Source organism: Streptomyces sp. LBL (assembly GCF_029893585.1).
Taxonomy (GTDB): domain Bacteria; phylum Actinomycetota; class Actinomycetes; order Streptomycetales; family Streptomycetaceae; genus Streptomyces.
The window spans coordinates 55,146-112,410 of record NZ_JARXYX010000031.1; the positions used below are offsets into that span (position 1 = coordinate 55,146).

Sequence of the window (57,265 nt, forward strand, 5' to 3'; positions counted from 1 at the left end):
CAGGGACGCGCCCGCGAACTGGAGTACGGCCGTGTGGTACAGCGGCGAGCAGACGAGGTGCACGTTGTCGTCGAACGGGCGGATGCCGAAAATGCCGAGGAAGCCGCCGAGGTAGGCCTCCTCGGGCTGCTTGCCGAGCAGCGGGCGCCGGATGCCGCGCGGGCGGCCGGTGGTGCCCGAGGTGTAGTTCATGACCCAGCCGAGGGTGCGGTCGGCGGGCGCCGACTCCGGTTGTCCGTCGAGGAGTTCGGCGTACGGCCGGAAGCCCTCGACCGTGCCGACGGCGTACCGGTGGGTGGCGGGAAGGCCGGCCTCGTCGGCGGCGTGCCGGGCGGCACCCGCGAAGCGTTCGTGGGCGAGGAGCACCTTCGCGCCGGAGTCGGCGACGATCCAGGCGATCTCGGGGCCGACCAGGTGGTGGTTGACCGGGACGAGGTAGAAGCCGGCCTGGGCGGCGGCGAGATACGCGGCGAAGAACTCCGGCCCGTTGGGCAGGACGACCGCGAAGGCGTCGCCGCGTTCCAGTCCGGCCGCGCGCAGCCCGTGCACGAGGCGGTTGGTGGCGGCGTGCAGGCGTCCGGCGGTCCACGGTTCACCGTCCGGCGCGATGAGGACGGTTCGGTCCGGGTCGGCGGTGGCCTGGGCCCAGAAGCCCACGGGAGGTGTACCGGTCACTGGCCGCTCCTTCCGGCGATGCGGTTGATGCGGTCCACGGCCCGCTCGAAGCCCCGGGTGAGGTCGTCGAAGACGGCCTGGACGCTGCGTTCGCTGGTCATCCGGCCGACGATCTGGCCGACGGGTGTGCCCAGCAGTGGTTCGACCTCGTACTTCTGGATGCGTGAGACGGCCTCGGCGACCAGCAGCCCCTGTAGGGGCATCGGAAGGGTGCCGGGCCCGTCGGGGTCGTCCCAGGCGTCGGTCCACTCGGTGCGCAGCTGACGTGCCGGTTTCCCGGTGAGGGCGCGGGAGCGGACGGTGTCGCCGGAACCGGCGGCGAGCAGTTTGCGGGTCAGTGCGGGCGAGTGCATGTCGGCTTCGGTGGTGGTCAGCCACAGGGAGCCCAGCCACACACCCTGGGCGCCGAGTGCCAGTGCCGCCGCCACCTGCGGGCCGCTTCCGATCCCTCCGGCCGACAGTACGGGCAGCGGGTCGACGGCCTCGACGACCTCGGGCGTGAGCACCATGGAGGCGATCTCGCCGGTGTGGCCGCCGGCCTCGTAGCCCTGGGCCACCACGATGTCGATGCCCGCCTCCTGATGCTTGCGGGCATGCCGGGCGCTGCCCGCGAGCGCGGCGACGAGTACGTCCTGGTCGTGGGCGCGGGCCACCACGTCGGCGGGCGGGGAGCCGAGGGCGTTGGCGAGCAGCCGTATCGGATAGTCGAAGGCGACGTCGAGCTGGGAGCGGGCGACCTGCTCCATCCAGCCGGTGATGCGCCACCCGGAGGCCTCGCCCGCGGCGAGTTCGGCCACGCCGTGCTTGGCGAGGGTGTCCTGGACGAACTGCCGATGCGCCTCGGGGATCATCGCCTCGACCTCGGCCTCGGTGACCCCCTCGACCTTCTTCGCGGGCATGACGACATCGAGGCCGTACGGCTTCCCGTCGACATGTGCCTCGATCCAGTCGAGGTCGCGGGTGAGGTCGTCGGGGGCCGTGTAGCGAACCGCGCCGAGCACTCCGAAGCCGCCGGCCCGGCTGATGGCCGCGGCGACGGCGGGGAACGGCGTGAAGCCGAAGACGGCGTGCTCGACTCCCAGGGTTTTGCTCAGCTCCGTCTGCATGGGCGCAGAATGCCGCAGTCCTGCGGACGACGGAAGAGTTTTTCTGATGCTCCGTCAGATTTCTCGGCGCCCGCACGCTTCATCGACAAAGAAGCACCCTCTGACACGGCCCCTGACACGGATGCAGCGAAGTCGTGTACCGATGCGGGGACATCCTCAGTCGTCGCCGGACTCCAGCACCGCCATCGCCGCGTTGTGTCCCGGCACCCCGCTCACCCCTCCCCCGCGCACCGCACCCGCCCCGCACAGCAACACGTTCGCGTGCCGGGTCTCCACGCCCCAGCGGCCGGTGCCCGCCTCGGCGTACGGCCAGGACAGCTCGCGGTGGAAGATGTTGCCGGCGGGGAGACGGAGGTCCCGCTCCAGGTCGAGCGGGGTCTTCGCCTCGATGCAGGGCCGTCCGTCGGCGTCGGTGGCCAGGCAGTCGGCGAGGGGCTCGGCGAGGTGGGCGTCCAGCTGGGCGAGGGTGGACTGCAGGAGTTCGTCGCGTACGGAGTCGTTGTCCCGGTCGAAGAGCCGGGCCGGGGTGTGCAGACCGAACAACGTCAGGGTCTGGTAGCCGTGTTCGGCCAGCTCTGGGCCGAGGATGGTCGGGTCGGTGAGCGAGTGGCAGTAGATCTCGGAGGGCGGGGCGGCGGGCAGTTCGCCGGAGGCGGCCTGGGCGTGGGCGGTGGCCAGTTGCTCGTAGCCCTCGGCGATGTGGAAGGTGCCGGAGAACGCCTCCCGGGGGTCGACGGAGTCGTCGCGCAGCCTCGGCAGCCGCTTGAGGAGCATGTTCACCTTGAGCTGGGCTCCCTCGGCGGGGGCGGGGGGCTCGTCGCCGGTGAGAGCGGCCAGTTCCTGCGGGGAGGCGTTGACCAGGACGTGCCGGGCGGCGACCGTGCTCTCCCCGTCGGCGGTCCGGTAGGTGACCTCGGCGGAGCGCCCGTCCGTGTCGATACGGACGGCCTCGCGTCCGGTGGCCAGGACGGCGCCGGCCGAGCGGGCCGCGGTGGCCAGGGCGTCGGTGAGGGCGCCCATGCCGCCGACGGGGACGTCCCAGGCGCCGGTGCCGCCGCCGATGACGTGGTAGAGGAAGCAGCGGTTCTGCGACAGGGAGGGGTCGTGGGCGTCGGCGAAGGTGCCGATGAGGGCGTCGGTGAGAACCACACCCCGCACCAGGTCGTCGGCGAAGCGGTCCTCGATCGCCGCGCCGATCGGTTCCTCGAAGAGGGTCCGCCAGGCCTCCTCGTCGTCGATGCGGTCGCGCAACTCGTCGCGGGTGGGCAGCGGTTCGGTGAAGGTCGGGAAGACCCGCTGGGCGACGCGGCCGGTCATGACGTAGAAGCGCTGCCAGGACTCGTACTCGTGGGTGCCGCCGGTGAACCGGGCGAAGGCCTCCCGGGTGCGTCGCTCGCCGCCGCCGACCAACAGGCCGGTCGGCCGACCGGCTCGCTCGACGGGGGTGTACGACGAGACGCTGCGCGTGCGGACGCGGAAGTCCAGGCCGAGGTCCCGCACGATCTTCTTCGGCAACAGGCTGACCAGGTACGAGTAACGCGACAGCCGCGCGTCCACGCCGGCGAACGGGCGGGTGGAGACGGCGGCGCCGCCGGTGCGGTCCAGCCGCTCCAGCACCAGCACGGAGCGTCCCGCCCGGGCCAGATAGGCGGCGGCGACAAGGCCGTTGTGGCCGCCGCCGATCACTACGACGTCGTACGTCCGGTGTCCCTCGAGTGCAGGCATGGTTCTTGGTAACACGGAGTGATCCAGATCGGCCAGAGATGCACCGCGTCAGGGCCGACGGGCTCAGGTGCGGCGGCGGCCCGGCGGTCCGCGGCAGGAGGTGCCGCGGGCGCCCCCGAGGTCCGCGGCAGGAGGTACGGCGGCTGCCCCGCACCCCATGGCGGGAGGTACGGCGGCTGCCCCGCGCCCCATGGCGGGAGGCACCGCGGGCGCCCCCGCGGTCAGTGACCGCCCGTCGCCCGTTGCTGCCTCAGGACAGCCACTTGGCGGTACAGCTCCACGGCCTCGGCGCCCCGTCCGAGCTGTTCCAGGCAGTGGGCCTCGTCGTTGCGGCTGGCGAGCGTGTCGGGGTGGTCGGCGCCCAGGACGCGCTCGCGGGCGGCGGCCACCCGGCGGTACTCGGTCAACGCGTCCGTCCAGCGGCCGAGCCAGCCGAGGCCGACGGCGACCTCGCGGCGGCTGACCAGGGTGTCGGGGTGGTCGGGGCCGAGGACCCGCTCACGGATCGCGCACACGTCACGGGACTCGGCGAGGGCCTCCTCCCAGCGGCCGAGGCGGCCGAGGTTGACGCCGAGGCCGTGACGGGCGCGCAGGGTCTCGGGGTGGATGGGGCCGTGGACGCGGGCGCGGTCGTCGATGAGCGCACGGTAGAGCTGGAGCGCCTCCGTGCTGCGGCCGAGGCGGCCGAGGCTGATACCGACCTCGTAGCGGGCGGCGAGAGTGTCGACGTGGTCGGGCCCGAGGGCCTGAGCGCGCGCCTCGGCGACCTCGCGGTAGGTCTGGAGGGCCTCCGGCCAACGGCCCAGCTGACCGAGGGCGTAGGCGACCTCGAAGCGGGTGACCAGGGTGTCGGGGTGGTGCGGACCGAGGATGCGGGCACGGGCGACGGCCACGTCGCAGGCCATTTGGTGCGAGTCCTCCAGGCGGCCGAGTCTGCTGAGGTTGAAGGCGAGGTTGTGGCGGCACCGCAGAGTGTCGGGATGGTCGGCGCCCATGGTGCGCTCCCGGGCGGTGAGTACCGATTGGTAGACCTGGTGGGCGTCGAAGTGACGGCCCAACTGGCCGAGAACGTAGGCCATTTCCTGGCGGGCGGCGAGGGCGTCGGGGTGGTCCGGGCCGAGCGCGATGCTGCGGGAGCGGGCGACGTGCTTGTACTCGCGCAGGGCGTCGGCGGCACGGCCGGTGCGGCTGTAGGTGAAGGCGACCTCGTAGCGGCTGGCGAGGGTGTCGGGGTGGTCGGGACCCAGGAGGTGCTCACGTTCGGCGGCGACCGCGCGGTGCACCTCGCCGGCCTCCGCCCAGCGGCCGAGGCGCCCCAGACTGAGGCCCGCGTTGTGGCGTCCGGCCAGCGCGGTGACCGCTTCCGGGGAGGGGGCGGGCGGTGTCCCGGCGACCGGATCCTCGGGCCGGCCACCGGGCGGGCGCGGGATCCACTCGCCGGTGAGGCCCGCTCCCGCGTCCGCCGGTGTGGTGCGAAGGCCCGCGCCGGTGGCCTTGTGACCGGTGGTCATGCCCCGCGTCCAGGACGGCAGACGCGCCTCGCGGGACGACACCGGCTGCGGCGGGTGCAGGTCCGGCTGCAGCGGGCGCAGGTCCGGTCGCGGGGTCACGACAGTTGGCGCGTACGCCGGTGTGGCGCGGCCCGTGCTGATCCGGCGGCCCAGCTCGCGGGCGTCGTGCGGGCGCTGCTCCGGGCGTTTGGCGAGCAGGTCGAGGATGACCTGCTCCAGGTACTCGGGCAGGTCGGAACGGTGGCTGCGCGGCGGGCGGGGCGGCGTGTCGCGGTGGCCGATGAGGATCGCCCAGGGGTCGTCGAGGTCGAAGGGCGGTGCCCCGGTGGCGATCTCATAGAGCACGCAGCCCAATGAGTACAGGTCGCTGCGCTGGTCGACCTCCGTTCCGCTGATCTGCTCCGGCGACATGTAGTGCGGGGTGCCCATGGCGATGCCGGTGCCGGTGAGGCGGGAGGTGAAGCCGATGTCGTCGCCGAGGCGGGCGATGCCGAAGTCGCAGATCTTCACGGTGCCGTCGGTCAGCCGCACGATGTTCGCGGGCTTGAGGTCCCGGTGCACGATGCCCTGTTGGTGGGTGTAGGCGAGAGCGGCGGCAACCTGGTCGGCGATGTCGACGACGTCGGGGACGGGCAGCGGATGCTGTTTGTTGTCCTCCAGGAGCTGGCTGAGGTTGCGGCCCTCCAGGAGTTCCATGACGAGGTAGAGGACGCCCTCCCACTCACCGAAGTCGTGGACGACGGTCACGCCGCGGTGCTGGAGGGCGGCGGCCACGCGGGCCTCGCGCCGGAAGCGCTCCCTGAGGACTTGGGTGAAGGCCTGGTCATGGTGGACGCCGAGCGGCTTGAGGCACTTCACGGCGACCTGCCGGCCCAGCGACTCGTCCCGTGCCCGCCACACCTCACCCATGCCGCCGCGCCCGATCAGGTCGAGCTGCCGGTACCGGCCCTGGATCAGCCTGCTGTCCCCCATCTCCTGCGACCGCCCCCGTCGTTACTTCCCACCCTCCCCTGGCTTGTCCAGTATGGCGACCCGACGTCCGAGTGTGTACGCCGCCGGGCGGGCTCCCGGTCCGAGGCGGGCCATGGCGCGGAGGATGTGTTTGGGCGGGAGCTGCCAGCGCACACGTGCGGGAACGCAGCGCGGCAGGGTGCCCGTGGCGCGCAACTGGCGGGTGACGGTGGCGGGTTTCGGTGCCGGTCTGCCGTACAACTCGTGGGCGTACGGCGGCAGGGCGGCGTACGCCAGATGTGCCACGCGCCGCCACAGCAGCTCGCGCGCCGGTTCGGGCCCGTCGACGTCGTAGCGCTCGCCGGTGCCGGGGTCGGTCGCGCCGAGCATGCTGTGGATCTTGCGCACACGAGCGCCCGCCTTCTCCGCGGCCTCGGTGGTGCCGTAGGTCGTGGTGCCGACGAAGTTCGCGGTGCGCGTCAGCCGACCCCAGGCGTCCCTCCGGAAGTCGGAGTTCTGCATGACGCCGCACACCGCGCGCGGGTGCAGTGCCTGGAGGTGGAGGGCGCGGACGCCCGCGACCCACATCATCGGGTCGCCGTGCATCTGCCAGGTCACCGAGTCGGGCCCGAACAGACCCGGGTCACCCGTCCGGAGGACCGCCTTCTCAGCCGGCGTGACCACAGCCGCCAGATGTTTCCGGAGCACCATGTCGACCTGCGCTTTTCCCACCAGCCTGAGCAGTGTGTGGAGCTGCCTGCAGAGGATCCCTGGCATATCGGAACGGATTCATGGATCTTCCCGCCCTGCACCGCACAAGACGCCCCTTGCTCTTCCGGCAGCCCGCAACGGCACACCCCCGACCACGACGTCACCCCGGGTCCTTCCCCGACCGCCACCGGATGAACCGCCCCGAGCGGTCCCTGGAAGGCCGCGAAGCCACGGGTCCCTGGAAGGCCGCGAAGCCACCGGGACGGCCCGAGCCGTTCACGGCGTTCTGCGCCGACACCTACGCCGCCGTCCGGGGCGAACAGCGCACCGGTCCTCCCCCGGTCTACGACGGTCGACGACCGTCTACGATCCATCGAGATCATCGACGCACTGCTGCACAGCGCCACCACCGGCGACTGGACCGGGATCTCGGCGGTCGACGCAGCGGTCACCACGGAAACGGAGACGTCGTGACAGAGCAGTCCCGCCACCCGGTCACCCTCTTCACCGGCCAGTGGGCCGACATGCCCTTCGAGGAGTTGGCGCGACGCGCCGCCGAGTGGGGCTACGACGGCCTGGAGATCGCAGCCAGCGGCGATCACCTCGATCTCGTCCGAGCCGACGAGGACGACGCGTACGTGCAGTCCCGGCTCGACATCCTCGACCGTCACGGGTTGAAGGTGTGGGCGATCTCGAACCACCTGGCCGGCCAGGCCGTGTGCGACGACCCGATCGACTTCCGCCACCAGGCGATCCTGCGCGACTACGTGTGGGGCGACGGTGACGCCGAGGGCGTGCGGCAGCGCGCCGCCGAGGACATGAAACGGTCCGCTCGCGTGGCCCGCAAACTCGGTGTCGATGTCGTCGTCGGCTTCACCGGATCGTCGATCTGGCCGTACGTCGCCATGTTCCCGCCGGTACCGGGCGAGGTCATCGACCGCGGTTACGAGGACTTCGCGAACCGGTGGAACCCCATCCTCGACGTCTTCGACGCCGAGGGCGTGCGCTTCGCTCACGAGGTGCACCCCAGCGAGATCGCGTACGACTACTGGACGAGCGTGCGCACCCTGGAGGCGATCGACCGCCGCGAGGCTTTCGGGTTCAACTGGGACCCCTCGCACATGGCGTGGCAGGGCATCGACGTGGTGTCGTTCATCACCGACTTCTCCGACCGCATCTACCACGTGGACTGCAAGGACACCCGCATCCGCAGGGCCAGCGGCCGACAGGGCGTCCTCGGCTCGCATCTGCCGTGGGGCGACCCGCGTCGCGGCTGGGACTTCGTCTCGACCGGGCACGGCGACATCCCGTGGGAGGACGCCTTCCGGGCGCTCGCGTCGATCGGCTACGACGGCCCCATCTCGATCGAGTGGGAAGACGCCGGTATGGATCGCCTGCACGGCGCCGCCGAGGCCGTGCGGTACATCCGCTCCCTGCTGTGGAAGCTGCCCGAGGCATCCTTCGACGCCGCCTTCCGCAACCAATAGGCGCAGGGTGCCGTCGGCGCGGCATCAGGATCAAGGATCTCGGAGAGACGGAGGTCCCGGCGTTTTTGTAGATCTTGGCGGCCCGGTCGCCGCCGTGGCGGCTGTTGACGGCGTAGGTCGTCAGGGCGACGCCGGCTCTCCGGTTTCCGGACGGCCGGGGCCGGTTGGGTCAGGTCGTGCGGGTGCTGCGGCGCCGGCCGCCGTACTCGCCGTCGGTGACGTGTTGGAGGAGTCGATGAACAGCGTCGTGGCCCTGCTGCGCACCGAGGCCGGCCGCAACCCCCACGACAAGCCCCTGACCGACCTCATCGGTGAACTCGTCACCCGCAGCGAAGACTTCCGTGCGGCTTGTGCCCGGCACAACGTACGCCTGCACTACAGCGGCCTGAAGCACTTCCACCACCCGGTCGTCGGCGACCTCACCCTCGCCTTCGACGCCCTGCAGCTGCCGGCACAGCCCGCGCTGAGCCTGACGGTCATGACTGCCGAACCGGGCACGGCCGCCGAGGACGCCCTCAAGCTGCCGGCCGGCTGGGCAGCCGCCGACGAGGCGCTGCCCAAGGAGGTTTCGGGCCCGCGGACCCCGTGACGTCCGCATGCCAGTACTGGCGCAGACCATCGGGGCCGCCACCGGTCGGTGCGTGACGTCGGTGCGGGTAGCCGTGAGTGAGGTCGGTGCCTGTGGCCCGCGATGCGACCAGCATCGCGGCGAGCGTCGCGGTCGGTCGAGCGGGACGCCTGTGTGGGCCTCCCACGCTCGGACGAGCCCGCAGGGTCGTTCAGGGCCTGCGGCCGTGGAAGGTGCGGCGCAGGTCGCTCACCCAGGCGTCGGGGTTCTCCCAGGGGATGAAGTGGCCGCCGTGGTCGTGGGCGTTGACGTTGACGTGGTGGAACCAATCGGCCTGCGGGCCGGTCTTGAACGCCCGGACGCGCTCGTCGGCGGTGTGGATGCCGGGCGGGTTCTCGTACGTGACGAAGGTGAGGCCGACCGGGGCCTGCACGACCGGGGTGCGGTCGTGGGCCGGGGCCCACGGGTAGCGGTTGGCGTTGGCGTAGTAACGCATCGACGTGGCGATGGAGTTGTTCACCCAGTAGATCGTGGCGTGGGTGAGCAGGTCGTCCTTGGTGAAGACGGACTCGACGTCGCCGCCGTTGTCGCTCCAGGCGTTCCAGCGCTCCAGCAGCCAGGCGAGCAGTCCGGCGGGTGAGTCGCTCAGCCCATGGGCCAGGGTGGCGCCGTCGAGCATGTGCACGGCAAGGTGGGACGCCGAGCGGTGGTCCAGCTCGATGATGCGGGCGCGGACGTCGGCGGGCTGGTCGTCGGTGAGGGGCCGGTTCCGGGCGAAGTCCCAGGCGCGGGGGCCGGTGAAGAAGTCGAGCGGCAGCCCGGAGCCGATGTGGATGCCGTACAGCTCGTCGGCGTACTTGTGGCCGAGCTGGCTGGTCACGATCCCGCCGATGTCGCAGCCCCCGGCGGCGTACTTCTCGTATCCCAGGGTCTGGGTCATCAGGGTGTGCCAGAGGTCGGAGACCTTCCAGAAGTTGACGTCCGGAAAGCCGGTGAGCGGGCCGGGGAAACCGAAGCCGGGCAGGGACGGCACGATGACGTCGAACGCGTCGGCGGAGTCACCGCCGAACGCGGCCGGGTCGGCGAGCGGGTCGATCACCTTCGACCAGTGCCAGAACGTCCACGGCCAGCCGTGGGTGAGGATCAACGGGATCGGGCGGGGGCCGCGGCCGGGCTTGCGCATGAAGTGCACCGGGACACCGGCGACGCTCACCTGGTAGTGCTCGTAGACGTTGATGGCGGCCTCAGCCTTGCGCCAGTCGTATCCGTCCCGCCAGTAGGCGACCAGTTCACGGAGATAGCTGTCCGGGACGCCGTAGGACCAGTCCCCGTTCCCCTCGTCCAGCGGCGGACGGGTCAGTGTGAGGCGGGCGCGCAGGTCATCGAGGACCTTGTCGGACACATGGATCGGGGTGGGCTCCAGGTGGAGGGAGTGCGGGGTGGTCATGGCGTGGTTCCTTACTGGGGATGGGACCGGTATATGAGCGAAACGTGCCACACGCCGGAGGCCAGGTAGGTCACAACTGGCCAAGAGGGGCAGAAGCTGCGGCAGATCGTGCGCCGGGCAGCACCAGTTCGGGGCGTTACCGGCGCGCGATGATGTGGCCGGCCTCGGCCGGGGGAACCTGGCGCCGGTGATCGCGATGTTGGGGCAGGCCGACGAGGACACGGTCCGGGACGTGATCCACCGGTTCAACGAGATCGGGCCGGCCTGCTTGGACCCTCGGTGGGCGGGAGGCCGTCCCCGCCTGCTGCCCCGGATCTCCCCCAACAATGGATCAGGGCCCCTTGGCAGCTCGATGTCGCGAAACCGATCCGAGCACCAACGGGCCCTGTTGCCGCTGCGCCGAGCGCCCTGCTACATGTTGATCATGTGGCCTGCGAGGCCGTGGACGGCTTCCTTGACCGCCTCGCCCAGGGTGGGGTGGGCGTGGACGTTGCGGGCGACCTCGTGGACCGTGAGGTCCCACTGCTGGGCCAGGGTCAGTTCGGGGAGGAGTTCGGTGACGTCGGGGCCGATGAGATGGGCTCCGAGGAGCTCGCCGTACTTGGCGTCGCTGATCAGCTTCACGAAACCGCTCGCGTCGCCCAGGCCGTGGGCCTTGGCGTTCGCGGTGAACGGGAACTTGGCCACCTTGACGTCGAAGCCCTTCTCCCTCGCCTGCGCCTCGGTGTAGCCGAAGCTGGCGATCTGGGGCCGGCAGAAGGTGGCGCGCGGGATCATCGGCCCTGCCGCGGGAGGTGCTCCGGCCGGCGTCACGGTCGCGCCCTGAAGCCCGCACCGAGGGGGCGGCCCAGCCGGTTACGGCGGGGCCGCCCCCTCGGCCTGTCCTGCCTTCCAGGTTCGTTCGCCGTGCGGGGTCGTCACACGGTGGTCGAGGCCCCCATTCGTCATCGACGACACAACGCTCGACGTGAGCTGAGCCCCAGGGGGTGGGCCGGTCCGGCCCACCCCCGTCGGGTCAGGGTGCCGGCAGTGTCTGCTCCGGCGTGTTCCACCCGGAGACCCGCACCCGCGGCGCGGAACCGTGCAGATCGGCTGTCCGGTACGTGGCCGTCAACATGACCGACTCGCCGGGCCAGAGACTGACCTCGTTGTCGGACCACCGCACCGGCAGCACCGGCTTCCCCGCCGTGTCCACCAGATGTACGTCCGTCAGCAGCGACGGCGTCCTGCCACCGTCCGTGTTGCGCACGGTGACGGTCGTGGTCGAGGTGTCACCCGACGAGGTGGTCGATGCCGTCGCCGACACCGGAGCCTGCGCCATGGTGCCCAGTCCCTTCAGGTCGGCGTAGCTGGTCGTCGGCGTGTAGTACCAGTCGGTGTTGTCCCAGTCGAGGGTGTCCGGCTTGGTGGAGAGCCAGTAGACGTTGCGGCTCACCTCCTTGCCTGCGGAGTCGCTGAGGACCAGACGCGCAAGGTACGTCGTCGACAGACCGCTCACCGACGAGGGCAGGGTGAGTGCGGTGCTCCGCGCGCCGTCGCCGCCCACCGTCACACCGGTGACGGTCTTGTCGTACTTCTGGGTGCCGTCGGTGTTGAAGAGCGTGGTCCGTGCGGTGAGGCCGGACGCCGAGGCGTGCCGGTTGTTCACCACGACGACCGACCGGTTGTCGTACGAGTACTGGACGTGCAGCGGCTCGTTCGCCTTCTTCGCCCCGAAGTAGGCGCCGCCCTGGTCGAGGTATCGGTCCATCAGCTGCCAGTGGAGCGAGGTCCAGCCGCTGTTGAACATCCAGTAGACGACCCCGGTCGAGGGCTTGGAGGAGTCGGTGGCGTTGCGTCCATATGCCTCGAACTGGGCGCGGACGTTCTCGTACTGGGCGAGCTGCGCCTTGCGCACGTAGTCGGAGAGGCCGGTGGGTGCGCCGTAGCGTCCGGTCAGCGCGTCGTCGTACAGCTTCAGGGTGCTGAAGGTCGACGACGGCGATCGGTGGTACTGCTTGGAACTCGGGCTTTTCCAGAGGGTGTCGAGTTCCGCCTGGCTCATCATGCGGTGCAGGGTGTCGAGCGTCGGGATGTCGGGGCCCGCGCTGGTCTCGGAGTTGAAGCCGGTGGCACCGCCCTCACGCTTGGCGTACCAGTAGTTCGGCGGGATCCAGTCGTACGGGCCGGACATTTTCATGCCCGAACTGCCGCTGACAGGAGAGGAGTTGTCGGAGGCGGCCGCCACCACGGGGGTGGGCCAGTCGGCGGCCTTCAGTGCGTCGAGGTAGTTCTTCTCGATCGTCGCGTCGGGCGCGAAGTCGCTGCCGATGAGGAAGGAGATGACGCTGGGGTGGTCGCGCAGCCGGGCGGCCTCGGCAGCCATCGACGCCTTGGCGACCGGGTAGTCGGCGGCGGTCCACTTGTCGCCCGACTCGCCGCCGTTGACGTTCCCCTCCCACTTGTCGCAGCATTCCCAGCCGGGCAGCGTGAGGATGCCGTAGCGGTCCGCGAGGTCGAAGAACTCGTCCGGCTCGATGTGCCCTTCGAGGCGGATGGTGTTGAGGCCGAGGTCGAGTGCGTACTTCAGCCGGTCCTCGACGTACGTCCTGTCCCAGCGCAGGAACTCGTCGGGCGACCAACCGCCGCCCTTGATGAGCAGCGCGCGCCCGTTGACGCTGTACTGCCGGGCGCCGTCGGAGTTGAGGGGGGCCTTCACGTCTCGGATGCCGAAGCTCTCGTGCGCCGTGTCGGAGACGGTACCGGCGGCCGATGCGGTGAGGTCGAGGGAGTACAGGGGCTGTCCGCCCATGCCCGCCGGCCACCACACCTTCGGCGAGGTCAGGTGCAGGCCCGGGACGTCGGCCGGAGCGAAGGTGACCGTCTTGGCCTCGTGTGCGGCCAGGGAGACGGACTTGCTGAACGAGATCGCGCCGATGCTGCCGGAGACCGTGGCGGTGACGGGGGAGCCGGTGTCGTTGCGGGCCTGGGCCTTGACCGTCAGATCCGCGGCGGAGAGGGACGGCATGTCCAGTTTGGTGACGACGTGCGCGTCGCGCAGGGCGACCGGGCCGCCGCGCCGGACCAGCACATCACGGACGATGCCCATGTTCTCGTCGGGCGGCGGCTGCAGCCAGTCGATCCAGCCCATGGTGAGCTTGCTGCTGGGGTTGTTGGGCTGGATGCGGAAGGCCACCGTGTTCGCGCCCCGGCGTACCAGCGAGGTGACGTCCAGCTCGTGGTGCGTGTACGCGCCCGCCACGTCGGCGGCCTTGGCGACCTGCTGCCCGTCGACGTAGACGTCGGCCGCCGAGATCACGCCGCTGAAGTCCAGATACGTACGCTCAGTGGTGTCGTCGACCGTGAAGTCCGATCGGTACCACCAGGGGACCTGGAAGTCGGCCTTGGGGATCTGCTGCTGGTTGGTGGAGTAGAACGGGTCGGCGTACTTCCCGTCCGCCAGCAGCGCCGCGAGCACTGTGGAGCGGGAACCCGCCGGATACCAGCCGTCCGCCGGATAGCCGGGGGAGGAGACGTCCGTGGCCGAGTCGGTCACCTTCGCCGTCGACTGGATGGTGTAGCCGGAGAGCGCCGTGGTGCTGCCGGCGCGGGAGGTGACGGTCGTGACCTGGGCATGGACACGGGGTGGCGAAGGGGCTCGGGCGCCGGCCCACGCGCTCGTGGAAAGCGTGCAGAGCAGACCCAGGGCGACGGCGGCCGTGGCGAGGCGGCGTCTGACGACAGGGCGGTGGAACACGTCTGTCTCCTAGGGAGGTGGGGGAGCATCCGCGTTACGGCACTGCAAGTTAGGAAACTTTACTAACCGGGTTTTTACGCTAGGGGCCACGGCAAGGCGTGTCAATCACCGTTGCCGGTGTGGGAGTTGGTCAGGGCGCCGATCGGCGTTCGAACACCACGTCCCGAGCGGTTCCCAGGGCCGTGGCCACCGCGCCCAGGAGCACCGCGTCCTCGCCGAGCCGGCTGGGCACGATTTTCGGCCGCAGGGGTGTGAGCGCGCGCAGGTTCTCCCGTACGGGGCGCAGCAGCAGGTCCACGCTGTGGCCCACGCCGCCGCCCAGGACCACGAGATCCGGGTCGAGCACCGCCGCGGCCGCCGCGACCGTGTGCGCGATCCGCTCGCTCTCCAGCCCGACCGCCTTGACCGCGGCGGGATGTCCCTGCCGGGCCGCGTCGAAGACCGCCTTGGCGGTGAGCTGCCCGGTCATCCCGAACCTCCGAGCCGACTCGACGACCGCCACCCCCGAGACGGCGTCCTCCAGCGTCTGGAGCTGCTGCTGCCCGGGCCATGGCAGGAACCCGATCTCCCCGGCACCGCCGTGCGCCCCGGTGAACAGTCGGCCCTCGCTGACCACCCCCATGCCGAGCCCCGTGCCGATCATGATGTACGCGAAGAGCCGGCTGCCCGAGCCGACGCCGTAGGTGTACTCGCCGAGCGCGGCCAGATTGGCGTCGTTGTGGACCTCCAGCGGGACGCCCAGCTCCTCGCGCATCCGGTCGACCAGCCCGGCCCGCCCCCAGCCCGGCAGATGCATCGCGTACCGCACCCGCCGCCGCTCCGCGTCGTACACACCCGGCGTGCCCACCACCGCGTGCGCCACCTCGTCATGGCCGACGCCGGAGTTCCCGACGACCTGCTGGGCCGTGGTGACCACCAGGTCGGCCAGGGCGCCGGATGAGCGCGCCCGGTTGCGCACGTCCGCGCGGGCGACCAGCTCGCCGTCCAGGTTGGCGACCGCCACGCGCAGCCAGCCGCGTCCGATGTCGATGCCCAGCGCGTACCCGGCGGAAGGGTCCGGGGCGTACAGGACGGCGACCCGGCCGCGCTCCGGCGCGTGCGTGCCGACCTCGTGGACCAGGCCGGCCTCGGCCAGGGCCGCCAGTGCGCTGGAGACCGTCGGCTTCGACAGGCCCGTCTCCCGGGCGAGTTGCGCGCGCGAAGCGGCGCCGGCGGAACGCAGCCGGTCCAGAAGCAGACGCTCGTTGGTGCTGCGCAACCGCCGGCGGCTCCACGGCTGATCCGGCTGCGCGCCGACGTCACCGACGGGCATCACATCATTCTCACCCATGTGGGACACCCTCTTGACGCATCTAGTAAGGCTACTTAACTTTATCGCCCAAGCGGGAGTCTGTGCCTGAGTACAGGCTCTCAGCCTCGCCGGGCGAGCCAAGGGGAGCCCAGCGTCGACCGGATACCCGCCGCCCTTGATCCTTCGGCCGCCGAGCAGCGTCGATCGGCCCGTCGTACATCTCCCCGCGTCCCGCTTCAGGAGGACCCATGTCCGGTAGCCCGCCACCAGAGGGTGGCTTCGTCCGCCGTATCGGCCTGTTCCAGGCGACCGCGATCAACATGAGCCAGATGTGCGGTATCGGACCGTTCGTGACGATCCCGCTGATGGTCGCCGCGTTCGGCGGCCCGCAGGCGGTGATCGGCTTCATCGCCGGCGCGCTCCTGGCGCTCGCCGACGGCCTGATCTGGGCCGAAATGGGTGCCGCGATGCCCGGCTCCGGCGGCAGTTACGTCTATCTGCGCCAGGCCTTCCAGTACCGGACAGGGCGGCTGATGCCGTTCCTCTTCGTGTGGACGGCGATGCTCTTCATCCCGCTGATCATGTCCACCGGTGTGGTCGGCTTCGTCCAGTACCTCGGCTATCTCGCACCGGACATGGGAAAGACGGCCGGCGACCTCGTGGGCCTCGGCATGATCGTCCTGGTGATCGCCCTGCTGTGGCGGGGCATCGAGCACATCGCCAGGATCACGGCCGTCATGTGGGCCGTCATGATCACCTCGGTCCTTCTGGTGATCGTGGCCGCGGCCACCGACTTCAGCGCGGACCTGGCCTTCACCTACCCGGCGCACGCCTTCGACCTGACCGGCAACCACTTCTGGCTGGGCTTCGCCGCAGGCCTGACGATCGGCATCTACGACTACCTCGGCTACAACACGACCGCCTACATGGGTGCAGAGATCAAGGACCCGGGCCGTACCCTGCCGCGCTCCATCATCTACTCGATCCTCGGCATCATGGCGATCTACCTGCTTCTGCAGATCGGCACGCTCGGCGTCATCGACTGGCACCGGATGACGGACCCGAACGACATCGCCTCCACCTCTGTCGCCTCGGCGGTCCTGGAGAAGACCTGGGGCAAGGGCGCGGCCGATACGGTCACGGTGCTCATCCTGATCACCGCCTTCGCCTCCGTGTTCACCGGTCTGCTCGGCGGCTCCCGGGTGCCCTACGACGCGGCCCGTGAACGGGTCTTCTTCCGCCCGTACGCCACGCTCCATCCCAAGCACCGCTTCCCCATGCTGGGCCTGGCCACCATGGGCGTGGTGACGGCGATCGGCTTCCTCATCGGCCGCCACACCGACCTGGCGACGCTGATCCAACTCCTCACCACGGTGATGGTCCTCGTGCAGGCTCTCGCCCAGATCGCCGCGGCGACGGTCCTGCGCAGGCGGCAGCCGACTCTGCGCCGCCCGTACAAGATGTGGCTGTACCCCGTTCCCAGCCTGGTCGCCCTGGTCGGCTGGCTGGTGATCTACGGCTATGCCGACAAGAACTCCCCCGGCCGCCATCCCATCGAATGGTCGCTGGCCTGGCTGGCCCTCGGCATCGTGGCGTACGCGCTGTGGGCACGCTTCGAGAAGGTGTGGCCGTTCGGGCCGAGGGAGATCACAGAGGAATACCTCACCGCGCCGGCCCCGGACGCGGAGCCCGCGGGGGCATGAGCGTGGGGCCGGTGCACGCGGGTGCCCACCAGGGTGGCCGGTCCGCCTGGGGTTCGGACCGGCCACCTCCCGTACCCACGCCCCATGTCCGGGGGGAAGCAGGGGCTGGGTGTTCCCCGCAGCGCACGGCCCCGCGAATCACCATCGCCGGGTCTCCCTCGCGGTACGGCCGCTCGAACGGCTCGATGCCGTCCAGGAACTCCTGGTAGCGGACCGCGTACACGAGGTGGGCGAGCGGCTCGGTGACCCCCAGGGCGCGGGCCGGGTCGTGACGAGCGTCCACCGCCCGGGCCGGGGGAAGCCTGCGGACGAGCTGCGGTTCGTCCTGCACGATCACCTGCGCGATCATGCCGCCCATCGAGAAGCCGTGAAGGTCGACATGCTCCAGCCCGAGTCCCCGGATGAAGGTGACGGCATCCTTCGCCATCTCCTCGATGGCCCTTGGTGTCGAGCCGCTGGAAGCGCCGACACCCCTGTTGTCGAAAGTGATGACGCGATGCCTGGCGGCGATGCCGTCGACGACCCGGGGGTCCCAGTTGTCGAGGACCGCGGCAAGGTGGGTGATGAAGACCACCGGGACGCCGGCCTTCGGACCGAGGTCGCGGTAGGCGAAGGTCACTCCCCCGGCGACGAGGGTGCGGGTGGGTGCCTTCTTGTAGGACGTCACCACGTCGCCTCGTGCTCCTTGTGAGTCGCTCGTGGCCGCGCCCCTCTGTGTGGGGTTCATGGACTGCGACTGCAGCCAGTTCGGTCGACAGAAGGCCCGCAGGAGTCGGAATACCGTTCAGTTTTAGTCCTGCGGCAGCAGCTCGGCGTCAAGCAGTGCGAGGGCGTTACGGATGCCCTGTTCGAGGAGTTGGTCGGCGAGTTGCCGGTCGGCGAGGGCGCGGGAGAGTTGCAGGTGCCGGCCATCACGCCGTGGAGGCTGAGTGACTTCAGGCGTGCCGAGGGCGGATCGGGTCAGGTGGGCAGGCGGTTGTTCTTGCGGATCTGCTTGTCGAACACTCCGGCGGGGACGAGGCGGCGCGCCGTGGTGACGCGTGAGGCCAGCGGGCCGGCGGCGTAGCGCAGCTTCGGCTTCTTGTCGGTGGCTGCAGTGACGATCACCTTGGCGACGACGGCGGGGGCGTCGCCGCCCTTCATCGCATCCGCGATCACCTCGTCGAAGACGCGCCGTCGCTCCGCGTACAGAGGCAGCGGGGTGTCGGGCTGCGCGGCGTTGGTGTCGAAGCTGGTCTTGGTATAAGCGGGCTGGACGAGGAGGACCCGGACGCCGTACTCGCGAACCTCGTGGTCCAGCGACTCGGAGTAGCCCTCGATGGCGTGTTTCGCGGCGACGTAGAGGGCCATGAAGGGCTGGGGGGCGACCCCGAGGACGGACGAGATGTTGATGATGCGTCCGCCACCCTGGGCGCGCATATGCGGTAGAACGGCCTTCGTCATACGGATGACACCGAGGACGTTGATGTTCAGGACGTTCTGGGCCTGGGCGACAGAGTTCTCCTCAACGGCGCCCGCCGAGCCGACGCCTGCGTTGTTGACCAGGACGTCAATGCGTCCGAACCGGTCGATCACCTCTCCGACCGCGGCGGTTGCCGAGTCGTCACTGGCCACGTCGAGATCGAGATACGTCACACCGGCGGGCGGGGTGAGCCCGGAGGTCTTGCGGCCGGTTCCGATCACCTCGAAACCCGCCGTGACGAAGGCGCGGGCCGCCTCCTTGCCGATCCCCGATGAGGCACCCGTCACGAGCACCACTGGCCGAGTTGTCGCCATCACGAACTCCCTTAGCTTGAATTACGTTCGTACGCCTTACGTTCGTACGACCATATGGGGGTCGTCGGTCGATGGCAAGGGGTCACGTCCGGCGATCCGAGAAAGTTCCGGGAAACCTCCTTCTGGAGGGCGGAGTGAGGAACTGGAGGGCGAAGATCAGTGGCACGCGCCGCCCAGGGTCGTAGCGCGACGGCTACGACCCGGTGGCCGTCAGAACATCGTGTTGTCGTTGGCGGAGGTCTCCGGCACGTCCTGCAGGGCATCCCAGTGCTCGACGATCTTTCCGTCCCTGAGCCGGAAGAGGTCGATGACCGCCCGGCCGCGCTCGCCCGGCGTGTCGACGTGGTGGCTGTGGACGGCCACCAGATCGCCCTCGGCGATGACCCGCTTCGGCTCGACGCTCAGCTGCGGGAACTGCTCGAAGTACGCGCCCAGTCCGGCCTTCACGCCTGCCAAGCCGTCGGGGATGCTCGGGTTGCGCTGGTGGTACTCGGGGGCCACGTAGGTGTCGATGGCGGCCAGGTCCTTGCGGACCATGAGCAGGTCGCCGAAGGCGGTGACGTGCTTCTTGTTGTACGCGGTGAACCACCGCTGCTCCGGCGACTCGGTCTGCGGCCGGCTGAGGGTGGAGAACATGTCGTTGCCGTTGGCCGTGGTCGCCGGCACCTCCTGGAGGATGTCCCAGTGCTCGGCGATCTTCCCGTCCTGGAAGCGGAAGATGTCGAAGACGGCCATCCCGGGGGTGCCGGGAACCAGGACGCCACTGGAGTGCAGAAGCACCAGGTCGCCCTCGGACCGGGCCCGCCGGACGTCGAACCTGGCGTCCGGAAACTGCTGTCGCATGCCGGCACCGAAGCCCTTCACGGCCTCGGGGCCATCGGGGGCGAGCGGGTTGTGCTGGATGCAGTCCGGCCGTACGTGGCGGTCGATGACCGGTCGTGCCACCCCCCTCGAACACGGTCCTGAGGGCTTGGGCGGCGATCTGCGTCTTCACCCCTCCACGGTCAGCACGATCTTGCCGGTGGTGCGGCCGGTCTCGCCCAGGGCGTGAGCCCTGGCGGCCTCGGCGAGCGGGAAGGCGGCCTCGACGTGGGCGCGCAGGACGCCGGTCTCGACCATGTCGGCGATGGCTTGCATGCCGGCGCGGTCAGCCTCGACGAGGAGGATCTCGAAGCGGATACCCCGCTCGGCGATGTCCGCCAGCTCGTCGGGGTCGACGGGTACCGGAAGGATCGAGACGAGGGTGCCGCCCGGGCGCAGCACGGCGAGGGAGCGGGCACGGGCGGCGGCGTCCAACGAGACCGAGTCGAGGACCACGTCGATGTCCTTGACGGCCTCGGTGAAGTCGACCGCGTGGTAGTCGATAGCCTCGTCCACTCCCAGGGACCGCAGGAAGTCGTGCTTGGCGGCACTGGCGGTGCCGATGACGTAGGCACCGCGAGACTTGGCGATCTGGACGGCGAGATGGCCGACGCCACCGGCAGCAGCGTGGATGAAGACGCGCTGCCCGGGCTGGACATCGGCGGTGTCGACGAGTGCCTGGTAGGCGGTCAGGGCGGCGAGCGGCAGGGCACCGGCCTGGACGTGATCGATACCGGCCGGCTTGTGGACGAAGGCGCGGGCGGGGCCGGTCACGTACTCGGCGTGGGAGCCGACCCCGTGGGGGTAGGGCAGCATGCCGAAGACCTCGTCGCCCGGCTTGAACAGGGTGACGCCGGTACCGACGGCCTCGACGACTCCGGAGACGTCCCAGCCCAGGATGAGGGGCAGACGGTTGACGGTCATGGGCCGAGCGCGGTTCCACCAGTCGGTGGGGTTGACGCCGGCCGCTCGGACGGCGATCAGGATCTCACTCAACCCCGGCTCGGGCCGGGGCAGTTCGACCTCCTTGAGTACTTCGGGGGAACCGTGGGTGTCCTGGCGGACGGCGCGCATGGTGGCGGTATCGGAGTTCGTCATGCCTCCAGCGTCGCTGCCTGCCACTCCTCGGCGCCATGGCGTGAATGCCAACTTTCAACGGGATCACGCCATGGGTTACGTCGTCGATCGGGTGCGGCAGCGGACGGGTACGGAGTTCACGACGCTGTCTTTTCCGGACTCGATGAGAACGTGGAGGCCCTGACGTGCAGCGCGGGCAGGCGACGCTGCGCGTGATACGTCCCAGCGTGTTGCCGTCGCCGTCCAATATCCTGGCATGAATTCCAACTTCCGACGGGATCACGCCATGGCACCCACACACCGAGTTGTCGTTCTGGCCGTAGACGGTGTATACCCCTTCGAACTGGGCATTCCCAGCCGGGTCTTCGAGGCGGCGGACGGTCGCTACGAGGTCCTCACCTGCAGCATCGACGGCCGCCCAGTCCGCACCAACTCCGACTTCTCGATCACCGTCGAGCACGGCCCGGAGGCGCTGCGCACCGCCGACACCGTCGTCATCCCGCCCTTCACCACCACCGCCGCGCCCCCGACAGTGCCGCAAGCCGTGGTCCAGGCGCTCGCGTCCGTGGCCCCGGACGCCCGCCTCGTATCGATCTGCACCGGCGCCTTCGTCCTCGCCGCGGCCGGCCTCCTCGACGGTCGGCCGGCCACCACCCACTGGGTGGTCGCGGACCTCTTCCGCTCATGCTTCCCACAGGTCGCACTGGATCCCGACGTCCTTTTCATCGACGACGGAGACGTGCTGACCTCGGCCGGTGCCGCCTCGGGGCTCGACGTCTGCCTGCACATCATCCGCAAGGACCACGGCAGTGAAGTCGCCAACCAGGTGGCCCGCATCTGCGTCGTCCCCCCATGGCGCGACGGAGGACAGGCGCAGTACATCCAGCACCCGGTACCCGAGGCCACGTCCAGCGGAACGGCCACCGCCCGCCAGTGGGCCCTGGAGAACCTCCACGAGCCGATGACGCTGACGGATCTCGCCGAGCACTCCCACATGAGCCTGCGCACCTTCGCCCGCCGCTTCACCGAAGAGGTGGGCATGAGCCCGGGACGCTGGCTGATCCAGCAGCGCGTCGACCGGGCACGACACCTCCTGGAAACCACCGACCAGCCGGTGGACGAGATCGCCGGCCAAGTCGGCTTCGCCGGCGGCACATCACTGCGAGAACACCTGCATGCCGCCATCGGCATCTCACCGCTCGCCTACCGGCGCACCTTCCGCGGCACCCTGTCCCCCACGCACTGAGCGCCACCGCCTACCGCCCGACCGAGTGCCGGCTGGAGAAGGCCTGACGGTGTCGGGCTGCTCCCCGAAAGGCACGGCCTGACGCCAGGGATGTGGTGCGTCAGTCGCGCTGCCAGGCGTCCAGCAGGGCGAGGGCGTTGCTTATCCCCTGATCGAGAAGTTCATCGGCGAGTTGACTGTCGGTCAAGGCGCGGGAAAGCTGCAGTGTCCCGGCCATCAGACCGAGGAGGCTGAGCGCCTTCACACGTGCGGAGGACGGGGCCTCGGGTGCCATACGGGTGGCAATACCGTCGATGAGGACCAGCACACCGTCGGTGTACGCCTGCCTGGTTGTGTCGGTGCAGCGTCCGATCTCGTCGAGCAGAGCGGCGTTGGGACAGCCATCGCCTTGGGGAAGACCTCTCCCCCCAGGGCGCCCAGGCATGGCCGCGACACACGCCAGCCTCACAGCCAACAGTCACCAAGGGGCAGTGGGCCGCTGCCGAGCGGAATATCGACACACCCCTGGTGTCCCGGCTCCCCCCACGGACCTAAGGGCCCTGTCCGCGGAGTCACACCCGAGGGGCGGGTACCGGGAAGAGCATGCAGCTGCTGGTGGCGTGGGCGAGGAGACGGTCCTGCGCGTCGACCAACTGGGCCTGGGCGAGGGCGGTTTGGCGGCCCTTGTTGACGACCGTACCGATGGCGCGCACCGGGCCGGTGTCCACGGTGACCCGCCGCAGGAACTTCACCGTCAGGTCGAGCGAGGTGTACGCCATCCCCTGCGGAAGGAGCGACTGGACGGCGCAGCCCGCCGCCGAGTCGAGCAGCGTGGCGAAGACACCGCCGTGCACGCTGCCGATCGGGTTGTAGTGCTCCTCCCCCGGCGTCAGCGAGAAGACCGCCCTGCCGGGCTCCACCTCGTCCAAGGCGAAGTCGACGGTGTGACCGATCGGCGGCCCCGGAAGCCGCCCCGCCTGCACCTCGCGCAGGAAGTCGATCCCGGCCATGCGCCCGGCGGAATCCGCCGAGATCGCGGGATCGTCCCAGTGATACGTACGCGTTCGACCCACGGCCCAGCGCCCTTCCCTCTGACTGTCAGCTAACTTTTCCAAGTGAAGCTAGGCTTTTGTTCACCTGACTGTCAATGGCGAAGGCAGGCCCTTACGATGGCGGGATGGAGTGGCTTGAGGCGAGCACGGAGAACTGCCCCGTCCGGCGCACGCTCGACGTGATCGGGGAGAAATGGACGCTGCTGATCCTGCGTGACGCCGTCAACGGCGTCCGCCGCTTCGACGACTTCCACCGCCACATCGGCCTGTCGGAGGCCGTCCTCAGCGACCGCCTCCGCAAGCTGACCTCGTCCGGCATCCTGAAGACCGTCCCCTACCAGGAGCCCGGCACCCGCTCCCGTAACGAATACCGCCTGACCCGCAAGGGCTGGGACCTGTGGCCCGTCCTGATGGCGCTGAGCCAGTGGGGCGAGGCATACACCCTCGGCTCCGAGGGTCCTCTACTGGACGTCCGCCACACCGAGTGCGACGCCCCGGTCCGCGTCGTCGTCGAGTGCTCCGCGGAGCACTCGACCGTGACTCCCCGTGACGTCACCGCCCGGCTGGGAACAGGCGCCCGCCTCCGGTCGTGAGCCATCGACCTCGCGGTCGCGGGCCAGACAGCGGTGAGACAGCAGCCGAATGCCGTGCGCTCCGCCGCCGTTGCCCCTCAGCGCACGATCGACTTCGGCGCCGCCGAAAACTCGATGGGCGCTCCGGTCCCAGGGTTCAGCGCCTTCGCCGTCCCCGCCCTCCCCGCCCTCCCCGCCGTCCTGTCCTCGTGTTCCCGCGCGAGGACAGGAGCACAGCCGCCAGCTGGGTGGGCAGCGCCAGGTGGTCGGCCTCGGTGGCGAGCGGGCCGGTGGGGGGCGACGGTGATGATGACACTCACGGTGTCCTCCTGTTCGGGCTGGATCAGGCAAGGCAGGTCAGAGGACGGCCGCCGTTGTAGGTGACCATGTCGGCCATTGCGGCGGCGACATCGATCGGGGCGCCCGGTGCGGCTCCGGTGAGTTCGGCGTACGCCCGGTGGAGGTTGCCGACGATGCGCTCGCTGTCGGCGAGTTCGGCGTGCGGTCCGAGGTCGGTTTCGTATGCCGCCTGCAGCGGGGACAGTCCCGAGGCCATTCCCTCTCGGGCGGTCTCCTGGACGAAGCGCAGGTAGCCGAGGACGTCCGTGATCAGTTCGGGGCCGCCTACCGGGCCGTGGCCGGGCACGATGGTGTCCGCGCCGAGCGGTGCGACGACGTTCTCCAGCACGCTGATCGCGCCGGCGACGGATCCCTGGACGAGGAACGGCGTCCCTTTGTTGAAGAGGAGGTCCCCGGCGAACAGCACCCCGCGTTCCGGGATCCACACGAGGGAGTCGTTGGTGGTGTGCGCCGCCGTCCCGACGTGCCGTACCTCGCAGCGCAGATCGTCGACCCACAGGGTGACGGCGTCGGTGTAGGTGAGAAACGGCGGCTCCAGCTGTACCTGCCCCCATTCGACCTCGGTCCAGAAGGGGGCCGACCGCGGTTCGCCCCAAGCCTGGATGCCGGTGCGGACGGACTCGTGGCCGACGATGGTGGCGCGGTCGAAGAGGTAGTTGCCGAACGTATGGTCGCCGTGGTGGTGGGTGTTGATGAGAGTGCGCACCGGTTGCGGGGTGACGGCTCGGATGGCGTCCAGGTAGGCGCGGGTGCGGCGTTCGGTGGAGCAGGCGTCGATGCTCGCCACGCCTCGCCTGCCGACGAGGAATCCGGTGTTGTTGATCCACCAGGTGCCGTCGGGCTGGTGGTAGGCGTAGATTCCGTCGCTGACTTCCTGGACACGGGGCGGAGCTGGGGTCCTGACATCGTGGCCGGTGCTGGTCATGGGTGGGGTCTCCTGCCTGTCGCGGTGTTGCCCAAAGGCCTGTGACACAGAGGCTGAACCGGGGACGGTGTCCACAAGCCATTGTCCGGTTCGTTGAACCTCGCGGGGATCGTCGCGTCCGTGATCAGACCGCCGGTGCCCCACTGATCCGCCCCCTCCGGCGTGGCCCGGAAGACCCGCGGCTGCCGTGCCGCCTCGCCTGCGGGACCGGGACGAGGTCGTGTGCGTCGCGGACCTGCGCGCCGCAGCAGGCCATGTCGGCGTCCGTCCACCGTCCCGATCCGGCAGGGCGCGCGGATCTTGCAATTGCCGCGCCCGGACTGCGACAGGTTCCGGACGAGCGTCTGTCGCGCCTTCTCGAACGACTCCCAGTCACTGATCTCCGGCAGTGACGGAATGGTGACGGGCTCACCGGCGTCGAGGCCGGCGAGCGCCGCCTACCCTCGCCCCCGACCCCGCACTCGCCGTGGCGCTCATCGCCCAGGACGCCGTCGGCCTGCTTCTGTCCGCCGAGATCCGGCACGTACGCGTCTGTGGAGCCGACCGCTGCGCTCTGCGTTTCCTGGACCGCTCGCCGGCCCGCAACCGCCGATGGTGCTCCATGTCCCGCTGCGGCAACCGCACCAAGGTCCGCCTCCATCAGGCGCGTTCACGACAGAGCGACCGGACGACGGAAAGCTGACCGAGGAGTCCTCAGCTCACTCGGGTGACCTCACCCGAAAGGCCGGGCCGGGGACGCTCTCGATGTCCTTCGCCTGCACCGGATGGCCCTGTTCACAGCGGATCTGGACGTCGACGTGCGCACCGCACTCGCGATGCCGCGCCAGGACCGCCGGTCCCTCCGGGTCGGCACGGTAGCGGTCACCCCACTGCAGCAGCCCCATCACGGCCGGCACCAGATCCATCCCCTTGGACGTGATCACGTACTTCGGCCGGCTTCGCGAGCCCGGCTCCTTGTAGGTCTCGGTGGCCAGGATCCCTTCCTCCACCAGCATCCGAAGCCGTGCCGCCAGCAGGTTACGAGGGCAGCCGAGAACCCGTTCGAACTCGCTGAAGCGGGACGAGCCGTACCAGACCTCACGCAAAATCAGGATCGTCCACTTCTCCCCCACGACCTCAAGGGTCCGCGCGATCGAACAGTTCGACGTGTCCCGGTCGAGCCGGGGATCCATGCCGGTGTCTTGGAGGACTTCGGTCCACGCATCCATGCGAGCGATTCTAACCATTTGAGTTTACTTTCAGAGACTCAGCCTCAGAGGGGAGCATCACCTCGGGTCACAAGCCACACGCAATGTTGCCTCACGGGCGTAATATTATGGACGTCAGACCACTGACTGAGGCTCGGCCTATCTGTCGCCCGAGCACCGTGACCGGCCCGGCACCGGATACCCCTCCGCCGCGCTGCTCGACGAGAAGGAAGTCGAGGGCTTCCCGCACGAACTGCTCGTGGAACTGGAAGATGCCTCCGTGGCCGGCGTCGGGGTAGACGACCAGGTCGGCGTTCGGCAGGAGCCCCTCGAGCAGGTCGCGCAGCACCTCCACGCCCGAGACACGCGTCCTGCGGTTGCTCCCACAATCGCGGGATCCTGCCACTCATACGTACGCGTCCGTCCCACGCCCCCGCCTCTCCACCTGGGTTCGAGAAATGAACCTAGCCGTTGGCAACCTGACTCTCAATGATGAAGCCAGGAGGCCGCGCCGACGGAGCGACCGGTCCGCGCACGGAAGCGCGTCAGTCGCGCTGCCAGGCGTCCAGCAGAGCGAGGGCGTTGTCGACCCCCTGCTCGAGGAGTTCATCGGCGAGTTGACTGTCGGTCAAGGCGCGGGAAAGCTGCAGTGCCCCGGCCATCAGACCGAGGAGGCTGAGCGCCTTCACGCGTGCGGAGGACGGGGCCTCGGGCGCCATACGGGTGGCAATACCGTCGATGAGGACCAGCACACCGTCGGTGTACGCCTGCCTGGTTGTGTCGGTGCAGCGTCCGATCTCGTCGAGCAGAGCGGCGTTGGGACAGCCGTCGCCAAGGCTGTCACGGTGCTGGGGCGACAGATACCCGCGCGCAATCTGCTCGAGTCCGGCACGGCCAGGCTCGGCCGGCGCGACGACGCTCTCGGCCTGCGCCTTCAACTGGTCGGCGATTGCCGTGGTGACGAGGTCATCCTTGGATGCGAAATGAGCGTAGAAGGCCCCATTGGTCAGCCCCGCGTCCTTCATGAGCGTCGAGACGCCGGAGCCGTCGATACCGTCTTGCTTGAACCGGCGGCCCGCCGTCTCGATGATCCGCCGTCTCGTCTCCGACTTGTGCTCTTTTCCGTACCGCACCACTGCATACGCTCCTTCGCCGGCCGGAAGGACCGGTTGCCCTTCACCGACTCAGCCAGTCTATGGTATTGCAAACGTAATCCAAAGAGTTGGCAGCGGCAACGGGCGCGCGTGGGGCTTTCATCCGTGAGGGCACTCGACGGCGGATCTTCATATCAGTTGTGCTGTTCGGCGTCTATCAGTGCGAGGGCGTTGCGGATGCCCTGTTCGAGGAGTTGGTCGGCGGGTTGCCGGTCGGTGAGGGCGCGGGAGAGTTGCAGGGTGCCGGCCATCATGCCGAGGAGGCTGAGTGACTTCAGGCGTGCCGAGGGCGGGTCGTGGGGTGCCAGGCGGGCGGCGAAGCCGTCGATGAGTGTCAGCGCGCCGTCGGTGTAGGCCTGCTTGGTGAGATCCGTGGAGCGTCCGATCTCGTCGAGGAGGGCGGCGTTGGGGCAGCCGTCCTCAATGTCGTCCCGCTGTTGGGGGAGAAGTACCAGCGGATGATCTGTTCGAGTCCGGCGCGGCCGGGTGCCGCCTGAGCGACGATGTTCGCGTGCTGGGCGCGCAACTGGTCGGCGACGGCGGTGGCGACGAGGTCGTCCTTGGAGGCGAAGTAGGCGTAGAAGGTGCCGGCTGTCAGGCCCGCGTCCTTCATGAGGCTCGCGACTCCGGAGCCGTCGATGCCGTCCTGCTCGAGGCGGCGGCCTGCCGTCGTGATGATCCGCCGGCGTGTCTGGTGTTTGCGTTCCTTCGGGTACCGCACGATGCGTTCCTCCATCGTGGCAGCCGGGGCGCGCGCCCCGGCTGCCACCTTGGTCGGGTCAGTGGGCCGCGCCTGCAAGAAGAGCGGGGAAGTTGATCCTGGCGGTCTGCAGTTTCGGGTCGTGGGGCTCGGGGACCCCGCCGTCGGTGATGTACAGCCGCTCGCCGCGCACCGCGGTCGCGGAGGGCGAGGCAAGGCCGTCCGCGCTGGTCAGGACGGGCTTGTAGGTGCCGCCCGGGTAGATGACCACGACCCTGTCCGGGCCGTTGTTCGACACGACCCAGGGCGATCACGACACCGCGCGCGGCGCCCTCATCGACTTCTACCTGTCGACCGAGCACCGCGACCAGCCCGGCGCCGGTTGCCCCACCGCGGGATTCGCAGGGGACATGGCTCGCGAACCCACAGCCGGGGAGGTGCGCGAAACGTACGCAGCCGGCGTCGAGAAATTCGCCGCATGGATGTCCACCGACGCCGACGACGGCCTTCCCCTGGTGGCCACCCTGGTCGGCGCGATCCTGCTCGCCCGCGCCACGGCGGGCACGGAACTGTCGGAGAAGATCCTGGAGTCCACCCACGAAGCCCTGACCGCCCCAGACGGTCCGTGACCCAGAACCCTGGACGCGGGTTATGCGTCCGGGGCCGACACCACGTGATTGAGCGGTCGTGGGGCATCGGACGCCTCACCGCGCACATGCTGCGGATCTGGACGTCGACGTGCGCACCGCACGCGCGATGCCCCATCACGGCCGGCAGCAGGTCCATGCCCTTGGACGCATCCGTGGCGGTGATCCAAACCTCACCTGAGTTCAGTTTTCCATACTCAGGAAGTAACGTCGTGGTCGGCACACCAACTCGACCGCACGCGAACGGGCGCGCAGGGCGACTTGCGCGAGGAATCACATCGAACACCGGAAAACCCCCACAGAAAAGGCGGCCGGGCATGAAGGCATTCGTCGTCGAGAAGTACGGCAAGGACGGCGCACGCGCCGCAGACGTACCCGAGCCCACGGTCGGAGACCGAGACGTCCTGGTCAGAGTGAGCGCCGCCAGCATCAACCCGCTGGACAAAATGGTCCGCGACGGGGAGTTCAAGCAGCTCCTGAAGTACAAACTTCCGTTCGTGCTCGGCCACGACGTAGCCGGCGTCGTGACGCGGGTCGGCTCCGCCGTGCACGGCCTCGAAGTCGGCGACGAGGTCTACGCCCGTCCGCGCGACCTGCGGATCGGCGGCTTCGCGGAGTTCATCGCGATCGACATGGACGATGTCGCCCCCAAGCCGGCCTCCCTCACCCTCCAGGAGGCAGCCGCCGTGCCGCTGGTGGCCCTGGCCGCCTGGCAGATCCTCGTCGACCGGGCCCCTGTGCAGCCGGGGCAGAAGGTGCTCATCCACGCAGGTGCCGGTGGCCTCGGCTCGACGGCCATCCAGCTCGCCAAGCACCTCGGCGCCACGGTCGCCACGACCACGAGCACCGACACGGAGAAGCTGGTCAGCAGCCTTGGCGCCGACATCGTCGTCGACTACACCAAAGAAGACTTCTCGAAGATGCTGTCCGGCTACGACCTGGTGCTGGACTCCGTAGGTGGAGCGAATCTCGAGAAGTCGCTGACCGTGCTGAAGCCCGGCGGTCTGGCCATCAGTGTCGTCGGCCCGCCGGACCCCGGCTTCGCCAAGCAGTTGGGTGCCCCCTCCTTCCTCGGCCTGGTGATGACCATGCTCAGCCGCAAGGTCCGCAAGCAGGCGAAGGCACTGGGCGTGCGCTACCAGTTCTTCTTCATGCAGGCCAACGGCTCCCAACTGCGCAAGCTCGGCGCCCTCTACGACAGCGGGAAACTCCACCCGGTCATCGACAGCACCTTCCCGTTCGACCAGACGCTCGAGGCGATGGCGTACGTCGAGCAGAGCCGCACCAAGGCGGGCAAGGTCGTGGTCTCGATGGTGCCCGACAACGACTGAGACCACGCCGCTCTCAGACCCTTCCGTCCGGCACGGTCACCGCAGCGCGCCCTCCTGCACGGCCGGCCCCCAGCGCGAGGCCAGGCCCTTCTCCCGGCGGGCATGATCAGGACGGCAATGTCCGTCCGCCGAGCGCCACACGCTGCCAGTCGGGACTGCGGTCCTTGTCGACCAGGGCCGCACGGACGCCCTCCAGGAAGTCCGGCGTGCGGATGGTCGTACGTGCGAGGGCGAGTTCAGCGGCGAGGCACTCGCGCAATGTGCGCTGCCTGCCCCGGGACAGCAGCGCGTGAGTGATCTCCAGGCTCTGCGGCGAGGCGGACTCCAAGGCGACCAGTGCGTCTGCTGCCCAGGGGGTGTCGAGGTGACGCAGGCGTTTCTCGATCTCGCCGAGGGTCGCCGCGCCGAACGCCCAGTCCACCTCCCCGCGTACCTCCGCCAGCCTGCTCTCCGCCACCGGGGAGCGGCCGCCGAGACGGTTCAGGACCACGTCCACCGGGTCGCCGGGGTTGTCGGCCAGCGCGTCGCCGACCGCGTCGAGCCCGTCCGCGGGGACGAAGTGCGTGGCCAGCCCCGTGTACAGGGTGTCGGCCGCGTCGAGCCGGTGCCCCGTCAGTCCCAGGTACATACCGATCGCGCCGGGCAGCCTCGGCAGAAAGTAGCTGGCCCCGACGTCCGGGAAGAACCCGATCCCGGTCTCGGGCATCGCCAGCACCGCGCGCTCGGTGACGACGCGGAAGCCGCCGTGGACGGACAGACCGAGGCCGCCGCCCATGCACAGGCCGTCGATGAGCGACACGACCGGCACGGGATACTCGGCGATCCGGGCGTTGAGCCGGTACTCGGAGGCGAAGAACCGCTCACTGGCCTCGGCGTCCCCGGCGAGGCTGTGCTCGCGGATCGCGCGGATGTCTCCGCCGGCACAGAACGCCTTCGTACTGGTACTGGCAAGCACGACAGCGGTCAGTGGTGTGTGCTCCCACTCGGCGAGCACACGGTCGATGGCGACGACCATGCCTGTGGTCAGGGCGTTGAGCGTCTTGGGCCGGTTCAAAAGGATGCGGCCGACACCCCGGTGGACGTCGGCGAGAATCTCGCCCGCAGCGGTATCAGTCATCGGTCGCACCTCGCCATTCACGCGGACCTGTTGTCGTGGCCATCACGTTCCTCACTCGCCGGGTGTCCGGCGTAGATCTGCGCGTAGAGATCCTGGATCTCGTCCACGGGGGGTACGACGGGATTGTTGGCGGGCGATCCGGACGCGAGCGCTTACTCGGCCATGAGGGGCAACAGTCGGAACCACTGGTCCTTGTCGATGCCGTGGGCTTGAGGGGTGGGCACCTCAAGATCCTGACACAGGGCTCGGAGCGCCTCCACGAGCCTATCGGCGGCCAAGGCGTCACTGTCGCCCTCGGTGGCGGCTCCGAGGGCGCGGGCACAGTCGGCGTACCGACTCTCGGCGGGGGCGCGGATAACGCTGTCACCGCGGGGAAGGGCATCGCGTTCGACAGACCGTGGGCGAGGTGGAAGTGAGCGCCGATCGGACGGCTCACACCGTGCAACGACGGTGTCGACCGGCCCGCCCTGCTGCTCGGCGGACTCGGCACATTACGGTTGGACGGGCCGCCGCAGCCTCTCTGTGGCACCAGTGCATCCGCAGCACAGCCCCCCGCCTCCCATACCAAGGCGCCCAGCTCGGCCGCCGCCTCGCGGACTTCAAGCTCACCTCCGAGGTCCTCGATGCCACAAGGAGTGCGCGATGGGAACGTACGAGGATGTCTCACCGGCGACAGCGGCCACATCGACGACGACGGCTACGTCTTCGTGATGGGCCGCACCAACGATGTCATCAACGTCGCCGGACACCGGCTGTCCACCGGAAGTACAGAACACGATGTTCCAGAGACTGTGACGGAGATTGCTAGTTGGCATCGGGCGACCTTCGTGACCTGCGCTGACACCAACTAGCTTCAGCGGCCGGAAGCACAGAATCAGAGAGATAGTTGGCACTTTGGCACAGCGCAGGTCACGGTACCTATGGCGACCGCGCCCCCGACATCGTTGTCGAAGGCGTGGCCTGCCCGAGGCGCGGCCCTACGGGATGCAGCAAGCCCCGAGGGGGCACCGCACGCCGGGGAGTGTGGTCGACCTACGGCGTGTAGTGGGCGTCACTGCCGTACAGCTCCCTGGTGAACGCGGAGACAGCGGCGCTGCGATCGGCGCCGTCGAGGTTGTACGTCAGATAGACGCCGTACCCCTCATCGACCGTGCGGCGGGCAAGGTCGGCGGCCGTGCCTTGCGAGGTCCCGCCGATCTCGACGGCCGCCGGCGACAGCTTCGACTTGGGCAGTGCGATGCCGGGGACCTGCCAGGTGCCGTAGTACGGGTTCCAGGCGTAGTCGAACTTGGACGAGACGTCGACGCCACCGTAGGACAGGCGCGACGCGGCCGGGCCGATGTTGTAGAGGCTGATGATCTTGTCCGGCATGTTGGCGCGCAGTGCCGACACCAGGTACACGAACGAGCTGGCGTTGGGCTGGCCGGTGCCGTTGTTGCCGTAATCGGCGTACTCGTCGTCGAAGTCGATGCCGTCGAGGCCGTACTTGGCCACGGTGTCCGACAGTTGTTTCGCGAACGTCGAAGCCGCCTGCTGGGACGGGAAGTTGGCGAAGCCCGCGCCCTGGTGGTTGCCGAGCACCGAGAGGACGACCTTGATGCCCTTCTGCTGCAACGGCCGTATCTGCGTGGCGGCGTTGTCGAGGACGCGTTGCACGTTCTCGTTGAAGTACAGGGTCGCCGCCTTCGTGCCCGTGTTGTAGTTGATGTTCGCCGCGAAGATCACGGCGACGTCGAAGACGTTGCCGCCGCCGTTGGCGAGGGTGTACTTGCCGACGTTCAGCATGCTGTTGTTGTTCACCTCGACGTACGCCACCGAGGTTGGTCCCTGTTTCGCGGGAGCGGGAGCCGCTGCCGCGCCGGTCGTGGCGGTCGCGCCTAAGGCGAGGGCCATAATGGCCGAGAGCGCGAGCGCGGCCGTCCGTATTCTGCTCCGCACCGGAGTGAACATCGTCGATCGGTCTCCCATCGCATGGAGTGGCGCCCGACCTGTTCGCGAGCGCCGAGTGAGCCCCCCGGATCTTTCCGTTCCCGTGACCGAATCCCCAGAACCATGCGAGAACTCTTCACGACTCCCACGCACGTCGCACCCCAACCTTGAATCCAGGCAAGGGAGTTACTGGAACGCTACGCTGCCACACTCCCAGGCCTGCGACCAACAGAACCCATTGGAGATCGACATCGACGCGATCACCGCCGGCGCGGACGAACCAGGCATGCACGCCGCGGATCCACAGCACTAGCCAGGGGCGATGTAGCCACGTGAGATGGATGACCGCCGGGAAATGCGCCAGCCGTCATCGGTGCGTCGCAGGTCGTCGGCGTAGCCCACCGACCTGCCCGGTTACGCCAGCCGCCTCCATGACTACTTCACCGACCACCCCGACCGCTTCCGGCTCATCAGCTGGGGGCAACTGGAACTCGACGCCGGCGACTCCCTCCCCCACGACTCCTTCCGGGAAACAGTGGCTCACAAGGTCGAGCAACTCCGCCAGGCCCAGGAAGCCGGCCGGCTGGACGCCCACTGGGACCCGGTCGACATCCTGGTCTTTGTCCACCAGATCGCCACCGCCTGGGCTGCACAACCTGACCTGCTGCCCCCGTCCGGCGAGGATCGCGCCACGTTCCTGACGGCGCGCCGAGCCGCCATCATCACGGCCGTGGAGCGCCTGTTTCCCGCGACCACGAAGAACTGACCGCGCCCCGAGCCCTCGAAGTGGCGCCTCACTTCATCGGCGCCCGGGAGACTCGGGCGAGCAACCGAACTGTCGCATCTCGCGCATATCGAGCAGCAGGTGACGGTGCCGCCTCCTCGAAGCCCGGCGCCTGCTCGCGGATGCCCGGTGGGCGCGTCGAAGTCGTCGATGACGCGCAGCGCACCGGCCGCCGCGTCGTCGACGGCTTCCACCTTGACGATGAGATCACGCAACGGAGCCTCCACGGCCGCTGTCGCACCGCTCACCTGTCAAGAGCCCGCCGGATGAACTCCTCACGGGTCACGCTGGCAGCGCGCGACACAGCCGCATGATTCACCGTCATGTCGAACCCGTGGAAGCCCCCGCCCCACATGTGGAAATCGACGCTCACGCCGGCCTCGGAAAGGCGGCCGGCGTAGATCAGGATCTCGTCGCGGAACCCCTCCGCCGAGCCGGTGTCGATGTAGGTGCGCGGCAGCCGGCTGAGGTCCTCGGCGCGAGCCGGCGCGGCGTACTGCGACACGTCCGGGCCGCCGCGCCGCTTGCCCAGCAGGGAGGCTCGCCGGGGAGTGCCGGTGTCGACGCTGATCTCAGGATGCCAGCGGTTGGCCAGGACGGCGCCGGGCTCGGTGAGCTCCAGGTGATCGAAAAAGCGGAGGAGCTCCGCGCGGGTCCGCACCTGCGTGCGGGCCCCCCTCCGCAGGTACATGTCGATGATCGCCTGCCACACCTCGGGGTCGAAGTCTCCTGCGCAGTGGCTCAAGCTCAGGTAGGAGCCGGGTACCAGGCCGTTCATCAGGCCGCGGACGGCGCTGTACGGCTGGGGACCGTTGTCGGGCACAAAGTGCAGCAGCGCGTGAAGACTGAGTGCGACGGGACGTCCGAAGTCGAGGATGTCCTCCTCTCGGATCTTGGCCATGAGCGTTTCGGGAGAGTTGACGTCTCCTTGGACGCAGCAGGTTTGCCCCCGCCCCTTTTGGGACCCGCGCAGAAGCTCGTCCGCGTAGTCGAGGACTACGGGATCGTTGTCGACATACACGACTGTGCTGTCCGGCGCTACGCCCTGAGCTGTGTCGTGCAGGTTGGGGGCGGTGGGGATGCCTGCCCCTATGTCGATGAGCAGAAGGCCCGCTGCCGTTCGGGACCCTGGTAGGGCGCTGCGACCTGGAAGCCGTTGGCCGAGCGCATGCAATCCATCTGCTGTGGCATCGCCGGTTGGGCCTGCAAATCTCTGGCCCTCTGACTGACGCGAGCGCAGTCCGCCTCTCCCCCTCTCGCCGCCCGGCGACCCGGAGTTGGTGATGGTGACCACTGCAGTTGCCTGGGACCTCTCGCCGGGGAACGAGTTCGTCGTGAACGGCGTGCTGTGGACCGTGGAGGCGTTTGAGCCCCAAGTGGGAAAAGTGGTGCTGGTCCGGCCCGAGCATGAGCGATGGAAGACGTCGATACGCCAGTTGATGCACCATCCGAACATCCGGCCGTCGACACGGACGAGGAAGGACCTTCCCGCCGCCAGCCGCGGTAGGCAGCCAAAGGGTGTTCTCGATCTGCCACCGGGCAAGCGGCCTCTGATGATGCTGCGAGTGGACCACCTGCGGGAGGTGGAGACCGGATTTCGCAGCGGTGATCCACTGAACGCGCTCCCCGGAGAGCCGAAGCCGCAATACGACCCGAACTCCACCACGCTGACCGAGCGCCGTCAGGCCAAGGTCCGGGAGCTCCGGCAGGACACGGTACGCAACCCGGATCTGGCCACCGCCCAATGCCTGGACAAGGTCAGCTACCGCACCCTGATCCGCTGGGACCTGGACCGCCGCCGCTTCGGGCCGGTGGGATGCGCCGATGACCGGTGGCTGCGGGAGGCGACCGGCCGCCAGATCTCAACCGCGGTACGTGAGGCCATCTTTGCAGTACGCCACGAGACCCTGCACCGCTCCAAACTGACAGCGAAGGACCGTGAACGGCTGATCCACCAGTACGTGCGCGAGGAGTTCGGGAAGGACGAGCCGGTACCCAGTTACGAAACCCTCCGTGTCGTATGGAAGGAGTGGTTCGGATCATCTGGAGCCCGTCAGCGCTATGTCGTTTCAGCTGCTCGGGCTCAGGCGGTGGCGACAGGCCGACACGTGGTAGTGAGCCGCCCCGGCCAGGTAGTGGCGCTCGACACGACGGTGCTCCCGGTCAAAGTCCGTGAGCAGGTCTTTGGCGATCCGGTGTCAGTACACCTGACGCTGGCTCTGGACGTATACACGCATTCGATCGTCGCTTTCCGACTCACGTTGGTCTCGGACACCTCGGTGGACGTCGCCATGATCCTTCGGGACGTCATGATGCCGCTGCCCATGCGCCCGGACTGGGGCGAGGAGATGGAGTGGGCCTACCCCGGAGTCCCCGGCACCGTGATCGCGGGATTCACTGGCGGCAAGGTCGCCGGGCTGCCGTTCTTCGCCCCGGAGACCGTGACCACCGACCACGGCTCGGTTTACAAGAATCACCACCTCATCGAGGTGCAGCGGGTGATCGGCGCGACGATCCGCCCGAGTCGGGTGCTGCGGCCGACCGACAAGCAGGCTGTGGAACGGGCCTTCGGCGCAATCCAGTCCCTGCTGTTCCGGATTCTTCCGGGCTATCAGGGCATCGACAGCTCGGATCGCGGCATCGATCCGGAAGGCGACGCATGCCTGACCGTGGCGGAGATGGAACACTTGATCGCCACCTGGGTCGTCAAGATCTGGCAGAACCGCAGATTCGGTTCATACGCGCCCAGTTGGGATCCCGCTGGTGATCACAGCCCGAACACCCTGTTCGCGGCATCCATGGCGCAGGGCGGTTTTGCACTGCAGATCCCGCCTGCGGAGTTGTACTACCAACTGCTGCCTACCCATCGGGTGATGATTCACGGCCGCCGCGGCGTGAAGATCAGAAATCTCTGGTACGACGGGGAGGCGCTGGACGAGTGGCGCTTCCGTCCCTCGGGCAGGGGCGGCGCGGCGAAGAACAAGTATGTGTTCCACCGAGATCCACGTGATCCATGTTTCGTTTTCTTTCAGGATCCGCTCACCCATGAATGGCATCAGTTGCGTTGGGTGGGCCTTCCGGACCAGGGCCGAATGCCCGCGTTCAGTGACGCCCGAGTGCGGCAGGTGATGCGCGAGCTGCGCAATCAGGGGCTGAAGCCGAAGTCCGACAAGGATCTGCTGCCCATATTGCTGGACCTGATCGGGGGCAATGTCCCGGTGGAGCAGTGGCCCACTCGCCTGACGAAGGCTCAGCGGACCGAGCACGCCCGCGAAGAGGCCCAGGCCGCGGCAGCGGCAGCGGACCGGCCGAAGCCATCACCTGCCGCTGCCTGTGCTGACGAGGTGGCACCTTTTGTGCCCCGCCAGGGCGGCGAGGTCGACAACGTCGTCGCATTGCGGTGGCGTGAGCGAGCCGAGCAGGGCCAGGCTGCGATCGACGGCGAGCGCCGACGCCGGCGTGAGGCAGTCCCTGTGAAGCCCACCACGACATCCACCCTCGGCCAGCGGTTGCGGGGACCCAGCCTGATGGACCTGCCCGACGATGAGAACGAATCCGCTGCTGAGCCTGGAGGCCAGACGTGAGCAAGGCGCCCAAGCCTCCCACCGGTGCAGTCGCTTCGTTCCTGCCCGGACCGCCAATTGACCGGACCCGCGTGGCCTGGGCGATGATCTCCGCGGTGATGGAGACGGCCGTCTCCTCGGGCGTGCGGGCTCCGAGGTCGAGGCCGATCGGTGAACGCAGCCGCGCCAACTGGTCTGCCGTGACGCCCTCCTCAGTCAGGAGGCGCAGGCGCTCGTCGTGGGTGCGCCGGGAGCCCATCGCCCCCACGTAGGCGACGGGCAGGCTGAGGGCCAGGCGCAGTAGGGGGATATCGAACTTGGCGTCGTGGGTGAGGACGCATACGGCGGTGCGCTCGTCCACTTCGGTGTGTTCCAGGTAGCGGTGGGGCCAGTCGACCACCACCTCGTCGGCGTGGGGGAAGCGTGCGGTCGTGGCGAAGACGGGGCGCGCGTCGCAGACGGTGACCCGGTATCCGAGGAAGCGGCCGGCCTGGCTGAGGGCGGCGGCGAAGTCGACGGCTCCGAAGACCAGTAGGCGGGGCCGGGACGCGTGCACGTGGACGAGGACGGACAGCCGTTCGGGGCATTCGTCCCCTGTCCCGCCGATGTCGACGCGGGCGGTGCGGCCGGCCCGCAGCAGGGCCCGGGCCTGGTCGGCCGCCACTCGGTCTGCCGGGCCGCCGTCCACGCGCCCGTAGGTGGCATGGTCACCGCCGAGCACGCTCAGTGTGGAGCCGAGGAGGCGCTCCGGGCCGTCCACGACCTGTGCCACGGCGACCAGTCGCCCTTGTGTGATCTCGGAGAGGGCCGTGGACAGGTGCGGCTGGGCTGCGGGATCGACGCGCTGGACGAAGACGTCGAGTTCGCCGCCGCAGGTCAGGCCGACCGCGAAGGCGTCGTCGTCGGAGTAGCCGAACCAGGCCCGCTGCGGAGCGCCCCGGTCGTGCAGCACCTGTCGGCACAGTTCGTACACCGCGCCCTCGACGCAGCCGCCGGAGATGCTGCCGACCGCGTGGCCGTCCTCGTCCACCGCGACCGACGTACCGACCGGCAGGGGTGCGCTGCCGTGCACGTCGACGACGGTGGCCAGGGCGAAGGGGCGTCCCTCGCGGCACCAGCGGTGCAGTGTGTCCGCGATGTTCAGCATGTCAGTTCTCCACGGCAGGACCAGGATCGGAAGGTGAGCGGGCCGCTGCCACGACGCCGGGGAAAACGTCACGCGGCGGCGGCCCTGGGAGGTCCGGCAGCCGGACGGGGGCAGGCTGCCGGACGAGTGGTGTGCACTTCGCCGGCCCGAAGCGCACGGGTCAGAGCAACGCCTCCGCGGTGATGGGCAGTTCGCGGATGCGGCGGCCGGTGGCGTTGAAGACCGCGTTGCCGATCGCGGCCGCCACACCCACCTGGACGACCTCGCCGAGCCCCTTGACGCCGAGCGCGTTGCCGTCGTTGTCCTCGCCGTCCAGGTAGATCGCCCTGACCTCGGGGACATCGGCGTTCACCGGCACGAGGTAGTCGGCGAGGTTGGCGTTGACGATCCGGCCGTCGCGGTGGTCGGTGGTTGTGTGCTCCAGCAGGGCGGTGCCGATGCCGCCCACGATGCCGCCGATCGCCTGGCTGTCGGCGAGCTTGGGGCTGATGATGCGGCCCGCGTCGTACACGCCGAGCATGCGCCTGACCCGTACCAGGCCCAGGGTCGCGTCGACGGCGACCTCGGCGAAGGTGGCGTTGTAGGCGTGGTAGGAGTGCCGCGCGGGACTGGGCGGCCCGGTGTAGGAGCCGCCCGCTTCGAGGTGGGTGCGATTGTTGCGGGCCAGTAGCGTCCGGTACGTCTCGCCGCGGGTCGGGTTGCCCTGCACGTGCAGCCGGCCTCCGCGTACGACCACCTCGTCCGCCTCCACCCCGTACAGCGGTGACTGGCGGTCCTCGACGGCCAGCTTGATCGCCTGCCGCCGCACCTGGTCGCAGGCGTCGTGGACGGCGGTGCCGACGCTGGCCATGGTCGACGAGCCGCCGTGCGGGCCGGTCTGCGGGTAGAGGGAGTCGCCGAGCCGGAAGGTGACCGTACGCATGGTCAGCCCGAGGGCGTCGGCGGCGACCTGGGTCTGGGAGGTGTAGGTGCCCGGCCCCATGTCACTGGTGGCCGCCTCGACCACAGCGGTGCCGTCGGCATCCAGGCGGGCCCGGGCCTGTCCGGGGTATCGCCCGGGGTCGTAGACGCCGGCGGCCATGCCCAGGCCGATCAGCCAGTCGCCCTTGCGCCTCGAACGTGGCCGGGCGGTGCGGCGCTGCCAGCCGAACTCGCGGGCGCCGACGGTGTAGCACTCGCGCAGCCGCCGGGTGGAGAAGGGCAGGTTGCTCGACTCGTCCTCGTTCGGTTCGTTGCGCCGACGCAGCTCGATCGGGTCGATGCCGAGCTTGTGCGCGAGTTCGTCCATGGCCGACTCGATCGCGAACGACGCCGAGGCGAAGCCGGGGCCGCGCATCCAGATCGGGGTGTTCACGTCCAGCGGCACCGTCCGGTACGCCTGGCTGACGTTCGGCATGCTGTAGGTCATCTGCCCCGCGCCCATGACGGCCTCGGTGAACGTCTCGTACGAGGAGGTCTCGGCGTCGATGTCGTGGATCGCGGCGGTCAGCCGGCCGCGCCGGTCACTGCCCAGGCGCAGCCGGTACTCGTACGACGGCCTAAAGCCGGTGCCGAAGTACATCTGTTTGCGGCTCAGGACCAGCTTGACCGGGCGCTTCGTCTCCCGAGCGGCCAGGGCGGCGACGACGCTGTGCGGCCAGCAGCGCAGCCCGCTGCCGAAGCCGCCGCCGACGAACGGGTTGATGACGCGCACCGACTCCGTGGGCAGGTCGAACACGGCCGCGAGCTCGTCGTGCGTGCCCGTCACCCACTGCGTCTTGTCCCACACGGTCAGCTTGTCGCCGTCCCAGCGGGCGATGGTCGCGTGCGGTTCCATCGGGTTGTGGTGATTGCGCGCCAGCTCGTAGGTGACATCCAGCCGTACGGGAGCGTCGCGCAGGCCCGCTTCCGCATCGCCGCGCGCGTAGTTCGTCGGCTTGTCCCGCTCCGCGTCGTGCAGGTCGGTCGAGGGCTGCTCGGCGTCGTAGTCGACCTTGACGAGGCTCGCACCGTGCTGCGCGGCCTCGAGGGTGGTGGCGACCACGACGGCGACCGGCTGACCGTGGAAGAGGACCTTGTCGTCCTGGAAGACGCGAAGCCGCCGGCCGGGCAGGTTGTTGGACCCGGCGTTGTCGCGGTACGGCAGCTTCGGTGCGTTGCCGTGGTGGATCACCCGCAGCACGCCCGGCTGGGCATCGGCGGCGCCCGTGTCGATGCCGGTGATACGCCCGCGGCCGATGCTCGCGTCCACGATGACGGCGTGCACCGCCCCGTCGGCATCGAACTCGGCGGCGTACTGCGCCTTGCCTGTGACCTTCAGTCGGCCGTCCACTCTGGACAGCGGCGCACCCACGGCTGCCTGCGGCTGGGGGCTCACTTGGTACCTCCTACGATGCGCAGCTGGCGTTCGACGGTCCGCTTGAGCAACTCGACCTTGAACCGGTTGTGTTGAAGGGGACGGGCGCCTTCCGCCGCCTTGGCGGCAGCGGCCCTCCACAACGCGTCCGAGGGGCGCTCGCCGACGAGGTGCCGCTCGACGGACGGCAGCTTCCACGGCGCCGTGCCCACCCCTCCGGCGGCCACTCTCGCCTCGCGGATCACCCCGCCGCGCACATGCAGGGCGACGGCCGCCGAGGTCAGGGCGAACTCGTAGGACTGCCGGTCCCGCACCTTCAGGTAACCCGACTTCAGCGGACGCGGCACTGCGGGGATCTCCACCGCGGTGATCAACTCGCCTTTTCTGAGGTCCTGTTCACGGTTCGGGGTGCTGCCCGGTCGCAGCAGGAAGTCGGCGAAGGGGACCTGGCGCTCCCCGTCCGGGCCCAGCAGGCGCACCTGCGCCTCAAGCGCCGCGAACGCCACGGCGACGTCGGAGGGGTGGGTGGCCACGCAGGCGTCGGAGGTGCCCAGGATGGCGTGCGTACGGTTGACGCCCTCCAGCGCCGCGCAGCCGGAACCGGGCTCGCGCTTGTTGCAGTCGGCGGTCACGTCCCGGAAGTAGGTGCAGCGGGTGCGCTGCATGATGTTGCCGCCGATGGTGGCCATGTTCCGCAGCTGGGCCGACGCGCTCAGCTCCAGCGCCTCTGAGATGACCGGGAACAGGGTGCGCACCTTGCGGTGGGCGGCGGCCTCGGACATGGTCACCAGCGCACCGACACGCAGCCCGCCGCGCTCGGTGACGGTGATCTCGTCCAGCGGCAGACCGCTGATGTCGACCAACGCCTCGGGGCGCTCGACGGTCTCCCGCATCAGGTCGACCAGCGTGGTGCCGCCGGCGATGTAACGACCGCCTCGACGGCCGGCGTTGATGGCTTCCCGCGTGTCGGACACGCGCGTGTAGGTGAAGGGATGCATGACGGCCGCTCCTTACTTCCGGGCGGCGGTCTGCTCGACGGCGCGCACGATTTTCACGTAGCAGCCGCAGCGACAGATGTTGCCGCTCATCCACTCCCGGATCTCCTGCGGAGAGCCGGTGTGGCCTTCCTGGATGCAGCCGACACCGGAGACGATCTGGCCGGGTGTGCAATAACCGCACTGGAAGGCGTCCTCGTCGATGAACGTCTGCTGCAGCGGGTGGAGTCGGTCGCCCTCGGCCAGGCCCTCGATCGTGGTGACCTCAGCGGCCTCCAGGCGAACGGCCAGCGTCAGACAGGCATTGACCCGCCGGCCGTCGACCAGCACGGTGCACGCGCCGCAGGCCCCGGCGTTGCAGCCCTTCTTGGAGCCGGTGAGGCCGAGGTGCTCGCGCAGCAGGTCCAGCAGCGACGTGCGGTTGTCGACCGTCACGGTCCGGCGAGTGCCGTTGACCGTCAGGGACACGCGGCTGGAGGGCGGCGCCTCGGCGGCGGCCACCTCCTCCGGAGCCGCGAGGAATGATCCTCCGATCACCCCGCCCGCGACGACCGCACCACCGACCGCCGTACTGGTGGCGATGAAGGTGCGCCGAGTGGGCGCCGGGGAGGACTCGCCGGCTCCGGTGGGGGGTGGAACGGCAGACTCAGGTTCAGTGGACATACGTACGCCTTCGTATCGCGGACGGATCGGCTGTACCCACCAGCGGGACGGGAGAACGGAGCGTCGTCACCGCGGGGAACCGGGCCACCGCGCGCCTTGGCGGCGGCGGCTGGTCGCATGGGGAGTCTTGCACCACCGGCAACGCTCGTGACAGGGAGACTTTCCTCCCCCTTTACGCTCCGTCAGGAGCGAATGGCCAACCTCATCGGGGGAATTTTCGCGCGGGGAGAGGCAGGACAGAGCCGCGCTCCCTGCCTGGCCGACGCACCCACAACGGCCCTCCTCCGGGGCGCCTTGACGTCTTGAGTGAGCCCGGGCTGCGTGATCGGGGGCCGGGGCTACTGGTTGCGGGTGCGGGGGCCGGTGTACTGCTGGTCGGTGACCGGCTCGGCCCAGGTGGTCTCGGGGGTGCCGTCGTCTGTGCCCTCCCACATGGCGATGTGCTCCATGAACCGGTCGGGGGCGGCGCCATGCCAGTGTTCCTCGTTCGGCGGACAGGCGACGGTCTCGCCGGGGTGGGCCTCGAGGATCGTGCCATCGCGGGTGCCGATCAGGGCGATACCGGAAACGACGTGCAGGGTCTGGCCCACGGCGTGGGAGTGCCAGTTGGTGTGGGCGCCCGGGGAGAAGCGGACCAAATTGGCGCGCATCCGGGACGGCTCTTGGCCCGCCACGATGACGTCCCACCACACGTCGCCGGTGAACCAGTCCGCCGGGGACTTGCTGCTGGGCTGCTGCTTGATGCCCCAGATCAGCAGAAGTGAGATGACGCTCTTGAAGAGGCGCGAACAAACTCGCGCATGCCTTCGGGGAGGACGGGTTGTACCGCAAATGAGCGTCAGTGTCCCCCTGCGGCAGCGCCGCAGCAGCAACCGCCCCGTCTGGGACGAGGAACCGACTGCGGCCGGACGTGCGGGCAAGGGCGTGGCCCTCACCCTGATGGTCGCCGCGGTCCTGGTACCCATGTGGATCATCGTGGTCACGAGCCTCTCCCCCCAGGGCGCCGTCAACCGCGCCGGCGGCCTGGTGATCTGGCCCGACGGTCTCACCACGTCCGCGTACCGGCAGATGCTCGAAGACCCCACCGTCCGCACCTCCGTGGTGGTCAGCCTGGGCATCACGGTCGCGGGCACGGCTCTGTCCGTGGCCGTGTCGGTACTGTGCGCCTACGGGCTCTCCCGCGCCCAGTCATACGCCCACCGGCCGATCCTCACCCTGCTGATCATCACCATGTTCGTCAGCGGCGGCCTGATCCCCACCTTCCTGGTCGTCACCGGCCTCGGCGGCTACGGAAAGTACTGGGCGCTGATCCTGCCCGGCGCGGTGTCGGTGTTCAACATCCTCGTCCTGCGCTCCTTCTACTCCGGCACCTCCGCGGAACTCATCGACGCCGCCCGTATGGACGGCGCCGGGGACTGGCGGATCCTGTGGTCGGTGGTCCTGCCCACCTCCCGTGCTGTCACCGCGGTCATCACCCTCTTCTACGCGGTCGGTTACTGGAACGCCTTCTTCAACGTCATGCTCTACATGCCCACCGAGAGCCGGAAATGGCCCCTGCAGTACGTCCTGCTGACCTACGTCAACCGGGGCAACGGCCTGCCCGGCTCCGTCAACAACGGGTTCGGCAGCGCCCATGCCAAAACCGCGCCCCTCTCCTTGCAGATGGCCGTGGTCGTCCTGACCCTCGTCCCCCTGCTCGTCGTCCACCGTTCATGCAGAAGCACTTCAGGACCGGCGTCCTCACCGGTGCCATCAAGGGCTGACGGCGCCCGGCTTCGCGACTGGGCGCCGTCAGGGCGTGCCGGGAGGATCGCCAGCCGACGGTGAGGGTGTGACCACCAGCCGAGGAACGAGGTGGTTCGCAGCGGCGGAAGCGGTCCGGTTCCCGGCCAACGATGCCCCGTACAAGCCGGGCCTGTCAGTACCGGCGCGGGCGCCCAGCTCCGGTGATGCGGCACCGGGGCGATGCGTGTCTCAGAGCCGTCCCTGCCAGGAGCAGGCTGCCGTACCCCTGATCGTCACCGGGAAGCTGAGCACCGCGCCGGAGGTCGCGGTCGGGTTGTTCACCCCATACCGGGCCGTGGTGACGAAGAGGCGGTCGGTGTCGGGGGGCAGGCACACCGACGTGGGGTGCGGGGCGGGGACGGTCAGGGTGTGGAGCAGGTGGCCGTCGGGGTGGTAGCGGCGGACCGCGCCGGCGCCCCACAGCGCGACCCACAGGCAGCCCTCCTCATCGACTGTCATGCCGTCGGGGCTGCCTTCGTCATCCCGCAGACGGGCGAAGATCTCCGGGCTGCCCACGAGGTCACCCGAGACGGGGTCGACCGCGCAGTGCAGAACCGCGCCGATCGCCGTGTCGGCGAGATACATGGTGGTGCCGTCCGCGGTGAACGCCGGGCCGTTGGCGATGGTCAGCCCGTCGAGGACACGAACGACCGTGCCCTCCAGGTCTGTTCGGTACAGCGATCCCGCGCCGGGGGTGCTGTCGTAGGCCATGCTGCCGGCCCAGAAGCGACCTGCGGGGTCGGCGACGCCGTCGTTCATCCGGCTGGGGGCCGGGGTGCGGTCCTCGGGGCGGTCCAGCCATTCCAGGGTGCCGTCGGGGGTGAGCAGCGCGATGCCGGTGCCCGCGGCGGCGATCCAGCTGCCCGGCCGGCCTGACATCGGCGCGACGGCTCCCAACGGCACGTCGAGTGAGGCGAGTTGGGTCGGCCCGGGGTCGTCGCGGTCGTCGCGCAGTTCGAAGAGCCGACCGCTGAGGATGTCGACGTACACATACCGGCCGTCGAACCAGCGCCCGCCCTCGGCGAGTTCGTACGCTCCGTCCACGACGACCGCCGCTGTTGATGTCATGTTCCGTCTCTCCTGGTCAGCGGATGGTGGTGCCGTCGGGCTGGTCGAACAATCCGAGTTCGTCCCGCGTCGGAAGGCCTTCCCAGTCACCCCGGGTGGCGACGGCGAAGGCCGCGGTGGTGACGGCCCGGTACAGCCGGGCCGGGATGTCCACGCTGTCGAGGAGGCCGGACAGGTATCCGGACACGAAGGCGTCGCCCGCGCCGACCAGATCGACGGCGTCGACCTGTCGTGCCGCGCGGTCGGTCGCTCCGTCCGCGGTGAAGGCGGTCGCTCCCCTCGCGCCCCGTTTGACGACCACCTCGCCGACCCCTTCCGCCAGAACACTGCGCACGGCCTCCGGTTCGTCCACGCCAGGTCGTTCCAGCACCAGCGGCAGTTCGTCCTCCGAGGCGACGAGCAGGTCGGTCCGGGCCAGCAGCGGCCGGAGCGCGGTGCGTGCGCTGTCGGCGGTCCACAGCCGGGAGCGGTGGTTGACGTCGAGGCATACGGTGATGCCCGCTTCGCGTGCGGCGGTGGCTGCGGCCAAGGCGGCCTCGGCCGCCGTAGGGCTGAGCGCCGGCGTGATGCCGGTCAGGTGCAGGATGCGGGGTGTCGCAGCCAGCGCCGGGAGTACGTCGGCCGGTGAGACGACCGAACCGGCGGAACCTGAGCGGTAGTAACTGACGCGGGTCAGCGTGCCCAGACGGGGTTCGGTGAGCAGCAGCCCTGTGGGGCGGCCGGTGTCGTCGGTGATGGCGTACTCGATGTCGACGCCCTCGGCCCGCAGCGTGCGCAGCACCAGCGCGCCGAGTTCGTCCGCGCCGACCCGGCCGGCCCAGCGCACCCGGTGCCCGAGCCGGGCCAGGCCGATGGCGACGTTGGACTCGGCGCCCGCCACGGACAGACCGAGACTGCCGCCGAGCCGCAGCGCGCCCTGCGCCCGCAGCGCCGCCATCGTCTCGCCGAAGGTCACCACTTCCGGTGGAGCCGGAGTCGTCACGGCGTCCCTCCGGAGGCCACGTTGCGGAACTCGGCTGCACGGGCGCGGAGTTGGTTCAGGTCGCCGCCGTCGGCCGCGTCCCCGACCAGCGGTGAGCCGACGCCGACGGCGAGGGCGCCCCGGTCCAGGTAGTCGCGGGCGGCCTGCGCGTCCACGCCGCCGACGGGCACGAAGGGCACGTCGGGGAAGGGGTCGCGCAGGGCCCGCAGATAGCCGGGGCCGCCGAGTGAGCCGGGGAAGAGCTTGATCGCGTCGGCGCCCCTGGCGAGGGCGAGTTCGATCTCCGTGGGTGTCAGGGCGCCCATCAGCACGGGTACGCCGTACGCCTCGAGTCCGTCGACCAGTGCCGGGGTGACGAGGTACGACGCGCCGGCGTCGACCGCGCGGGCGGCGTCCTCGGCAGAGCGCACGGTGCCTGCGCCGAGGAGCGCGCCGGGACCGAGTTCGGCGCGCGCCTGCCGGATCACGCTCAGGGCGTCGGCGGTGGTCAGCGAGACCTCGACGGCCGCGATGCCTTCCTCCACGAGGGTACGTACGGTGTTCAGGGCGGCGGCGGAATTTTTGCCGCGGACGATCGCCAACAGGCGGTGGGTGCCGAGCGATTCCACCAGGTTCATGAGGGCGGGCTCTCCTTGCGGGTGCGGTGTGCGGGCGGCGGTCACCATTCGGTGAACGCCCCGTCGGCGCCCCGCCATATGGGGTTGCGCCAACGGTGTCCGGTCTCGGCGGCGTGGCGTACGGCCTTCTCGTCGATCTCGACGCCGAGGCCCGGGCGGGTGGCGGCGACGGCGTACCCGTTCTGGAACCGGAAGGGTTCTGGGTCCATCACGTACTCCAGCAGGTCGGCCTGCTGGTTGTAGTGGATGCCCATGCTCTGTTCCTGGATGAGGAAGTTCGGCACGGAGAAGGCGATCTGGAGGCTGGCGGCCAGGGCGATGGGGCCGAGGGGGCAGTGGGGCGCCATCGTGACGTCGTAGGTCTCGGCCATGGCCGCGATGCGGCGCACTTCGGAGATGCCGCCGGCGTGCGACAGGTCGGGTTGGGCCACGGCGATGCCGCTGGCCAGTACTTCGCGGAAGTCCCAGCGGGAGTAGAGGCGTTCGCCGGTCGCGAGGGGGATGCTGGTGGACTCCACCAGGCTGCGTAGGTTCCCCGAGTGCTCCGGTGCGACGGGTTCCTCGACGAACAGCGGGTGCAACGGCTCCAGTTGGGGAAGCAGGCGGCGCGACATCGCGGTGGAGGCACGGCCGTGGAAGTCGACGGCGACGTCCCGCTCGTCACCCAGCACCTCGCGGACGGCCGCGACGCGCTCGACGACCTCGGCGGTGCGCGCCGGAGTGTCGATCGGGGCGAGTTCGGCCGTGCCGTTCATCTTCACCGCGGTGAAGCCCGCCTTCATCTGCTCCTCGGCCAGCTCCGCTACCTCGCTCGGCCGGTCCCCGCCGATCCAGGCGTACATCCGCACGCGGTCGCGTACGGGGCCGCCGAGGAGGCGGTGCACCGGGACGCCGTAGGTCTTGCCGGCGATGTCCCACAGTGCCTGGTCGATGCCGGCGACCGCGCTGGAGAGGATGGGGCCGCCACGGTAAAAGCCACCCTTGGTGAGCACCTGCCAGTGGTCCTCGATGCGCAACGGGTCCCGGCCGACCAGGTAGTCCGCCAGTTCGTGGACTGCGGCGCGTACGGTGTCGGCGCGGCCCTCGATGACGGGTTCGCCCCAGCCGGTGACGCCCTCGTCGGTGGCGACGCGCAGGAAAAGCCAGCGCGGAGCCACCAGGAACGTCTCAAGTCCGGTTATCTTCACGGAAGTTCCTTCGGCAGCGGGTCGGTCGCCTGTACGGCCGCCAGGTCGTCGGAGGCCTGTGCCAGGAGTGACTCGACGGCAGCCACGGCGGCGTCGGGATCGCCGGCTTCAACCGCGTCCAGCAGTTCCCGGTGTACGGGGATGGAGTCGGAGAAGTGCCGGGCGCCGTGCACGATCCGGTCGCGTACGCGCAGGCCGGCCTCGATGACGACCTCCATCCGGCTGAGCAGTTCATTGTGGGCGGCGTCCAGCAGGGCGCGATGGAAGGCCAGGTCCGCCTCGACCATCGCGTCCGCGTCCGCACCGGCCGCGGCCATGGCATCGAGCGACTGCCGCATCGCATCCAGGTCGGAGGTGGTGCGGCGGGTCGCGGCGAGGCGGGCTCCGGCGGGCTCGACGATCGCGCGGACCTCGGCGAGGTCTTCCAGGAAGCCGTCGGTCGGGTCGCTGCTGCCCTGCCAGCGCAGCAGGTCGCTGTCGAGCAGGTTCCAGTCGGCGCGGGGCCGGATGGTCGTGCCGCGTTTCTGCTTCGACTCGAGCAGGCCCTTGGAGGCCAGTACGCGCATGGCCTCGCGGATCACGGTCTTGCTGACGCCGAGTTCCGTCTCGAACCCGACCGGGTCCACCACGGAGCCCGGGGGGTAGTCGCCGCGGATGATGCGTCGGCCCAGTTCCTCCACGGCTTGGCCGTGCAGCCCCTTGGGGGGATGGGTCACCACGTTCTCCGTTTCCGTATCGGTCCACAAGCGTTGTGTGCGTCGCTCATGAGGACTCCTTCATGACGCTCCATCCTCCATCGACCACCAGGCTGGCGCCGGTCACATAAGAGGCATCCTCCGATGCCAGGAAGGCGACGGCGGCCGCCACCTCCTCCGGCTGCCCGAACCGCCGCGCCGCTGTGGCCGCCACACTGCGCTCGCGGTCGGGCTCCGGGATGCCGTCCCACGCGGCGGTCATGATGGGGCCCGGCAGCACCGTGTTGACCCGGATGTCCGGACCGTACTCGACGGCCAACTGCCGTCCCAGCGAGCACAGTGCGCCCTTCGCGGCAGCGTAGGCGGCATGACCCGGCAGCCCGATGACCGCGTGCACCGAGGAAGTCAGGACGACCGAGCCCTTCGACGCGCGGAGCATGGCCGCGAAGGTCTTCATCCCGCGCCAGGCGGGCTTGAGCAGGACGGCCATCTGACCGTCCCACTCAGCCTCGCTCAACTCGTGGGCTGCTTTGTTGAGTTGGGCGAAGGCGTTGCTGTGCAGTACGTCCAGCCGGCCGTGGTACTCGTCGACGTGACGGGCCAGGTTCTCCCAGTCGGCGGCCGAGGTCACGTCGCAGCGTACGTACTCCGCGCGTCCGCCGCTGTCTGCGATGTCTGCCGCGACCGCCTTGCCGGCCGCGTCGTCCACGTCCGTGACGACGACCACCGCCCCTTCGGCCGCGAGCCGGTGGGCCGTGGCGGCGCCGATCCCGTGCGCCGCCCCGGTGATCACCGCCACACGCCCCGTCATCCTGCGGCATTCCGTCGTCACGTGCGTCTCCCCTCGCTACTGCCTACGCACCCACCATAGCTGTTTCAATTAATTATGAATATATCTTGACGACGTGCCGATGTCGCTCCGAGACTGACCGGCACGCAACAAGCAGCTTCGGTACGAAGCCAGGAAGGACCTCCTCCCATGAGCCGCACCACACCCCGCCGCAGAAGCCGGGGCGCCCTCGCCGTGGCCCTTGCCGCCTCCCTGTTCCTCTCCGCCTGCGGGGGTTCGACCGATTCCCAGGACAAGGCACAGGCCCCCGCGAAGCCGGGCCAGAAGGTCGACCTGCGCTTCTGGTCATGGGTTCCCGGTGTCGACAAGGCCGTCGACAAGTGGAACGCCACTCACCCGGACATCCACGTCAAACTGGAGAAGATCCCGGCGGGGAGCAGCGGCGGCTACGCGAAGATGCGCGCCGCGCTCAAGAGCGGCAACGCGCCCGACCTGGCACAGGTGGAATACCAGGACAAGGCACAGGCCCCCGCGAAGCCGGGCCAGAAGGTCGACCTGCGCTTCTGGTCATGGGTTCCCGGTGTCGACAAGGCCGTCGACAAGTGGAACGCCACTCACCCGGACATCCACGTCAAACTGGAGAAGATCCCGGCGGGGAGCAGCGGCGGCTACGCGAAGATGCGCGCCGCGCTCAAGAGCGGCAACGCGCCCGACCTGGCACAGGTGGAATACCAGGAGATCCCCTCGTTCCTGCTGGAGAACGGCCTGGTGAACCTGTCCCAGTACGGCGCGGACAAGGACCGGTCGAAGTTCGTGGACTGGCAGTGGCAGCAGGGAGTCTTCGACAAGGCTGTCTACGCGATCCCCCAAGCGTCCGGCCCGATGGGCCTGTTCTACCGCTCCGACCTGTACAAGAAGTGGGGCATCGATCCGCCCGCCACCTGGGAGGAGTTCGCCCAGGCTGCGCAGAAGATTCACGACGCCAACCCGAAGGCGTACATCAGCACCTTCCCCGCCGGCAACTCCGCCTGGTTCACCGCACTCGCCTGGCAGGCGGGCGCCAAGTGGTTCGGCGTGAACGGCGACACCTGGTCGGTGAACATCGACTCCCCGCAGACCCTCAAGGTCGCCGCCTTCTGGGACGACCTGCGCAGCAAGAAAGTGATCAAGTCCGAACCCGACTTCGCCAACGGCTGGTACAAGGACCTGCAGAGCGGTGCCATCACCTCGTGGGTCAGTGCCCAGTGGGGCGACGCCATCATCAGCGGAAACGCTCCCAAGACCACCGGCAAATGGGCGGTCGCACCCATGCCGCAGTGGACCAAGGGCTCGAAGGTGTCCGCGAACTGGGGCGGATCCTCCACGGCCGTCCTCAAGGGTGCCAAGCACATCCCCGAGGCCCTGAAGTTCGCCGAATGGCTCAACACCGACCCCGCGAGCGTCGATCTGCTGCTGCAGGGCGGCTACGGCTGGCCCGCGGCTGCCGACGGGTACAAGGGCTCCTCGCTGGACAAGCCGTCACCGTTCTTCGGAGGCCAGAAGTACAACGAGGTCTTCGCGCAGGCGGACAAGAGCATCGACAACTCGTGGAAGTGGATACCGACGATCGACGCCACCTACCAGCACCTCAATGACGGTTTCCAGGCCGCCCTGGCCGGCAAGGGCACGTTCGTCTCGGCGGTCCGGCAGGCGCAGAAGCAGACCGTCGAGGACCTGAAGAGGAAGGGTCTGAAGGTTTCCACCGGCCAGTGACCACCTCCGGAGGGCGCGGCACGGCCGCCGCCGTTCTGCCCTCCGGACTCCAGAAAGAACTCCGATGCCCACCCGCACCCGCACCCCCCGCCGCCGCCGCAGAAGTCTGGCGCCCGTCGCCTTCGTCGCACCGTTCCTCCTGCTGTTCCTCCTGACCTTCGCCCTCCCCATCGGCTACGCCGTCTACCAGAGCGTCATGGATGTCGAGCACACAGGAGTCCTGGGGCTCGGCGGCAGCCATACCGTCTTCGTAGGGCTCGGCAACTACTCCGACGCGGTGTCCGATCACGCCTTTGTGCGCAGCATCGGTCGCGTACTGCTGTTCGCGGCCGTCCAGGTGCCGGTGATGGTCGCGTTGTCCGCCGGGCTCGCGCTGCTGCTGGACACCGCCTCGGCCAGAGGCGTGCGGTTCTTCCGCGCCGCCTTCTTCCTGCCCTACGGCGTTCCGGGCGTCATCGCGTCCATCCTGTGGGGCTTCCTGTACGTACCGGGAGTCAGCCCTCTCGTGGACGGCATGCGCCATCTGGGGGTGTCGGTCGACCTGTTGGGAGGAAACACGGTTCTGTGGTCCATCGCGAACATCGTCACCTGGGAGTTCGCCGGCTACAACGTGCTGGTTCTCGTCGCCCAGTTGCGCACCATCCCCGCGGAGCTGTACGAGGCCGCCCGCATCGACGGCGCCAGTGCGTGGATGACGGTCCGGCACGTCAAACTGCCGCTGCTGCGACCGGCGTTGATCCTCACCACGGTCTTCACCATCATCGGCACGCTGCAACTGTTCGCGGAACCGCTGGTGCTCAAGCCCGTCTCGTCGAGCATCGACAGCGCCTACACCCCCAACCTCAGCGCCTACAACGAGGCGTTCACCAACGACAACTACCACCTCGCCGCCGCCGAGGCAGTGCTGCTCGCCCTCGCCGCGTTCGTGCTCTCCTTCGGTTTCCTGCGGCTGATCAACAAGAGAGGTGGGGACGCGTGAGTCTCCAGACACCGGCCCGCACAGTTCCGCCAGGCGACGGGACGCCGGCCTCCGACGACAGCACGACGCCGCGCGGCGGCATCACCGGGGTCACCCCACGCAGTCGCATCCTGGTCACCGGCCTGCTGGTGGCGGCCGCCGGGTACTTCCTGCTCCCGGTGTACTGGCTGGTGGTGGCGTCCACGAAGTCCACCGGCGATCTGTTCGGCAGCTTCGGGTTGTGGTTCTCCCATCCCCAGTTCCTGAGCAATCTGCGCCAGGTGGTCACCTACGACGATGCGATCTACCTGCGCTGGGCCGCCAACAGCCTGCTGTACGCGGGCGTCGGCGCGGGCGTGGCGACGCTTCTGGCCGCGATGTGCGGCTACGCGCTGGCCAAGTTCTCCTTCGCCGGCCGCGACACGATCTTCAACATAGTGCTGGGCGGCGTCCTGATCCCCGCCACGGCACTGGCGCTGCCCATGTACCTGCTGTTCAGCGAGGCAGGCCTGGCCAACACCTACTGGGCCGTACTGCTGCCGAGCTTCGTCAGCCCCTTCGGCGTGTACCTGTGCCGGATCTACGCCACGGCATCCATACCGGACGAGTTGCTGGAGGCAGCCCGCATCGACGGCGCGGGAGAGATCCGCATCTTCACGGTCGTTGCTCTGCGCATCATGACCCCCGCCCTGGTGACGATCTTCCTCTTCCAGTTCGTCGGCATCTGGAACAACTACTTTCTGCCGCTGGTCATGCTGTCCGACTCCAAGCTGTACCCCATCACCCTCGGCCTGACGTCGTGGCAGTCCTTCGCCGACCGCCAACCGCAGCTCTACCAGCTGACAGTCGGAGGCGCCTTGGTCTCCGTCGTCCCGCTGATGATCGCCATGGTCGTCCTGCAGCGCTTCTGGCGCAGCGGTTTGACTGAGGGCAGCGTAAAGGGCTGACGCCCCCGGACCGCACGGTCCTGCCTCCTTGCGGGTGGGGAGCGCGGCAGCGCACGGCGCTCAACGGGCCGCGTCCCAGAGAGGCAAGAGGTTGGCGTACTGGTCGCAGTCGAACAAGTTCCTCGGCCGGTTAGTGCTGCCGCCACGTGGACGGTGTGTGCGGCGCTCACGCCGTTCACCGACCGGACGGCGCCGTGCTCTGGAAGGAACGCCGGTATCGATGACCATCCGTCCGGTGAGTATCTCGCCGGTCGACACCACCCCGACCATGCGGTCCGGGTCCTCCACCGCGAGGACCGACTCAGGGCAGCGTCAAGGGCTGAAAGAGGGGAGGGGCAGCTCGCCCCTCCCCTCCAGGCAACCGCATCTGCTGAAGGTCACCTGCCCCTGGGATTGACCGCCTTCCGGAACCTGTCGTAGACGAGCTTGGGCCGTTCCTCGGCGAAGGTGAGCAGACCCATCACGGAGATGCCGTTGTAGGCCTGGTTGTAGCCGGCACGCTGCTTGTAGTCCTTGAGAACCCAGTAGGTGAAGCCGACAACGAACTCGCTGCGGGCGCTCACCTGGGCCCAGTGGGCGGTCAAGCTCGCCGCCTGCCACTCCTCCGTCCCCTGCGTGGTGGCGGGACCGTGGGTGCCGGCAATGGACCAGGTGCCGTTCTCGGTGATCAGGATGGGCTTGTCGGGGTACTTCGCGTGCACGGCGTCGAGCGTGGGGCCGAGGTCGGAGTCCTCGCCGTAGAAGTAGCCGAAGTACTCGTTGAACCCGATCACGTCGGCGAGGTCGAACGCGGGGTCGTTGCTGGTGTTGGAGGCCCAGGTAACCGGGCGGGCGGTGAGGTCGACCGCATTCACAGCCGCCTTCAAGTCGGCGAGCCAGGCCCGGTAGAGGGGGGCGCCGTTCGCGTCGATCTCCGACTCGTTCTGCAGTCCCCAGAGGATCACCGAGGGGTGGTTGTGCTGGTTCCACGCCATGGTCAGGGCCAGCGCGCGGGCGAGGCCGTAGCGCTCCGTCTGCAGCTTCTCCTGGGCGGTGTTGAGCCACATGGTGTCGATGTCGTCCATCACCAGCACGCCGTGCTCGTCCGCCCAGTCGTAAACGTAGGGGTGACGGTTGTAGACGCAGTTGCGGATGAAGTTGGCACCCAGAGTCGTCACGTGGCCCAGCTCCCGGTCGTACTCGGCCGGCGTCAACGCCCTGCCGTGCGCGGCCGTCTCCTCATGCCAGTTGAGGCCCTTGAGGAACAGCGGCTTGCCGTTCAGCCGCAACTGGGCGTCCGCGATGCGCAGTTCCCGTACGCCGTACACGGTGGACAGCGTGTCCACCCGCGGTCCCGAGGATCTCCCGGCGGCCAGGGTGGCGCGCGCGGTGAGGGTCTGCGGCGCGGCCGGACTCCAGCGGGGCGCGCCGGGTATGCGGACCACGACCCGTACGACGCCCGCCGACCGGGCGGCGATCCGGGCGGCGACCACAGTGGGCCGGCCACCGCTCCCCCGGCCGGGGTCCAAGGTGAGATGTCCGTCGAAGTCGGTGGTGCTGTGGTTCTCGACGACCGCGTGTGCCTCCAGGCTCCCGCCTGCGGCGGCCACGAGCAGTTTGGCAATGGTGACCTGCGGAACCGCCTCGATCCAGGCCGACCGGGTCAGACCCGCGTAGGGCCAGTAGTCGACGGGCTTGTACGGCAACTCGTGGTCGTCGGTGACCGGCTGCGGCGTAGCAGCCGTGTAGTCGGTGTAGCTCGCCCGGCGGAAGACCCGCACGGCGATCGTCTGACGTCGGCCCGGTCGAAGCGCCCCGGACACCGGCAGCGCGAACGGGGAGTTGGCGCCTTCGTGCTTTCCGAGATGTGTTCCGTCGAGCCATACCTCGGCGCTGTAACCGGCGGCCAGGAAGGCGATGCGGACGTGCCGGGCACGCCATGAGGCGGGTACGTCGACGGTGGTGCGGTACCAGGCGTAGCCGTCGGTGAATGCCGTGCCCTTGCCGAAGGGTGTGGTCTGCGATCCGAATCCGGGGGTGTTCAGCAGGTCCCAGGCCGCCGGTACGTCGGCGTGGTCCCAGGTCCGGTCGTCGTGGTGCGGGGACTGCCAGGTCTCGTCGAGTCCCTGGTCGTCGGGGTCGAAGCGGAAGCGCCACCGCTTGTCCAGGGACACGTAGTCGCGGGCGGGCTCATGAGTACGCCAGCCGTCGAAGGCCGGAAGCACCGTGCCGTACTGGAAGACGACGTTGGTGCCACCGACGTCGCGCACGTGGGTGCCGGAGGGCTCGGTGGCGGGGTGAGAGTCGAGAACCGGGCCGCTCGCGGCGGCCATGGCTGAGCCGTCTGCCGCTCGTGCCGTCTCCGGCCAGGCCGGCAGGGCGACGATGGCAATCGCCCCGAGTGCCGTGACGACGGTGCGCCGGGACGGGTGGATGGATTCGGTCATGGCAGGCGGCTCCTCGATGCGCGTACGTGTTCGTCCGCCCCACAGCCTGGACAACCCCGTATTCCTCGTCAAGGATTATTCATAAATAATGAATTGAGTTAGCGTGGTGCCGTCGAGCCGCCGACGGCGTCCCACCGCACACGAACGACGGGTGACCTCATGACCACCGCACAGCAAGCCACCACGAGCGAGACCACGGGCCGACTCGCCATCACCCTGTGGGACTTCAGCTGGTACACACAGGCAGGACCCGGCGAGCCCTTCGCCGACCTCGACCGCGCCTTCGCCGAGACGGTGGACCGCGGATTCAACACCGTGCGCATCTGCGCCATGCCCTTCCTCCTGTTCTCCGGACGCGTCCCCGACCCGGAGTCCATCCAGGTTTGTGGCCTGGGCGAGGACTTCGGACAGCGCACCCGCTGGTACGACGTGCGCGGCGGCTACCCGCTGGACGGCCGGCGACGGCTCGTCGAGCTGTTCGAGGCCGCCGCCCGCCACGACTGCAAGGTGATCGTGTCCTCCTGGGAGTACCAGCAGTCCCCCAGCTTCGCCGACACCGACGCCTGGCACCGCGCCCTGGCCGAGGTCCCCGGCCCGGACCGCGCCGAGGCGGTGGCCGAAGCACTCGCCGATCTCCTCGACTTCCTCACGGAGCGCGGACTGACCGACCGGGTCGCCTACGTCGAGGTGCACAACGAGGTCGACAACTGCTCCCTGGTACCGCGCAACGGCGCCACCCACTACGCCTATCTGCGCGGCCCTCTCGACCGCGCCGTGAAACTGCTGCAGGGACGCCACCCCGGCATCCCCGTCACCTACTCGCTGGGCGAGCCCTGGCCGAGCGAGATCGACGACCTGCCGGAGGGGGCGCAGATCGCGCACTTCCACTTCTACGTCTACGGCGTCCTCGGCGCGCTCTACGAGGCGGTCGGACTCGGCCACGGCACCGAAGCGGCACCCGAGACGGCTGCCTGGCCGACCCCCGAACTGGCCGCCATGCTGCGCCCCGACGCGCCCGCCTTCGCCGACTACCGGCCGGACGAACCCTGGCGGCTCGCGGCCACCGGCATCCCGCGCGAACTGTTCTACGCACACGACTGGGTCGATCCCGACCGCTGGGACCTGTGGCTCTACGAGAACTATCCGGCGCACCGACAAGCCATGCGGGAGACCCTGGCCGGATGGGTCGACGCCGTCACCGCGTTCGCCCGCCGCCGCGGCATCCCCGCCGTCCTCGGAGAAGGCGTCGTGGGCTACACCCCACTGCTGACGCGCTTCGAGGAAGACGCCGTCGGCAAGGACATCGCCGAGTTCGTCGTCGACCGCTGCCTCGCGGCCGACTTCCAGGGCGTCGTCCTGACCTCCAACGCCGCCCCTCACCACCCCATGTGGCACACCGACCGGGACTGGATGCGGCGGGTCAACGCCCGTGTCACCGCGAGCTGAAAGCCATCCCGCGGCGGGCCCGGAACACAGACGCCACGATGCCGCTCCCGGCGCACCGATGCCGAAGGGGGCTGTCGGGTTCGGCGAGCCCGCCACCATGACAGAGGGCGGTCAGGCATCAGGCTGAGCACCAGAGTCCGTCTCACCGCCGCCGATGCCTGGGCAACGTAGCCCTCGACTCCTCTGCAAGGGCCGCCATCGATGCCGGCCATGGCGGCCCTCTAGAGTTCCACGTCCGATGACGCATGCCTGTCGGGTCATGATGGCTCCGACCGGCGCAGCACCGTAGGCGCGAGTCCTG

General features: G+C 69.3%; 48 protein-coding genes and 5 pseudogenes (1 of these 53 running past the window's edge). 17 read left to right on the forward strand and 36 right to left on the reverse strand.

Annotation, left to right across the window (positions count from 1 at the left end):
* From M2271_RS31760 to M2271_RS31780, 5 genes are all read right to left on the reverse strand, one after another.
* Positions 1-675 carry the 5' end (the start) of an acyl-CoA synthetase gene (locus tag M2271_RS31760; protein ID WP_280890848.1) on the reverse strand. It extends 879 nt beyond the left edge of the window, so 675 of the gene's 1,554 nt are visible here — the first part of the coding sequence; it begins with the start codon at positions 673-675; its stop codon lies beyond the left edge, outside the window.
* Positions 672-1,781 (reverse strand): nitronate monooxygenase, encoded by a 1,110-nt coding sequence (locus M2271_RS31765; protein ID WP_280890849.1) that lies wholly within the window; start codon positions 1,779-1,781, stop codon positions 672-674. The genes M2271_RS31760 and M2271_RS31765 overlap by 4 nt, the downstream gene beginning before the upstream one ends.
* A 156-nt stretch (positions 1,782-1,937) precedes the next feature.
* Entirely contained in the window at positions 1,938-3,506 is a 1,569-nt protein-coding gene (locus M2271_RS31770; protein ID WP_280890850.1) for an NAD(P)/FAD-dependent oxidoreductase, read from the reverse strand.
* Positions 3,507-3,727: 221 nt separating this feature from the next.
* Positions 3,728-5,989, reverse strand: a complete 2,262-nt coding sequence (locus M2271_RS31775) for a serine/threonine-protein kinase (RefSeq protein ID WP_280890851.1) — start codon at positions 5,987-5,989, stop codon at positions 3,728-3,730.
* A 21-nt stretch (positions 5,990-6,010) separates the two neighbouring features.
* Positions 6,011-6,574, reverse strand: coding sequence for an oxygenase MpaB family protein (locus M2271_RS31780; RefSeq protein WP_280890905.1), 564 nt, complete (start codon positions 6,572-6,574; stop codon positions 6,011-6,013).
* Positions 6,575-7,203: 629 nt separating this feature from the next.
* On the opposite strand from M2271_RS31780, the gene M2271_RS31785 reads away from it, so the two are divergent.
* A complete protein-coding gene (locus M2271_RS31785; protein WP_280890906.1) occupies positions 7,204-8,166 on the forward strand; it encodes a sugar phosphate isomerase/epimerase family protein in 963 nt (320 codons plus the stop codon).
* A gap of 235 nt (positions 8,167-8,401) precedes the next feature.
* Positions 8,402-8,755, forward strand: coding sequence for a DNA-binding protein (locus M2271_RS31790; RefSeq protein WP_348539203.1), 354 nt, complete (start codon positions 8,402-8,404; stop codon positions 8,753-8,755).
* A gap of 190 nt (positions 8,756-8,945) precedes the next feature.
* Here M2271_RS31790 and M2271_RS31795 read toward each other — a convergent pair whose 3' ends face one another.
* On the reverse strand, positions 8,946-10,181 hold the full coding sequence (locus tag M2271_RS31795; RefSeq protein ID WP_280890852.1) for an epoxide hydrolase family protein: 1,236 nt from the start codon (positions 10,179-10,181) through the stop codon (positions 8,946-8,948).
* A 96-nt stretch (positions 10,182-10,277) separates the two neighbouring features.
* Here M2271_RS31795 and M2271_RS31800 point away from each other — a divergent pair.
* A pseudogene (locus M2271_RS31800) lies at positions 10,278-10,494 on the forward strand (helix-turn-helix domain-containing protein); the annotation flags it as partial.
* 98 nt (positions 10,495-10,592) lie between these two features.
* Here the strand turns inward: M2271_RS31800 and M2271_RS31805 are convergent.
* From M2271_RS31805 to M2271_RS31815, 3 genes and pseudogenes are all read right to left on the reverse strand, one after another.
* A pseudogene (locus tag M2271_RS31805) lies at positions 10,593-10,958 on the reverse strand (dihydrolipoyl dehydrogenase); the annotation flags it as partial.
* Positions 10,959-11,196: 238 nt separating this feature from the next.
* Positions 11,197-13,917 carry a sugar-binding domain-containing protein gene (locus M2271_RS31810; RefSeq protein ID WP_280890853.1) on the reverse strand — a complete coding sequence of 907 codons (2,721 nt, stop codon included), beginning with the start codon at positions 13,915-13,917 and terminating at the stop codon, positions 11,197-11,199.
* A 130-nt stretch (positions 13,918-14,047) separates the two neighbouring features.
* Positions 14,048-15,229, reverse strand: a complete 1,182-nt coding sequence (locus M2271_RS31815) for an ROK family protein (RefSeq protein WP_280890907.1) — start codon at positions 15,227-15,229, stop codon at positions 14,048-14,050.
* Positions 15,230-15,456: 227 nt separating this feature from the next.
* Between M2271_RS31815 and M2271_RS31820 the strand changes: the two genes are divergently transcribed.
* Positions 15,457-16,911, forward strand: coding sequence for an APC family permease (locus M2271_RS31820; protein WP_280890854.1), 1,455 nt, complete (start codon positions 15,457-15,459; stop codon positions 16,909-16,911).
* On the opposite strand, the gene M2271_RS31825 is transcribed toward M2271_RS31820, so the two are convergent.
* From M2271_RS31825 to M2271_RS31840, 4 genes are all read right to left on the reverse strand, one after another.
* Positions 16,871-17,581: an alpha/beta fold hydrolase gene (locus tag M2271_RS31825; protein WP_280890855.1), complete on the reverse strand. Its 711-nt coding sequence runs from the start codon at positions 17,579-17,581 to the stop codon at positions 16,871-16,873. The two genes, M2271_RS31820 and M2271_RS31825, sit on opposite strands and share 41 nt — an antisense overlap.
* Before the next feature lie 290 nt (positions 17,582-17,871).
* Positions 17,872-18,687: an oxidoreductase gene (locus M2271_RS31830; RefSeq protein WP_280890856.1), complete on the reverse strand. Its 816-nt coding sequence runs from the start codon at positions 18,685-18,687 to the stop codon at positions 17,872-17,874.
* 210 nt (positions 18,688-18,897) lie between these two features.
* Positions 18,898-19,632, reverse strand: a complete 735-nt coding sequence (locus tag M2271_RS31835) for a nuclear transport factor 2 family protein (protein WP_348539204.1) — start codon at positions 19,630-19,632, stop codon at positions 18,898-18,900.
* Positions 19,633-19,677: 45 nt separating this feature from the next.
* Positions 19,678-20,622 (reverse strand): NADP-dependent oxidoreductase, encoded by a 945-nt coding sequence (locus tag M2271_RS31840; protein ID WP_280890908.1) that lies wholly within the window; start codon positions 20,620-20,622, stop codon positions 19,678-19,680.
* A 289-nt stretch (positions 20,623-20,911) separates the two neighbouring features.
* On the opposite strand from M2271_RS31840, the gene M2271_RS31845 reads away from it, so the two are divergent.
* A complete protein-coding gene (locus M2271_RS31845) occupies positions 20,912-21,871 on the forward strand; it encodes a helix-turn-helix domain-containing protein (protein WP_280890857.1) in 960 nt (319 codons plus the stop codon).
* A gap of 100 nt (positions 21,872-21,971) precedes the next feature.
* Here the strand turns inward: M2271_RS31845 and M2271_RS31850 are convergent.
* Positions 21,972-22,259 (reverse strand): annotated as a pseudogene (locus M2271_RS31850) (TetR/AcrR family transcriptional regulator); the annotation flags it as partial.
* A 163-nt stretch (positions 22,260-22,422) separates the two neighbouring features.
* Entirely contained in the window at positions 22,423-22,923 is a 501-nt protein-coding gene (locus M2271_RS31855; protein ID WP_280890858.1) for a PaaI family thioesterase, read from the reverse strand.
* 104 nt (positions 22,924-23,027) lie between these two features.
* On the opposite strand from M2271_RS31855, the gene M2271_RS31860 reads away from it, so the two are divergent.
* Positions 23,028-23,495 carry a helix-turn-helix domain-containing protein gene (locus tag M2271_RS31860; RefSeq protein ID WP_280890859.1) on the forward strand — a complete coding sequence of 156 codons (468 nt, stop codon included), beginning with the start codon at positions 23,028-23,030 and terminating at the stop codon, positions 23,493-23,495.
* A gap of 322 nt (positions 23,496-23,817) precedes the next feature.
* Here the strand turns inward: M2271_RS31860 and M2271_RS31865 are convergent, their stop codons facing one another.
* Positions 23,818-24,759, reverse strand: a complete 942-nt coding sequence (locus M2271_RS31865; protein ID WP_280890860.1) for an MBL fold metallo-hydrolase — start codon at positions 24,757-24,759, stop codon at positions 23,818-23,820.
* Between the two features lie 466 nt (positions 24,760-25,225).
* Between M2271_RS31865 and M2271_RS31870 the strand changes: the two genes are divergently transcribed.
* Positions 25,226-25,441 carry a CGNR zinc finger domain-containing protein gene (locus M2271_RS31870; RefSeq protein ID WP_280890861.1) on the forward strand — a complete coding sequence of 72 codons (216 nt, stop codon included), beginning with the start codon at positions 25,226-25,228 and terminating at the stop codon, positions 25,439-25,441.
* A gap of 16 nt (positions 25,442-25,457) precedes the next feature.
* Here the strand turns inward: M2271_RS31870 and M2271_RS31875 are convergent, their stop codons facing one another.
* From M2271_RS31875 to M2271_RS31895, 5 genes and pseudogenes are all read right to left on the reverse strand, one after another.
* A complete protein-coding gene (locus M2271_RS31875; RefSeq protein ID WP_030618018.1) occupies positions 25,458-25,931 on the reverse strand; it encodes a helix-turn-helix domain-containing protein in 474 nt (157 codons plus the stop codon).
* A 127-nt stretch (positions 25,932-26,058) separates the two neighbouring features.
* Entirely contained in the window at positions 26,059-26,301 is a 243-nt protein-coding gene (locus tag M2271_RS31880) for a hypothetical protein (RefSeq protein WP_280890862.1), read from the reverse strand.
* Between the two features lie 190 nt (positions 26,302-26,491).
* Positions 26,492-27,082 (reverse strand): TetR/AcrR family transcriptional regulator, encoded by a 591-nt coding sequence (locus M2271_RS31885; protein ID WP_280890863.1) that lies wholly within the window; start codon positions 27,080-27,082, stop codon positions 26,492-26,494.
* A 152-nt stretch (positions 27,083-27,234) separates the two neighbouring features.
* Positions 27,235-27,824, reverse strand: a pseudogene (locus M2271_RS31890) (TetR/AcrR family transcriptional regulator).
* Positions 27,825-27,879: 55 nt separating this feature from the next.
* A complete protein-coding gene (locus M2271_RS31895) occupies positions 27,880-28,071 on the reverse strand; it encodes a hypothetical protein (RefSeq protein ID WP_280890864.1) in 192 nt (63 codons plus the stop codon).
* Here M2271_RS31895 and M2271_RS31900 point away from each other — a divergent pair.
* Both M2271_RS31900 and M2271_RS31905 read left to right on the forward strand, forming a co-directional pair.
* Positions 28,064-28,429 carry a hypothetical protein gene (locus M2271_RS31900; RefSeq protein WP_280890865.1) on the forward strand — a complete coding sequence of 122 codons (366 nt, stop codon included), beginning with the start codon at positions 28,064-28,066 and terminating at the stop codon, positions 28,427-28,429. The genes M2271_RS31895 and M2271_RS31900 overlap by 8 nt on opposite strands.
* 335 nt (positions 28,430-28,764) lie before the next feature.
* Entirely contained in the window at positions 28,765-29,778 is a 1,014-nt protein-coding gene (locus tag M2271_RS31905) for an NADP-dependent oxidoreductase (RefSeq protein WP_280890866.1), read from the forward strand.
* A gap of 106 nt (positions 29,779-29,884) precedes the next feature.
* On the opposite strand, the gene M2271_RS31910 is transcribed toward M2271_RS31905, so the two are convergent.
* The gene (locus tag M2271_RS31910; protein ID WP_280890867.1) at positions 29,885-30,895 is read right to left on the reverse strand and encodes an enoyl-CoA hydratase/isomerase family protein; all 1,011 of its coding nucleotides are present in this window, start codon (positions 30,893-30,895) and stop codon (positions 29,885-29,887) included.
* A gap of 35 nt (positions 30,896-30,930) precedes the next feature.
* On the opposite strand from M2271_RS31910, the gene M2271_RS31915 reads away from it, so the two are divergent.
* Positions 30,931-31,311 carry a hypothetical protein gene (locus M2271_RS31915; protein ID WP_280890868.1) on the forward strand — a complete coding sequence of 127 codons (381 nt, stop codon included), beginning with the start codon at positions 30,931-30,933 and terminating at the stop codon, positions 31,309-31,311.
* A gap of 616 nt (positions 31,312-31,927) precedes the next feature.
* Here the strand turns inward: M2271_RS31915 and M2271_RS31920 are convergent.
* On the reverse strand, positions 31,928-32,845 hold the full coding sequence (locus tag M2271_RS31920) for an endo-beta-N-acetylglucosaminidase H (protein ID WP_280890909.1): 918 nt from the start codon (positions 32,843-32,845) through the stop codon (positions 31,928-31,930).
* A 385-nt stretch (positions 32,846-33,230) separates the two neighbouring features.
* Between M2271_RS31920 and M2271_RS31925 the strand changes: the two genes are divergently transcribed.
* Positions 33,231-33,590, forward strand: a complete 360-nt coding sequence (locus M2271_RS31925) for a hypothetical protein (protein ID WP_280890910.1) — start codon at positions 33,231-33,233, stop codon at positions 33,588-33,590.
* Positions 33,591-33,852: 262 nt separating this feature from the next.
* Here the strand turns inward: M2271_RS31925 and M2271_RS31930 are convergent, their stop codons facing one another.
* Positions 33,853-34,902, reverse strand: a complete 1,050-nt coding sequence (locus M2271_RS31930; RefSeq protein WP_280890869.1) for an SAM-dependent methyltransferase — start codon at positions 34,900-34,902, stop codon at positions 33,853-33,855.
* On the opposite strand from M2271_RS31930, the gene M2271_RS31935 reads away from it, so the two are divergent.
* A complete protein-coding gene (locus tag M2271_RS31935; RefSeq protein WP_280890870.1) occupies positions 34,892-37,192 on the forward strand; it encodes a transposase in 2,301 nt (766 codons plus the stop codon). The genes M2271_RS31930 and M2271_RS31935 overlap by 11 nt on opposite strands.
* Before the next feature lie 79 nt (positions 37,193-37,271).
* On the opposite strand, the pseudogene M2271_RS31940 reads toward M2271_RS31935, so the two are convergent.
* The 5 genes and pseudogenes from M2271_RS31940 to M2271_RS31960 form a co-directional block, all read right to left on the reverse strand.
* Positions 37,272-38,318: pseudogene (locus tag M2271_RS31940) on the reverse strand (XdhC/CoxI family protein); the annotation flags it as partial.
* Between the two features lie 160 nt (positions 38,319-38,478).
* A complete protein-coding gene (locus M2271_RS31945; protein WP_280890871.1) occupies positions 38,479-40,674 on the reverse strand; it encodes a xanthine dehydrogenase family protein molybdopterin-binding subunit in 2,196 nt (731 codons plus the stop codon).
* Positions 40,671-41,651, reverse strand: coding sequence for a xanthine dehydrogenase family protein subunit M (locus M2271_RS31950; RefSeq protein ID WP_280890872.1), 981 nt, complete (start codon positions 41,649-41,651; stop codon positions 40,671-40,673). The genes M2271_RS31945 and M2271_RS31950 overlap by 4 nt, the downstream gene beginning before the upstream one ends.
* A gap of 12 nt (positions 41,652-41,663) precedes the next feature.
* On the reverse strand, positions 41,664-42,311 hold the full coding sequence (locus M2271_RS31955; protein ID WP_280890873.1) for a 2Fe-2S iron-sulfur cluster-binding protein: 648 nt from the start codon (positions 42,309-42,311) through the stop codon (positions 41,664-41,666).
* Positions 42,312-42,649: 338 nt separating this feature from the next.
* On the reverse strand, positions 42,650-43,063 hold the full coding sequence (locus tag M2271_RS31960) for a cupin domain-containing protein (RefSeq protein ID WP_280890911.1): 414 nt from the start codon (positions 43,061-43,063) through the stop codon (positions 42,650-42,652).
* A gap of 79 nt (positions 43,064-43,142) precedes the next feature.
* Here M2271_RS31960 and M2271_RS31965 point away from each other — a divergent pair, with 79 nt between their 5' ends.
* Positions 43,143-44,138, forward strand: a complete 996-nt coding sequence (locus M2271_RS31965; protein ID WP_280890874.1) for a carbohydrate ABC transporter permease — start codon at positions 43,143-43,145, stop codon at positions 44,136-44,138.
* A gap of 147 nt (positions 44,139-44,285) precedes the next feature.
* Here M2271_RS31965 and M2271_RS31970 read toward each other — a convergent pair whose 3' ends face one another.
* The 6 genes from M2271_RS31970 to M2271_RS31995 are packed head-to-tail and all read right to left on the reverse strand — an operon-like array spanning position 44,286 to position 49,456.
* Entirely contained in the window at positions 44,286-45,164 is an 879-nt protein-coding gene (locus tag M2271_RS31970) for an SMP-30/gluconolactonase/LRE family protein (protein ID WP_280890875.1), read from the reverse strand.
* A 16-nt stretch (positions 45,165-45,180) separates the two neighbouring features.
* A complete protein-coding gene (locus M2271_RS31975; RefSeq protein WP_280890912.1) occupies positions 45,181-46,101 on the reverse strand; it encodes a sugar kinase in 921 nt (306 codons plus the stop codon).
* Between the two features lie 41 nt (positions 46,102-46,142).
* Positions 46,143-46,763 (reverse strand): bifunctional 4-hydroxy-2-oxoglutarate aldolase/2-dehydro-3-deoxy-phosphogluconate aldolase, encoded by a 621-nt coding sequence (locus M2271_RS31980; RefSeq protein ID WP_280890876.1) that lies wholly within the window; start codon positions 46,761-46,763, stop codon positions 46,143-46,145.
* Positions 46,764-46,804: 41 nt separating this feature from the next.
* The gene (gene dgoD, locus M2271_RS31985) at positions 46,805-47,950 is read right to left on the reverse strand and encodes a galactonate dehydratase (RefSeq protein WP_280890877.1); all 1,146 of its coding nucleotides are present in this window, start codon (positions 47,948-47,950) and stop codon (positions 46,805-46,807) included.
* Positions 47,947-48,669, reverse strand: coding sequence for a FadR/GntR family transcriptional regulator (locus tag M2271_RS31990; protein ID WP_280890878.1), 723 nt, complete (start codon positions 48,667-48,669; stop codon positions 47,947-47,949). The genes dgoD and M2271_RS31990 overlap by 4 nt, the downstream gene beginning before the upstream one ends.
* A 43-nt stretch (positions 48,670-48,712) precedes the next feature.
* The gene (locus M2271_RS31995; protein ID WP_280890879.1) at positions 48,713-49,456 is read right to left on the reverse strand and encodes an SDR family NAD(P)-dependent oxidoreductase; all 744 of its coding nucleotides are present in this window, start codon (positions 49,454-49,456) and stop codon (positions 48,713-48,715) included.
* 168 nt (positions 49,457-49,624) lie between these two features.
* Here M2271_RS31995 and M2271_RS32000 point away from each other — a divergent pair, with 168 nt between their 5' ends.
* The 3 genes from M2271_RS32000 to M2271_RS32010 all read left to right on the forward strand — a co-directional run bounded on the left by M2271_RS32000 (position 49,625) and on the right by M2271_RS32010 (position 53,092).
* Positions 49,625-51,187: an extracellular solute-binding protein gene (locus M2271_RS32000; RefSeq protein WP_280890880.1), complete on the forward strand. Its 1,563-nt coding sequence runs from the start codon at positions 49,625-49,627 to the stop codon at positions 51,185-51,187.
* Positions 51,188-51,251: 64 nt separating this feature from the next.
* Complete coding sequence (locus M2271_RS32005) at positions 51,252-52,166, forward strand: sugar ABC transporter permease (RefSeq protein ID WP_280890881.1); 915 nt, start codon at positions 51,252-51,254, stop codon at positions 52,164-52,166.
* Positions 52,163-53,092, forward strand: coding sequence for a carbohydrate ABC transporter permease (locus M2271_RS32010; protein ID WP_280890882.1), 930 nt, complete (start codon positions 52,163-52,165; stop codon positions 53,090-53,092). The genes M2271_RS32005 and M2271_RS32010 overlap by 4 nt, the downstream gene beginning before the upstream one ends.
* A 377-nt stretch (positions 53,093-53,469) precedes the next feature.
* Here the strand turns inward: M2271_RS32010 and M2271_RS32015 are convergent, their stop codons facing one another.
* Entirely contained in the window at positions 53,470-55,518 is a 2,049-nt protein-coding gene (locus M2271_RS32015) for a glycoside hydrolase family 2 TIM barrel-domain containing protein (protein ID WP_280890883.1), read from the reverse strand.
* Between the two features lie 159 nt (positions 55,519-55,677).
* Between M2271_RS32015 and M2271_RS32020 the strand changes: the two genes are divergently transcribed.
* A complete protein-coding gene (locus M2271_RS32020; RefSeq protein ID WP_280890884.1) occupies positions 55,678-56,964 on the forward strand; it encodes a cellulase-like family protein in 1,287 nt (428 codons plus the stop codon).
* Positions 56,965-57,265 lie beyond the last annotated feature (301 nt).

Coding starts and splice junctions, on each gene's coding strand:
- M2271_RS31765 (WP_280890849.1), bottom strand. CDS start 1,781: ATGCAGACGGAGCTGAGCAAAACCCTGGGAGTCGAGCACGCCGTCTTC.
- M2271_RS31770 (WP_280890850.1), bottom strand. CDS start 3,506: ATGCCTGCACTCGAGGGACACCGGACGTACGACGTCGTAGTGATCGGC.
- M2271_RS31775 (WP_280890851.1), bottom strand. CDS start 5,989: ATGGGGGACAGCAGGCTGATCCAGGGCCGGTACCGGCAGCTCGACCTG.
- M2271_RS31780 (WP_280890905.1), bottom strand. CDS start 6,574: ATGCACGGCGACCCGATGATGTGGGTCGCGGGCGTCCGCGCCCTCCAC.
- M2271_RS31785 (WP_280890906.1), top strand. CDS start 7,204: ATGCCCTTCGAGGAGTTGGCGCGACGCGCCGCCGAGTGGGGCTACGAC.
- M2271_RS31790 (WP_348539203.1), top strand. CDS start 8,402: ATGAACAGCGTCGTGGCCCTGCTGCGCACCGAGGCCGGCCGCAACCCC.
- M2271_RS31795 (WP_280890852.1), bottom strand. CDS start 10,181: ATGACCACCCCGCACTCCCTCCACCTGGAGCCCACCCCGATCCATGTG.
- M2271_RS31815 (WP_280890907.1), bottom strand. CDS start 15,229: ATGCCCGTCGGTGACGTCGGCGCGCAGCCGGATCAGCCGTGGAGCCGC.
- M2271_RS31820 (WP_280890854.1), top strand. CDS start 15,457: ATGTCCGGTAGCCCGCCACCAGAGGGTGGCTTCGTCCGCCGTATCGGC.
- M2271_RS31830 (WP_280890856.1), bottom strand. CDS start 18,687: ATGGCGACAACTCGGCCAGTGGTGCTCGTGACGGGTGCCTCATCGGGG.
- M2271_RS31840 (WP_280890908.1), bottom strand. CDS start 20,622: ATGCGCGCCGTCCGCCAGGACACCCACGGTTCCCCCGAAGTACTCAAG.
- M2271_RS31845 (WP_280890857.1), top strand. CDS start 20,912: ATGGCACCCACACACCGAGTTGTCGTTCTGGCCGTAGACGGTGTATAC.
- M2271_RS31860 (WP_280890859.1), top strand. CDS start 23,028: ATGGAGTGGCTTGAGGCGAGCACGGAGAACTGCCCCGTCCGGCGCACG.
- M2271_RS31865 (WP_280890860.1), bottom strand. CDS start 24,759: ATGACCAGCACCGGCCACGATGTCAGGACCCCAGCTCCGCCCCGTGTC.
- M2271_RS31875 (WP_030618018.1), bottom strand. CDS start 25,931: ATGGATCCCCGGCTCGACCGGGACACGTCGAACTGTTCGATCGCGCGG.
- M2271_RS31900 (WP_280890865.1), top strand. CDS start 28,064: ATGACCACGACCCTGTCCGGGCCGTTGTTCGACACGACCCAGGGCGAT.
- M2271_RS31905 (WP_280890866.1), top strand. CDS start 28,765: ATGAAGGCATTCGTCGTCGAGAAGTACGGCAAGGACGGCGCACGCGCC.
- M2271_RS31910 (WP_280890867.1), bottom strand. CDS start 30,895: ATGACTGATACCGCTGCGGGCGAGATTCTCGCCGACGTCCACCGGGGT.
- M2271_RS31920 (WP_280890909.1), bottom strand. CDS start 32,845: ATGTTCACTCCGGTGCGGAGCAGAATACGGACGGCCGCGCTCGCGCTC.
- M2271_RS31935 (WP_280890870.1), top strand. CDS start 34,892: ATGGTGACCACTGCAGTTGCCTGGGACCTCTCGCCGGGGAACGAGTTC.
- M2271_RS31950 (WP_280890872.1), bottom strand. CDS start 41,651: ATGCATCCCTTCACCTACACGCGCGTGTCCGACACGCGGGAAGCCATC.
- M2271_RS31955 (WP_280890873.1), bottom strand. CDS start 42,311: ATGTCCACTGAACCTGAGTCTGCCGTTCCACCCCCCACCGGAGCCGGC.
- M2271_RS31965 (WP_280890874.1), top strand. CDS start 43,143: ATGAGCGTCAGTGTCCCCCTGCGGCAGCGCCGCAGCAGCAACCGCCCC.
- M2271_RS31970 (WP_280890875.1), bottom strand. CDS start 45,164: ATGACATCAACAGCGGCGGTCGTCGTGGACGGAGCGTACGAACTCGCC.
- M2271_RS31975 (WP_280890912.1), bottom strand. CDS start 46,101: ATGGCGGCGCTGCGGGCGCAGGGCGCGCTGCGGCTCGGCGGCAGTCTC.
- M2271_RS31980 (WP_280890876.1), bottom strand. CDS start 46,763: ATGAACCTGGTGGAATCGCTCGGCACCCACCGCCTGTTGGCGATCGTC.
- M2271_RS31995 (WP_280890879.1), bottom strand. CDS start 49,456: ATGACGGGGCGTGTGGCGGTGATCACCGGGGCGGCGCACGGGATCGGC.
- M2271_RS32000 (WP_280890880.1), top strand. CDS start 49,625: ATGAGCCGCACCACACCCCGCCGCAGAAGCCGGGGCGCCCTCGCCGTG.
- M2271_RS32005 (WP_280890881.1), top strand. CDS start 51,252: ATGCCCACCCGCACCCGCACCCCCCGCCGCCGCCGCAGAAGTCTGGCG.
- M2271_RS32015 (WP_280890883.1), bottom strand. CDS start 55,518: ATGACCGAATCCATCCACCCGTCCCGGCGCACCGTCGTCACGGCACTC.
- M2271_RS32020 (WP_280890884.1), top strand. CDS start 55,678: ATGACCACCGCACAGCAAGCCACCACGAGCGAGACCACGGGCCGACTC.